This window comes from Deltaproteobacteria bacterium HGW-Deltaproteobacteria-2, from assembly GCA_002840505.1.
Classification (GTDB): domain Bacteria; phylum Desulfobacterota; class Syntrophia; order Syntrophales; family Smithellaceae; genus Smithella.
Genome location: PHBC01000007.1, coordinates 56847 through 114517, shown reverse-complemented (window position 1 = coordinate 114517; position 57671 = coordinate 56847). Strand labels below are relative to the sequence as shown.

The following is a 57671-nucleotide window of genomic DNA, read 5'->3' as shown; positions in this document are numbered from 1 at the left end:
GTATTATCCGATTTTATGCGGCGCCATAACCGGTGAAGAAGCAAAAAGGCGGATAGCCCATTTGTGGGAGAAATTTGTTGTTCCAGAATGGGGAGTGCGCTGCGTCAGCGACCGGCCTTGGGTGACCATGGCGGAAACGGCCGAATTTATTTTAACCCTTAATGCAATTGAAGATAATTCCCGGGCAAAAATGATATTTAGTTGGTTAAATGATAAAAGATTCTCCGACGGTTCTTTCTGGATGGGCGTAACCTTTCCAGACGGAGTAATTTGGCCGGAAGAAAAAACAGGTTGGACGGCGGCGGCGGCAATGCTGGCTTGGGATGCTTTGAATGAAATAACTCCGGCGGGAAAACTTTTTAATCATAAATTTTGGGCTTCATGGAATAAGTGAAGATCTATCTTGAGAAGCAGTGTCTTAAATTAGCGCTTCCGATCAATCTTTGTTATTAAGATTAAATTCACTTTTACAAAATCCAATTCTAAAAAAAGGCAGAACATTGAGAAAAGATCATCGTCCTTATTATTTGAAAAAGTTTTATAACAAGTATCAAAAATGGTACGCGCAGTATTTTCTTGCTCCGCAGTTCGAGTATTTCGGCCGCGGAATTGTTTTTATGAAACCCCAGCATGTGGAAGTTTTCGGCGGGCCGGTTTTTCTGGGAGATTATTCAACAATTATTGCCACACCGGATAGGAAAGTAAGATTTGCAGTATGGCCTGTGTGGTTGGGTAAGGGAAAAATTGAAATAGGCAAATGTTGTCTTATTTGTCCGGGCACAAGAATAATGTCAGCTTCATCAATAACTATGGGTGACGGCTGTATGACGGCTCAAAATGTCAGTATTTCCGATGCCGACTGGCATGATTTATACGATCGCAGTATGCCGATAGGCAAAACGCAGGCTATTACAATCGGCAATAATGTCTGGCTCGGAGACAGTGTTATTGTAGGAAAAGGAGTGACTATAGGAGATAACGCCGTTATCGGCGCCGGTTCCATAGTCGTGAAAGATATTCCCGCCAATGCAATTGCCGTCGGCAATCCGGCAACTGTTATAAAATATCTAGATCCGGATAAGCCCCTTAAGACCAGAACGGATTGGCTTTCTAATCCCGCCAAACTGGCTTCAGATTTTGAAATTATTGATCGAGCGTTAATGAAAAGCAACACTCTGGCGGGCTGGTTCAGATCATTGTTTTTCCCACGCAAAGGAGATTAAGAAATGCGTATCGCTATTGTTGCTCCGCCTTATCCACTGGAGGAAATGCCTTCTCCACCGCTGGGTGTTACTTATGTTGCCGCGGCATTCGAGGCCGCCGGAGCAGAAGTTAAGATATTTGATTATATCGTTTGTGCCTACACTAAAGAAAATCTGGAAAAACAACTGGAAGCTTTCCAGCCTGACGCTGTGGGTGCAACTTGTGTAACGATGAATTTCTATAAAGCGCAACAGATACTCCATGATGTAAAAAATTATAATCCGGAAATCATTACAATGATGGGTGGACCCCATGTGTCCTTCACGGCTATTGATACTTTGAAACAGTATCCGGAGATAGATTTGATTGTAGTGGGGGAAGGCGAGGACACAATTGCGGAACTGACTCCTGTGCTGAAGCAAAGAAACAAATGGCAAAATATTCTTGGAATCGCTTATCGTAGTGGTGACGAAATAGTTGTTACCGGTAAAAGAGATTTCATTATTGATATTGATAGAATTCCTTTACCATCGCGGCATTTGCTTCCAATTTCACGTTATCGCGCTTTAGGCTTTCCTGTAAGTCTAATAACCGGTCGGGGTTGTCCCTATTCCTGTATATTTTGTCTGGGACGTAAAATGGTCGGTTCCAAGGTTCGTAGAAGAAATCCTAAACTTGTTCTGGATGAAATAGAAACAATAATAGGTTACGGTTTTGATCGCATTAATATAGCGGATGATCTTTTTACTTCCGATAAAGAACGGGTCAAAGAAATATGTGCAGGAATTAAAGAGCGTTCCTTGAAGTTTGTTTGGAGCGCTTTTGCGCGTGTGGATACGGTGAACCCGGAAGTATTCGATCTCATGGCCCAGGCCGGCTGCGATAGTGTCAGTTTCGGGGTGGAAACGGGCAATCCGGAAATGCTCAAAAGAATAAAAAAGGGAATAAATCTGGAACAAGTCTATTCAGCCGTAAAGATGTGCCAAGAGGCGGGAATGATTGCCCACGCCTCGTTTATCATTGGTTTACCGGGAGAAACTAAAGACACTTTACGGGAATCAGACGATTTTGCGAAGAGCATAAAAGCTATTTACGGTTACCATTTTCTCGCGCCTTTCCCCGGTACGACCGTTCGGGAAAAAATTAAGGATTACGATCTGGAAATCATAACGGATGATTGGAATCGTTACGATGCCAATGACGCTATTGTGAAGACTTCAGCCCTGCTGCCGAAAGACATGCATGAATTTGGTGCCAGTTATGATGAAGAGATGGAAGCCGACTGGAATAAAATTGTGCGTAAATATCATGAAGGAACCGCTGATCTGGAAGACAGTATGCGTGTTGAAGGTAACTGGCGAATGAAGTTAACCTATCAAATTCTGAAAAGCGGTATTATTGAAAATAGCGGTTTTATCGAACCAGCTTTATTTAAAGGATCCAAGGACAAAGCTTTGCAGGAACTCTGCCGGAGAGTAAAAGAGTATACCAATGCCAATGAAAAGGTGGTTTATGATACTATCCGCGATTTCGCCGGGCGTGGTTATCTGGCAGCTGATATTTCCGATAAGGGATGTCAGTGGTCCTGGTCATAATATTACATTAATGCCATTTAAATCAAAGATGATATCGAGGCGGTTAGGAGGAGGCGACGAGGCGTATTTTTACATACGTTGAGGATGCCGACGACGAAGCCAACAAAGATAGCGCTTTGATTTAAATGGTATTGCGTATTAATATTCCCAGTGACTCGCACATGGGCATAACTTCATATAGTCCGGAAGCCACCGCTTTTTGATAAACAAGATAAGGTGCCTGTCCGCCCTTCGCCGGATCAGAAAATATATCGTGGAATAAAAGATACCCGCCTAAAATTAAATTTTTTGCCCAAATATTATAGTCGCTCAAGACTGATTCATAGGCGTGACTGCCATCAATAAAAATTAAACTCAGAGGGGTTTGCCATACGTGTCCTACTGTTTCCGAACGGCCGACAACCGGGATTACTATATCTTCCAAATCGAAGTCAGCAATCGTTTTGCGAAAATGCTTTAACGTGTCTATTTTCCCTCTTTCCTTATCCAGCAGGTCGGGATCAAAGTATTCCTCACCCGGTTGCTGTTCTTCAGAACCGCTGTGATGATCAATCGAAAAAAGTACTGTGGAATTTTCTTTACAGGCCATACCAAGATAAACGGATGATTTGCCGCAGTAGCTGCCGATTTCCAGACAGGGACCTTTTGAGCCTGCTTCCAGGGCCAGTTTATAAAGACAGCTTGCTTCGCGCTCATCCAGAAATCCTTTGACCTTGTCTATTTTTTCTTTATTTATTACCATTTTTAACCCCTGAAAATAATTTGCATTACATAAACCTCATTGTAACAAAAAAATCAAGACCTGTTAAAAAATGCGGGAAAGTTGTCTCTGAAATGCCTTAAAGAAAAAAAGGTAATATGAATGAAAACTGATTTGTTGCTAATCTTTTGTTGTTTTAAAAAACAATAAATCTTTCTCTACGTTACCAGTTTGCATGGTTAGACTGTCCAGAAAATTGCAATGGCTAAATTCAAAAAAACAGGCGGAATTTTTCTTCAAAGAAAATTTCCGCCTGTTTCATCTGCATCTACTGGAGACTGATTTTAAATTAATTTTTATGTAATTTACTACTTATTATTGGTTACATAATTTCTCTGTATATTTTCCATTCGTTGTTTATCTTTCTTAGCTCCAATGTTTTCGTGCCTTTATCTTTTAATATCGAAGAACTGTATGATTGGGTAAATTTTGCCATGGCATTGTTTTCATCCACTGATATTTGTAAATCATCAATTCGAATACTTATATTTTTACTTTTCTGGCGTACATTTGTTTTATATGTTATCCAACCGTTTAAGTTCATTCCTCTTGACTGGAAATCTGATGCATAGCAATTGCGGTAAGTTTTTACATCACCTGATTCCCAACTTGCTACCCATTTAATTACCACATTTCGAACGTCTTCTTCGGCAGAGGATTTTGTCTCATTTTGTTTGCTGACTTGAGTTAAATTCTCGGCAGCAACGGATGCGTTAGCAACAGGCACTGCAGCGGCAGCAGCTTCTGGCGCTGAAACGGCAGCAGGTGCTGCAACAGCAGCAGCCATTGCCATTTTCTTTTCCGGATTTATTTTTTCTTCAAAAGCCAGTATTATTTCATTTCTGACATTCTTTATATCAGAGGTTTTCTTTTCAGGAACATTTTTAATAAAGTTTTCAAAAGCTTCTTTACTTGGATTCTGGCTAATAGCTGTTGTATAATCTGCTAAAGATTTTTCGTATTGTTCTATGCCGTAAAAAGCGAGGCCCCTGTTATAAAGAGATGCGTTATCGTTAGGGTTTATTTCTATAGCTTTGTTGTAATCATTAACAGCTTGTTGCAGGTTCCCTTGAGACTGATAGACATTTCCACGATTGGAATAGAAACCGGCAAAGTTAGGATTAATTCCTATAGCTTTATTGTAATCTGCGATAGCTTTTGGAAGATTGTTTTGAGATTGATAAATATTCCCGCGATTGGCATAAACACCGGCAAAGTTAGGATTAATTTCTATCGCCTTATTGTAATCTGAAAGAGCTTCATTAAGATTGCCCTGGGTTTGATAGGCATTCCCGCGGTTACAGTACGCTGCCGCATATTTAGGATTGATTTTAATAGCTTTGGTATAGTCAGAAATAGCTTGAGCAAGATTACCTTGCTTTTCGTAAGTATTTCCTCGATTATAATAAGATTCTGAATAGTTAGGGTTTATTTCAACAGCTTTGGTATAATCAGCGATAGCTTGGGCAAGATCACCTTGTTTTACATAAGCGTTTCCGCGGTTATAGTAGGCTTTCGCATGTTTGGGATTAACTCTGATGGCATTTGTGTAGTCGGAGATAGCTTGCGTGAAATTACCTTGTTTTCTAAAAAAATTACCACGGTTGAAATATTCTTCTGCCGTACCAGCAGGAATATCGGCGATAGTTTGAGCGGAAGTATCACTGGTTTCAGCAAAAATTGATGGTGCAGACAACAAAAATATTAGAGATAAGCTTATAAATAATAATTTTTTATTCATACATTAATCCTCTCAAGTTTATTTATGTTGTTTTTTTCCAAGCTGTGGTAAACACAAAACAAAAATTATTAATATTGTCAAGTTAATTATTCTGATAGGCTGTTTTTTATGTTGAAAGTAAGAGAACTTACCCATATGCTATGGGTAAGTCGAAAAGCTGTTACAAAAAAGCAAAGAAAAAAATGATATCAAGAAGATTATTACTAAAAGAATCGAAGTTTTTGTATATTAAACAGTTATCAGCATACAGGTATTAATTTCCACCATGAACAAATAACATAAAACAAAATGGAGCAAATTGAACTTGCAGTTTAACAAATTGTCCATTAGAATAAGAAAAATTCAAGTGCGTAATCTGAGTTTATCATATTAAACAATGGATGAAGAATTAGTGTCCGGAGAATTCAATTAGCAAGCAAAGTTATTTAATTTGCAGAAGCGAAAGAAACAGTCAACAGATTTGATTTAAAAAAGCTTCCTTGTGCAAAGATTTTAACTATGATAGATGCTTTTGTGAAATATAATTCATAATCTTAAAGGAGATCGTTTATGAAAGAAGTTTCAGGCTACAAAGAGATTGTTCCCAAGAAGAAATGGTTTGCAACGCTTGTTACACGTATTTTTTTCTTCTTCATCGGGATGGGTATGCAGACTGCCTATCGCATAGATCCCGACGTGAAAAAAGAAGTGGATAGCTGGCCGGAGACGTTTTCATTCTGTATGACGGTAGTTGGTGGTCCAAGCATGCTCATGCTTAAAAAAGCCGGTTCATTTCAATATCTGGGTGAGAAGGAAGTCTTTTATAGCGATGTCGAGATGTGTTTCAAAAATATCACCTTCGCCTATCTTATTATGACCGGTCGTATCAGCGTTCCCAATGCTGTTTATCATAATCGTCAGTTTGTTAAAGGCAATCTTAGTTACGGGATGTCGATAATAAGGATATTGAATATTGTGCAGACTCTTTTACTGCCGAATTTCTTGGCTCGCTTTTATATAAAAGAAGTGCCGAAACTTACTTTCAAGAAAGTAGTCAATCGTGCCATTACCTATTTTAATATAAGCTATGGCGCAATCAAATAAGATCGTAATAAACCAGGAAGGAGACAGATATGCTATTCAAAAAAAATGTTGTAATACCTGAATATTATGAATTTTTTAATTCTGTAAAAATTATTTCAGGATATAAGGCACTGGAAACCATACCTTTTGAACTTAGCCGTCTTGGCGCTAAAAGACCCATTATTATTACAGATAAAGGTGTAGCGCAGGCCGGTCTTATAAAACATGTGGTTGATAGTTTCAGTGGTACGGATACAGTGATTGGCGCTGTCTTCGATGAGACTCCTCAGGATTCATCCAATGTCGTCGTCAATCAGATTGCCTCTATATACAGAGCTAATAATTGTGATTCCATAATTGCCGTAGGTGGCGGTTCTGCAATTGATACAGCCAAGGGTGTTAATATAGTCATCACCGAAAACTCGGATGACCTGCTTAAATTTATGGGCAATTACCGCCTGAACAAACCAATGAAACCTTTTGTAGTTATTCCAACGACAGCAGGGACCGGTTCCGAGGTTACCATGGTGGCTGTCATCGCCAATCCGGAAAAGAATGTTAAAATGGCATTTACATCGGATTTGCTTCTGCCGAAATTTACTGTTCTCGATCCCCGCATGACTGCGAGCATGCCGCCGAAAATTACGGCTGCCACAGGAATGGATGCCCTTACTCATGCGGTTGAAGCTTTTATCGGTACGCAAAAAAATCCGGTAAGCGATGCGTTTGCTGCCGCGGCAATGGAATTAATCCGTAATAATATTGTAGAGGCAGTAAAGGATGGGAGCAACAAGGATGTTCGTTTGGCCATGGCCAATGCTTCGATGATGGCCGGATTGGCGTTTTCCAATTCGATGGTCGGTATTGTGCATGCTACGGCCCATGCAACAGGAGGTATTTGCCATGTACCGCATGGCATAGCTAATTCAATATTACTACCCTATGGTTTGGAATTTTACATCGGTAAATCACCAAAAACTAAAGAATATATTGAAAGTTTATTACTGCATGTGGCAGGTCCGGAGGTGTATGTGCAGACTCCTTCTGCAGAAAGGGCTGCTAAAGCAGTTATGGCAATTAGAAATATTACCGGTGAACTGAATAAATTATGCGGATTACCTGTGCGTCTGTCTGAGGCCGGTGTAACTGAGGATAAATTGGAGAGCATTGCCAAAACAGCACTAAATGATGGTGCCTTATCGTTTAGTCCGGTGGAAGTAAGCTTTGAGGAGGCATTCGGTGTTTTGAAAGCCGCTTATTAAATGATATAATCTCTTTACTAAAAAGGGGTAAATTTATGGGTGAGACTAAAGAAAAAGAAGTAAGTAACGTAAAAGAAAAAAACCTGCCGGAAATATCAGGTCCCAGCAATAAAGTTTTGGAAGTTGATCTGACCACCAGAACTTATACCGTATATCAGGTTACCGATGAAGAAAGAAGAATGTATCTCGGCGGCAAGGGTTTGGGGCTGAAACTTATTTATGATCGTATGCCGGCAAAGGTAGATCCTTTTGGCAAGGACAACATAATTGCTTTTACACCAGGTGTGTTAATGGGAACCGGCGCGGCCTGTTCTGGACGCTTTTCCGCAGTGACCAAGTCGCCGCTGACCGGAATTATGGATCATGCCTCATGTGGCGGACCATTCGGCATGAGCCTGAAAACGGCAGGATGGGATGGATTACTGGTTAAGGGAAAATCTGAGACCCCTGTATATTTAGTTATTACATCATCAGGTGTAGAATTCAAGGACGCTTCCGCCTTGTGGGGCAAGGATGCCTATGAAACACAGGACCTGCTCGGTAAAAATAAGAATGCCGGCGCCGCAGTAATCGGTCCGGCGGGTGAAAATAAAGTGCTTTTTGCCAATATCGTTTCGGGAAGACGCTTTCTGGGACGCGGCGGCATGGGAGCGGTAATGGGTTCCAAAAATCTCAAGGCAATTTATGCTATCGGCGGAGCCTACAAAATAATGGCTAAAGATCAGGAGAAATTTGACAAGATTAAAAAATTAGCCACCAAGCGTATCAATGCAAACGATGTAACCTCCGATGCGCTGAGGAGATTCGGTACGAATAATCTGGTTAATTTTACCAATTTGGCCGGGATTATGCCGATGCACAATTTTACTTCAGGCTCTTCGGATAACGCTTATAAACTTTCAGGAGAATATTTCAGTGAGAATTTCAACACCAAGCATCATACCTGCAAACCATGCACAATCTTGTGCGGCAAGTCCGGCAAATTCAACGGTAAGGAATTAGCCGTGCCGGAATATGAAACTGTCGGCGTCATGGGATCGAATCTGGATATCTTCGATCCGGTAGCGATTGCCGAATGGAATGATTTATGCGGCAGATTCGGCATGGATACGATCAGTATGGGCGGCACACTGGCCTGGGTTATGGAAGCCGGCGAAAAAGGTTTGATAAAAACCGATTTAAAATTCGGTTCTCCTGACGGTGTGGCCCAGGCGATAGAAGATATTGCCTATGGCAGAGGTTTCGGTCAGGAGATGGGTAAGGGCTCGCGCGCTTTATCTAAAAAATACGGCGGCGAGGATTTTGCGATCCATGTTAAAGGTATGGAGATGGCGGCGTATGATCCTCGGGGCTCATACGGCGTCGGGCTAAATTATGCGGTGGCCAATCGCGGCGCCTGTCACCTTTCTTCAACTGTTATGGCGCAGGAAAACTTTGTGCATGTTCTCGATCCTTATTCAACAATCGGCAAACATGTCTGGGTAAAATTCTTTGAAGATTTTAATTGTACCGTGAATTCTCTGCATACCTGCGTATTCACATCGTTTGCTTACATATTAGAAAGCCCCCTGACAAAATACAGCGGTCTGTTTTACCTGAAGATAGTAATGGGTTATCTCTATCCGCTGGCGACCAAGATTGCCGATATCGGCATTTATCACAAGTTCTGGTCCACAATTACCGGACAGAAAATGTCACGCTCGGATTTTATGAAGGCGGGCGAACGTATCCATATCCTCGAACGCTATATGAACACACGGGAAGGAATTACGGTAAAAGACGATACTCTCCCCGAGCGCATGCTCAAGGAAGGCCGCAAAAATGATCCCAAGGGAAGGGTTGTGCCGTTGGAAAAAATGCTCAAAAGCTATTATCGCATAAGATCATACGATGAAAATGGCAAACCCACGGCGGGCATAATGAAAAAACTCTCGATTGATATACATTAGAAATCATTATTAGCAGATGGCTTGAAACACAGTTCCGGTAGATTGATAGACATTGATCTGAGATATTTACCGGGACTGTTTGTTTTTTATTATGGAAGTTTTCTTCAATAAGAAAATCTCAAACAATAAAAGAGATAAAATTATCTTTGCGGCATGCTTGAATTATTGTGAAACTCCAATTCCGAAAGCGAAGCGTATTGGAATTGGAAAGTTGAATCCCGACGGTGTCGGGACAAAGCGGAGGGTATGAATTCCAGAGATTCAGACCCGTGATTATGTTTACATAATTTCTCTATATATCTTCCATTCGTTGCCTATCTTTTTCAGTTCCAGGGTCTTCTTGCCTTTACTATTGAGGATTGAAGAACTGTAATATTGAACAAATGATGCCTTGGCAGTATTCTCATCCGCTGATATTTGCAAATTATCAATGCGAACATTTATATTATCACTGTTCTCGCGCACAGATGTTTTATAAGAAACCCAATCGCTCAAATTCATTCCTCTTGACTGGAAATTTGGTGCATAACAATTGCGATAAGTTTTCATGTTCCCTGATTTCCAACTCGTTACCCATTTATTAACCAAAATTCGTACAGCATCTTTGGAGATAGATTTTGTCTCGTTTTGTTTCCTGTCAACTTGAGCTAAATTTTTATTGGCCGTCGGAGGTGGTATAGCATCATCGGTAACGTACCATTTATTGTTTGTTTTTTCTAAAATCAGTTTGTTATAAAATCCCTGAAAAGAATTGTTGTTGTTGACTGCATAGATTTGATCAAAAATAATGACAGCGTTATTATTTTCCCTTAAAATGGTTATGTCTCTGGGTTGTAAAACAAAATGTTGATTTAAATTTGTTAAATATTTAATTTTATTATTAATGTCTTCGCGTCTCTTGCCCTTGATTTCCGCACCTCGTGCATATAACGAATCAATTGTTTTAATATCCTTTTCTACAAAAGCCTTATGCCATGATATTAAGATTCTTTCTAATTCATTTTTTGATGGAGAAATCTGGTCTTGCGGTACCCACCTCAAAAACTCAGAAATAATGACAGGTGTTTTGTTAAAATAAATAAATTTGGCAAGGCGCTTAAGATCGCTGTCATGCAAAACTACACAGCCTTTTGATTGTGTGGGTAAAAGAGTTTTCGTAGTGCCATGAATCCAGATGTTATTACCGTCTCTGCCTGCTCTTTGATCGGAGATAGTCGGATAATCCAAAGGAAAAGCCATGGAACCATAAATTTCAAGAGGGCCGGGATTGGGCAGAAATTTTGTCACGAAAAAGATTCCATTGGGAGTTTTTGCATCTCCGGCAACTTGTTTAGATCCGGGATTTCTCCCCGTGGAACAGGGAGCTTCAAATACTTTAGAAAAAGTTCCGCTTTTGTGAAAAACGTATATCTTTTGATATTGCTTATCAACAACAATAATATAACCGGAAGATAGGGAAATTATCGAATCTGGTATTTTCTCGGAGCCGAGTGAAATGCTCGCGGATACTGTTATTGGACATAACAATAGTAAGAAAGACAAAATCGTAATGTAAACAGAAAAAATGTTTTTAATCATAATAAAAATTGATCGCATTAATATTTTTTTACTAAAAAGCAGTGTTTCCATAGCAAAAACTTAACAATCATTCAAGCCCTTTAATTGAAAAAGATCCGCAAATTCTTGAAATTTGAAAATGGACATTAGAAATATTTTTGGAGGAATAGAGTATGGGAGAGAAAAGTAAACATTTTTATATTATTTTCTTGCAATAATATAAAAAGATTGATAAAAAACACGACGACAGGAGGTTTTTATTGTTAGAGATAAATAAAGATATAAACTCAACAGAAAAGCTTCTTAATGCTATACGCAGAAAAGATGAGGAATCTTTCAATTCATTGCAGAGACCGGAATTGTCCTCGTCTGAGAAAAAACCGGCTAAAAAGATCAAAATTACTTTACCTAAGAGTTTTTCTAATAAAAAAAATTACACAGTCGGCGTTGATATAAGCGAAGACTTTATTCATTTGGCTAAGACCACCAGGGGCTCTGGTGATAAGTCGGTTTTAGTTGACCATAAAATCATCGAATACGGCCACCAGATATCTAAAGATTCACAAGAATTTAGCACACTTTTAAAATCTTCTTTAGTTGCCTTTTGTGGGTCGATTGCCGATTGCGATATCTGGACGAATGTACCGACGAGTGAAGTTAACGTCTATCATCTTAAGGTTCCGCGCGTACCAAAAAAGCAACTGGAAAATGTGGTCTATTGGACAGCGAAAAAAGAAGGTTTCATTGATGATGAGAAATCGATTTTTGATTTTGAAATACAAAACGAGATTGTTGAACAAGTTAATCCCAAGTATTCCGTTATGGTTTACACTGTTCCCAAAGCGGAAATTGAAAAAATTAAAACCTTATTTTCTGATATTGGAATAACTCTTGCCGGAATTACAATAGTTTCTTTTGCCATTCAAAATATTTTTCGTTCCAAATGGGTGCCGGCAACCAAAGAAGTATTTGTCAGTTTATTTATCGGCAATGATTTTTCCCGCATCGATGTCTATAATAAAGAAAATCTTGTCATGACCCGCAGTATCAAAACAGGCAACAGCAGTATGATGGAAGCAATTGTCGAGTCTGTTTTGGAAAAAACAGGTAATGTAAGGCTGAAAAATGATGAAGCAAAAAAAATTCTATGCAGTCTTAGCCCTGATTCGGATAAATTGAAAGATACTGATATCGGTTACGATTTTAAAAAAGAAGAAATACTGGATATGATCTTTCCGGTATGGGAAAGATTGGCTCGCCAGGTAGATATGACATTAAAACATTACACATCTACAAGCGAGAATAAAAAAATTGAGAAGATCTACATATTATCGTCGATTAATATTTATGATTCTATTCGGGATTACCTGAGTGATCAGTTGGAAATAAAAACAGAGTTTTTTGATCCTTTTAAGCAGCAGGGAGGGGCGTCTACTGTCGGGTCTTTGAACATTTCCAGGAGAATGTTTTTAGCTCCGGCTCTGGGTCTTTCCTTGTCGGACAACAAGCATACTCCTAACGCTATTTTTACTTATTATGAAAAAGATAAAGAAATAAACACAAAACGAATTCATAGATTGACTTTTTTATCCTTTTTGACAGCTCTCATTATTTGTCTTGTCTTATTAATCTATCAAGTCTCTAAAATAAACATTATTTCAAAACAGCGGGAAACATTAAAAAAAGAGTTGGCACTTTATAGCCCGCCTTTATCGATTGATAAATTCTCTAAAATTGCCGATGAAGTGAAGATGAAAAGAAAAATTGCCCGTCAATATGCACAGAGGTATTTGGGAATGGCGGTGATTGGAGAAGTTTCTGACATTACACCATCCAACATACATCTGATCAGTCTTAAAATAACTGAAGGTAAGGCTTTGCCAAAGGCCGATGACAAAACTCCCAAAGAAACGAAAGAAGGTACGGAAGTTATAATACAAGGCGTTATCTCGGGAACAAGTAATATGCTGGATTCATCTTTGTCGCAATATGTGATGAAACTGGAGAACTCACCAATGTTGAAGCAGGTAGCGATACAAAAAAACAGCATTGTCACTTTTAAGAAAAATGAAGTTCTGCATTTTATTTTGAGTGCTAAAATAGGTTAATCATGATGAAGAAGTTTAATATTAAGGGATTTAATATTAACATAGATCCGAAAAATTTATGGTATATCGTAGTTTATTGCGGAATTATATTCTTTGTTATTCTCGTGGGAATTTTTCCTTTTTATAAATATCATTCTTCTTTAATTGAAGAGAATAAAAAATTGCAATCTCAAATTAACGAGCAAAAAGAACTGGGGCCCATATATTTAAATTTACTGAAAAGTGTTGATGATAAACAGATACGTGTTTTCTCTAGTCCGGAGAAAACGGCAATTCCTCGTGGAGATGCGGGAAAATTTCAAGATGATTTCCGGGCAATAGCGGGTAAGGCCGGATTAACGTTAGTATCTTTTACGCCGGACATGAACACAATAGTCGGCTCTTCCACATCTTTTTTATACAACGTGGTCATTAAAGGAGAATTTGCCAATTTTCGAAAAATGTTGATTGCATTGGGGGCTGTTCCGTATTTAGACAGAATTGAGGAAATTAATATTCAGCAGCAACCATATTCTATGGAATTTAGAACGAAGATTTGGATAGCGATTAAGTAGTTTACGGACAAAGGTTATTTATGGGTAATTTAAAGAAACGGGAAATTATAATTTTAGTAATTGCCGCTTTGTTTGTTTTATATGCAGGATATGAATACTTAATTGCCCGTCCGGCGAGTAAAAAAGTTGAAACCAGCGCCAATGTCGATTCTGTGAAAAAGAACACTTCAATAAACGAACTGACTAATGATTTAAGTAAAGATAAGTTAACCGATTTTGATGCATACGTAGTCAGGAAAATAGAAACTGATTGGAGTAAAAATCCTTTCTGGAAGAAAGACATGTATAAAGAATGGGCGGCCAAAGAAGATGCTGCCAAAGGTGGCAGTACCGCGGCAAAAATAATTTATTCCGGTTATGTTGATTCCGGGAAAAATAAAATTGCTATCATTAACGGATTAGAATACAGGACAGGGGAACAATTAGAAATAGAAGGATATTTCTTAAAACAGATTACGGCATCTAAAATTGTTATCTTTAATAAAAATAACGGAGACAGAGAAGAAATTCCCCTGCAAGAATAAAAATTCCATTGGAGGTTGTCGATTTGAAATACTCTGCAAGAAATAAAAATATCGTGATGTCAGGTCTTGGTCTTTTCGTGCTGATATTTTTTTTCGGCTGTGCTGATGGACTTAAAAGCGAGAAAGAAGATGCTTTCTTCGATAAATGGACTACTCTAGCCGAGAAATCCCAAGGCCACTCTCCGACCGCCGAACCCAAGAAAATTTCTATAGCGGCAAAACAGGCATCTGTTCCAGTAACTGAAACAACAGTAAAAAAATTACCTGCTGATCGAATTAATCTGACTATGCGCCAGGCGGAGCTCAAGGCGGTATTACGGGCTATGGCGAAATCTGTTAATTTAAATCTCCTGGTCAAGAATGAATTAAAAGGTGAAATCAGCGTAGATTTCCGGGGAACTCCCTGGGATTCGGCATTTACCGGTTTGTTGCGCACCTATAATTTATCTTATGTATGGGAAGGCAATGTACTTAGAGTGCTGACCAGTGAAGATGTTAAACTGGATTTGGAACGAAAACAGCAACTGCGAGATACTCAATGGGTAGAGCCTCTTTTAGATCCTGTGGTGGTAAATATTAATTATACCGATACCAAGAAACTGGCAGATACCATTCAGGATTTACTGACCAAGGATAAGGATAACAAACCGCGAGGTTCCATTAAGGTTGACGAACACACCAATTCTCTGGTTATTTGTGCTGTGCGTGATGATCTGACTAAAATAATCCCAATCATTGAAAAACTGGATAAACCTACTTCCCAGATTTTAATTAAAGCCAATATCGTAGAAACAACAAAAGGCGTTGCCCGTGATTTGGGAATTATGTGGGGAGGTGCGGCTTCAACTACTCTTCGTGGCAATGAAGGTCTTATGCTATCTAGTGGTGGTACAAGAACAAGCTCATCCGCTGATCTTAATCCAACGGGTAATAAAATAGGTATAGGACGTTACGGTTTAGGGGTGAATTTTCCGGCGGCAAATCTATCTGATGCCGCAGCCGCTTCATTGGGACTTGTTTTCGGTACTGTAGGCGGTAATTTATTAGAAGTACAACTAGAAGCTCTGCAAAAGGATAATAAACTAAATATTCTATCCAGTCCGTCTATTACAACATTGGATAACCAGGAGGCCTTTACTGAAAATGGCGAAAGAGTTCCTTTTGTTACTCTTCAGACATCTTCAGGCAGTACACCTACTCAAACAACCAGTTTTGAAGACGTTTTGTTGCGTCTGCAAATTAAGCCACACGTCATTGACGGTAAAAACTTAAAAATGGAAATTACTGTCAAAAAAGATGAAGTGGACATGTCAAGAAAGTCATCACTGGGAGATCCTTACATTATCAAAAAGCAGACAAAAACGATATTGATTGTTGAAGACGGTGAAACAATAGTCATTTCCGGATTAACCAAACAAACTAAATCAAATTCGGGAAACGGTGTGCCCTGGTTAAAAGATATTCCTGTTTTAGGCTGGGCTTTTAAATCTGATAGTAAAAGTGATAAAATGGAAGAGGTTCTTATATTTATTACGCCACATATATTGCCGATAAGTAGAAAATAACCGAAAGGCATGCTTATAAAGAGTATCATGTAAAAAAATGAACTGAAATGGAATTATAAGAATATCGTAAATACATCTAAAAATATAACGGGGTTGGAATATAAGCAGTAGCGTTGTTAAAAAGCAAGATGGCATCTAAAAATGAATTATTACAATATTCTCAATTTTAAAAAGGAGCCATTTTCCAACTCACCGGAACCGGAATTTCTTTTTCAATTGCCACAGCAGACAAGTTGCCTACAAAAGCTGGAGTTAGCTGTTCGTCTGCGTCGTGGAATTAATGTGGTAATAGGAGACATTGGTACCGGCAAAACTACTTTATGTCGTAAACTTATCCAGAATTTTTCTTCTATTCCGGCAGATTCCGCTGAAATTGAAACTCACCTTATGCTTGATCCGGCATTTAACGGCGTTGTTGAATTTCTGCAAACAGTTGCCTTGATGCTGGGAATTAAAGATTTAAATAATTGTGAAAGTGAATGGCATTTAAAAGAGAAAATCAAAAATTACCTTTTTGACAAAGGTGTGGATGAAAAAAGAATAGTTGTTTTGATCATTGATGAAGGCCAAAAAATTCCTGAGAATTGCCTGGAAATTTTGCGCGAGTTTCTTAATTATGAAACAAACAATTTTAAGCTGCTGCAAATAATAATCTTTGCTCAAAAAGAATTCCAGGCAATCCTTAAAAGGCGCCCCAACCTTTTTGACAGGGTTAATCTTCTCTTTTGTCTTCAACCTTTGAGTTTCAAACAAATGCAAGCCATGATCAATTATCGTCTCAGGGTCGCCAGGGACTATGAAATTGCACCTTCTTTATTCAGCTTATCGGGGCTTGCGGCGATTTATCTGGCTACCGGCGGTTATCCGCGTAAAGTTGTTATTCTCTGTCATCAGGTAGTTCTTACAATGATCATTCGCGGTAAGAACAAGGCCGGCTGGTTTTTTGTCAGAAGCTGCATAAATGATATGGAAACACCGTTGTTCAAGAAGTTAAAGTGGGCACTGGGTAGCGTCTTTATTTTGATTGCAGTGGGTCTTTCGATAGGAGCGATTATGTTGCAACGTCAGGATGCAGACGCACATAAACAATTGTCCATAGCTCCGGTTCTTCCTATTGTTCCGGAAGTTAAACAAACCGCTTCACTTCCTAATGTGCCTGGTGCAAAAATTATTCAGAAAAAAACGCAGAATGTAAAAATTCCCGGGCATCTTGGAATTTTAACAATGACAAAAAGAAGAACTCTTTGGTGGACTCTGAATAATATTTATGGTGAGATTAATCCGAAAATCACTAAAACAGTGATTATGGCTAATCCTCATATTAAGAATAAAAATAGAATCGCGGAAGGAAATAAAATATATCTTCCGTCTATTCCCGCAGATATAAACCCAATAAATAAAGGTGATATAATTGTTGTTGTGGAAAGTGGAAAAGATCTGGAAATAGTGTATAATAGTTTTTGGGGAAATCCTGCTCAACGAAATATGCCTCCGCTGGTTTTCTTCCCCTTCTGGAATAAAAAAGAAGGCATTAATTTTTTGATTGTCATTGATAAATGTTTTAAAAATATTCGCGCCGCAGAAGAAGCATCTGGCAAATTACCATCTGCGGTTGCCGCCAAAGCAAAAATATTATCTCAATGGGAGGCAGATACGGTTTTTTTCAATCGCCGTAAATTGCAGCGTTGAGATAATAGCCGTCCGGAGGATAAATGAAAAATAAGAAGCGTTTGGGTGAAATACTTGTAAAAAGTGGGCTTTTGACCGAAGAAAAGCTCGAACAGGCACTAGAAAATAAAAAGAAGACAGATTTGAAGCTGGGTCAGTATCTAATCCGGCAGGGACTCGTTCAGGAAAAGCAAATAATAGATTTAATAAGCGATCAGCTCAATATAAGGAAGTATCAGCTCAACGATTTTCCATTGGATCTGGAGTTGATTCGTTATATACCGATTGAGATTGCGCAAAAAAATCAAGTAGTTCCTTTAAAATTAAAAGGAAAACTTTTGACAATTGCAATTGTTGATCCGCTTGATATACAAATCCTGGATTCTCTTGAAAAATTAACCAACCTGGAAGTTGAACCGGTAATTTGTACAGAAGTTGAAATAAATCAACTTATAAACAGTATGTACGGTATGCAATCCGATTTGGGTAATATTATGGGAACCATGGAAATAGACTCCAGGGATGAAGAAGAAGAGCCTCCGGAAAACAAAGAAGAAATTCAAATCGCATCACTGCAGGATATGGCTGGAGAAGCGCTGGTCATACGTTTGACAAATTCTATTTTTGCTCAGGCTATCCGTGATAATGCCAGTGATATCCATATCAGTCCACAACAAAATACTGTACAGTTGCGTTATCGTATTGATGGTAAACTGATTGAAATGCCGTCACCTCCCAAATCTATATTTTTGTCCATCATTGCCCGCGTGAAGATTATAGCTAATATGGATATTACTATTTCCAGAGTCCCTCAAGACGGCCGGTTCACCCTTAAAATAGAAAAAAAAGAAATCAATGTTAGAGTTTCCTCAATCCCTACAATTTACGGGGAAAATATTGTCATGCGTCTGCTGGATATGGGCGCTGGTTTTTATACGCTTGATCGTCTGGGCATGACTGACGAAGATAAGGCAAAAATAGAAGTCATGGCCAATAAACCATATGGAATGATTTTAAGTACCGGACCAACGGGAAGTGGCAAAAGCACAAGTCTTTATGCAATTTTGAGTTCAATAAATAAACCGGATATCAATATAATCACTCTGGAAGATCCGGTGGAATACAGAATCAATGATATACGACAGGTGCAGTTAAACCGTAAAGCAGGGATGACATTTGCCGGTGGTTTGCGTTCAATCCTTCGTCAGGACCCGGATGTAATTATGGTTGGTGAAATTAGAGATGCGGAAACCGCTGCCGTAGCCGTGCAGGCTGCGCAGACCGGACATAGAGTTTTAAGCACTGTTCATACTAATGATGCAGCAGGAGTCATAACACGATTTATTGATATGGGTATCGAACCTTTCCTGGTGTCCTCTGTTTTGATTGTTTCTTTTGCTCAACGATTGGTACGTACAATTTGCCCCTATTGCAAAGAGAGTTATAATCCTCCGGCAAGCGCTCTTGCAGCTTTCGGAATAACGCCGGAACAAGCGGCAAACGCTAATTTTCAACGCGGCAGAGGTTGTAACAATTGCAGAAACACCGGATACAAGGGAAGAACCGGTGTTTTTGAAGTTTTAGTCAATGACGAAATGATTCAAGACATGATTATTAAGCAAAGGCCAAGCCAGGAAATTTCACGCGCGGCAGTAGCTGCCGGAAAGTTGAAAACTCTGAGAGATGATTCTGCCCAAAAAGTAATGCAGGGAATTACAACCCTGGAGGAAGCGGCCTCTGCCGTCATGTCTTAGACTAAATCAAGGATAAAGAAATGCCCAACTATATTTATCAAGCAATTAATGAAAGTGGAGATACGGTATCCGGTAGTTTAGACGTTGAATCCGTTGAAGTAGCAAACTCCATATTGATGGCGCGCAATCTTATACCATCAAAAATAAAAGAACAGAGTAAAACAGGAGATGAAAATTGGTTACGGTCTCTTTTAAGTTCAGACAAAGTCAAAATGGTGGATTTAATCATTTTTACGAAACAATTACGTTCTATGCTGGTTGCCGGTGTGCCGATGTTAAGGCTTCTGGATATTCTGGCTAACCAGACAGAAAGTCATGGTTTAAAAAAAGCAATATTGTCAATCATCCAGGATATCAAACAAGGCTTATCTTTTTCTGAGTCATTGGAAAAGTTTCCGAAGATATTTTCAAACCTGTATTGTAACATGATCAAGGCGGGTGAAATGAGTGGAAATGTCCCCGTTGTTTTGGATCGTTTGATATACATTATTGAACATGAAGAAAAAGTAAAATCGGATATTAAGTCGGCGGTAAGATATCCAATGATCATTGTTATAGCTTTGAGCGTTGCTTTTATTGTTCTTTTAACTTTTGTAATACCTCAATTTGTTTCTGTTTTTAAAACTGCTGGGCTGGTCTTGCCGTTACCGACAAGAATTGCCATGCTTTTATACACTTTCCTGGCAAAATACTGGTATGTAGTTCTTACTGTAATAGCAATAATTGTCTTTGGCTTAGCTTATTATTTTAAAACGAAAAATGGTAAATTTGTAAGGGATACTTTCTTGTTAGAACTTCCTATAGTGGGGCAATTATTCAAAAAAGCGGCATTGTCACGTTTTGCCAGTATTTTTGCTATTTTGCAAAGTAGTGGAGTTCCCATTATGCAATCATTGACTATTCTCTCTGCAACAATGGGCAATGAAGCTCTTACGCGATCTTTTGAGCATGTACGTGAGCGAATTAAAGAAGGAGCCGGAATTTCTACGCCACTAAAATCGGCAAAATATTTTACCCCGATGGTTATCGATATGATCGCGATTGGTGAAGAGTCTGGAAATATCGATGAAATGTTGCGTGAGATTGCCAAACATTATGATGACGAAGTTGAGTATGCGATTAAAGGTCTTTCCGATGCAATTGGTCCAATTCTGATAGTTGGTCTGGCCGCGATTGTCGGTTTCTTTGCTATAGCTATATTTCTACCGATGTGGGATCTTACAAAACTTGCAAAACAACACTAATTAGAAAAAAGTGGAACAAGGCAAATTATTTATGAATTATTTATACCCCCCTGATACCATGACTGACGTCAGAGTTTAAGCTAAAACAACTATAAAAGGTAAAATCAGCCTTTAAGAATTCAGTATTAAAAATGAAGAAAAAAAATATTTACATAAGTTTGTATATATTGATTCCGGTTATTTTTACCGGAATATCATTGATTAGTGCTATTTTAACGTATCAATTATTTAAACAACGCGAAGAATTCAACCAGCTATTTCCCATCCATTTTATCTATTTAATATTGGTTATGGCTTTATTTACTTTTTCAATAAGTGTCGTTATGCTGCGTTTTTTTTTCGAACCTCTCTCACGATTTATCAATAAAACGCAAAAGATGCCTATTATTGCTCCGGCTGTGAAATCGGAAGAAAAAGAAGATATAACTCGTGATTTTAACCGGGTTTCTGAACTATTTGACAGCGTAGCCGATATTCTAAGCAATGTTGAAGCAAAAGAATTATTTCCCAGCATTATTTGTACCAGCATATCTATGCGTAATATACTTGCACGAATTCTCAAAGTTGCTTCCACAGATTCTACAGTTCTTATTTCCGGCGAAAGCGGTACCGGTAAAGAATTGATTGCTTCCAGTGTTTATGAACACAGCACAAGGAAAAATAAACCTTTTGTAAAGATTAATTGTGTGGCCATTCCGGAAGGTTTGCTGGAAAGCGAACTTTTTGGTCACGAGAAAGGTTCATTTACCGGCGCAACTGAACAAAAGAAAGGAAAATTTGAAATTGCCGACAAAGGTACGATTTTTCTTGATGAAATAGGGGATATGCCTTTAGCTACCCAGGCGAAATTATTGCGTGTTTTACAGGAAAAAGAATTTGAAAGAGTAGGTGGTACCAGGCAGATCCGCGTGGATATCCGTTTTATTGCAGCTACGAATAAAAATTTACTTGAAATGATCAAAGAGGGTAGCTTTAGAGAAGACCTTTATTTTCGTTTAAATGTTTTTCCCGTTTCACTTCCAGCACTTAGAGATAGAAAAGAAGATATTATCCCGATAGCAAATTATTTCCTGGAATCTTTACCCCAGACAGTGAAAATATCCACGTCCGCATTGCAGGAATTAATCGGTTATTCCTGGCCGGGAAATATCAGAGAATTAAGGAATGTCTTGGAGCAAGCTTCTATATTGAGTGAAAATGGTGTTATTGAGCTACATCATTTACCTGATGATTTATTTAAAAAGCAAAATTCATTAAGTAAAACAATGAGCGATAATATGCCGCTTGATGCCAAGCTTGAATTAATTGAGAAAGAAATTATTATTGATGCTTTGAAGAAGACAGGAGGCATTCAAGTAAGAGCGGCAGATATTTTAGGAATAAATCAAAGGAGCCTCTGGCATAGAATAAAAAAACTACAAATAGATATGAATAGTTTAAAGAGTCTACAATAATTGTAGATAAAGCATCATTTTTTGCACATAAGTATTATTAAGGAATTGATGTCAATGTAACTATTAAAGTTGACAACATTTGAAAATTGAAGTAATTAAGTAAGTTAGAATTTATCTTAGTTGAGATAAAGAAACTTTTTATATTATGTCGGAGATGGCATGCCTTTTGCTTTCTATAAAAGTGAATTTATGCAAAAAAACAGTTAATAATAGAAAGTAAGATTTTTTAAAAAAATAAGGAGGGATGGAAAATGTTAAGAAATGAAAAAGGTTTTACATTGATTGAAATCATTGCGGTGCTGGTTATTTTGGGAATTTTAGCTGCGGTTGCTGTTCCACGATATATAAGCATGATGGATCAGTCCAGAATTAGTGCCGCTCAGTCGGCAATTGCAGAAGTAAAAGCGCAGGCCAGCAATTATTATGCGTCACAAATGTTGTCCGGAAACGGAACAACTACGATTGCTGCTGTTCAAGGTTCTGTAGGTGCTAGCCCAAATCTTGGTGTTGATTATAGTGTAACAACGGCAGTGGCTACTTCAGGTATTACTATCACTGTAAACTCTGTAAAAGGCGTATCGTTAACTACTGCCCAAACCGGAACATGGTATTATCCGGGTATGCAGTAAGCTAAAAAAACAAGTTTTTTTAAAAATAGCGTGATGTAATCACGCTATTTTTTTTAAATTAAAATGAAAACATTGTCTGATAATGAAATTTCCATATAATTTAAATTTTAAATCATATTTAGTCGTGATAAATTAAGTCAATTGTATTTAAAAGTGGATTTTAGAGTCAGGGGGCAATGGAGGAGTGTTAAAAAAAGAAGAAGGTTTTACCTTGATTGAAATCATTGCGGTGTTAGCAATTTTGGGAATTATAGCCGCGGTTGCCATTCCGAGATACATAACTATGATTGAGCAATCAAGAATTAATGCCGCACAAACAGCAATTGCAGAAGTAAAAGCTCAATGCACTAATTATTATGCATCACAAATGCTGGCCAACAACGGAACAACTACAATTAGTGCTGTTCAGGCTTCTGCAGGTAATAGCCCCAATATCGGTGTTGATTATAATGTAACAACAGCAGTGGCTACTTCAGGTATCACGATTACTGTAAATTCCGTAAAAGGCGTATCGTTAACTACTGCCCAAACGGGAACCTGGTATTATCCGGGTATGCAATAAGCGAAAAGAACAAGTTTATTTGAAAATAGCGTGATGTGATCACGCTTTTTTTTGTTTTTAATTGAAATAAGAACAGTTGATAAATGAATAATTTTTAAAGTCGGGAACGTATATATTTAAATTCTTATCTTTATTTAGTTGTTGAATATATTCATTTAATTTTAGGGAACCCTTCAAGCAAAATAAGAGCTGAATTTCCTGAGCCAGCATTTTTTTGTCTTTAGTGTTTGCGTAGAGTTCAATAAGCGCCAGATTAGCAAAAGGATTTTGCGGAGAATGCGATCGGACAGTTTTCCAGTACAAGATGGCAACGGAGTAGTTCTTCTTTATGCGGCAACTCTCAGCCATGGTCATAAGCGCGGGCAATGAATCTGCATCCTTCTTTAAAAGTTTTCTCGCAAAATATTGGGCGCCGTTAATTTGGCCATCTTTCAGCAAGACAAGGCTGTATAGTTCTAATACATAACGATCAGATCTGTATTTTTTTAATTTCTCCTCGACTATTTGTTTTGCTTCCTTTATTTTATTTTGACGCAGTTTTATTTTTGCCATATGTACAGTGTTTTGAAAATAATCAGGAAGTATTTCAGAAGATTTCCTGAAATAATCCATGGCCAGATCATCCTGCATCATTTGAAAATATAACAGGCCGATATTCCATTGCTGAAGAGCCAGGATCTCACTATTCCCAAATTTATTTAAAGCCATTGCTTTTTTATATTCCTGAAGCGACTTTTCTTCTTTATTATAAATAAAATATATCCTTCCCATATTGGCGTGAGGTCTGCTTAGAGCTGGATACTTGTTAACGTTATCAAACCAAAGCAGAAAATCATCGGAAACTATATTATTACGGTTATAAGTTATGTCTCCTTCTCCGACTAATATTATAACTATGCCGAAAGCGACGATAAACTGGATAATTTTTTTATAAGAAAAGTAATCAATTGCATAAATTATGAATTCTGCGAAAGGAACAAACAAAAGCATTGCCGGCAAATAGTTGCGATGCTCGTAAATCAATTCCAGATTAAAAATGGAACCTTCTATCAAATGATTTAGAAAATAAAAAATAATGCAAAAGGAAATCAAAGGGCGCTTCCGGGCAATATAAATGGCAAAAACAATTATAAATAATATTAACAATATAGATGGAATTGTAGCCCATGGCAGGAACAGGGAGCGGGAAACTTCTACATCGTAAAGAAAGGTTAAACGTGAGCTAATAGGATAAAATAACAGCGAAAGGTAAAATAAGATGACACGAGGTTGAGTCAAAAGCCTTTCAACCATGGTGAAATCACGTATTTTGTAGTCATTTATAAGATTGGAGAAATCAACGTATATAATGCCGGCAAGTACAATAATAATAAAAGGCAGAAGCGCTATTTTTGCGTATTTAATAACATTTTGTCTGTTAATACCTGCAATGAGAAATAAATCAAAGAGAAGAATGCTGACAGGTAGCATTACTGCATTTTCTTTGGTGAGCAACGAAGCCAATCCGGACAATAAGCTGATTGTAAACAGTATAAGTGAATACTTTAATTTTGAGGTAGTCCGTGCCTTTAAATAAAAATACATGGATGCAATGTAAAAAAGTCCGGCCATAGATGCCATTCGCTGAACAATATAAGTGACGGACGTGACCCAGACAGGATGAATAGCCCAGAAAAACGTTGCTATGATTGCTACCGGATAGGCGATACTTTCATATTGATTTTTTAGTCGAGGTAACTTCAACGTGTTGTAAATAAAAAGAAAGAGGAAAACGGATGCAAAGAAATGAATTATAAAATTTACCACATGATAACCAAATACATCCTTACCATGGAAATAATAGTTTGAAGCGAAACTTAAATAAGACAATGGTCGTGACGGTCTTTTTTGCTCAAGGCCGTATATGCTATGTTTTATTTCCGGCCAGGAAAATGATTCTATTTGAATGTACGGATTATCGACAATATTGGAGTAATCGTCAAAATGCCATTCACCGTAAAAACTGTTGGAGTAAATTGCCAGCAGAATGATGAAAAGCGAGATAAAAGTAAAAGCATATTTTCTGCCGTTGGGAAATTGCCAATTTCCGGGCAGCGCGAATTCATTTTCTTTAGTAAGCATATAACACCATCAAGTATTATTTTTATAAGAATAAAAATAAAAAAACAATGCTAAACATATTTCCACGACAATAGAAACAATTCTGATCATAATCGTTCCCGCGATGACAATTCCTTTGGCAATAAATGCGGGAAGAATCAGAAAGATTATTCCTTCCCGTACGCCGAGACCTGCCGGGGCAAAAAGCGCGGCAAGTCCCGCAAGGGATGCCGCATAGTAAATTCCGGTCATCGGTATTAAATAGCTGAAACTGAGATCGGCGAAGCAATCCATGGAATAGAACATACCCAGGCCATACGGAATTCCGATCAGTAGATTTATGAAAACAAATTTCAGAATCAAGCCGAAGGAAGGAAAATCTTCGATTGGCTCTCGTTTGAAAAAAGTCAGTAAAATATTAGTTAAATATTTGAGTAATTTCGGATGAAGCAACACAAGCAAAAACAGGGATAATAATGCGGCTGTAATCCTTAGATATTCCGGTATCATGTTTTTCATGAAAAACATGGAAAAGAGTACGAGCAGGCAAGATGCTATGAAAGCCGCAATGAACTCCACTACTGTTGCCACCGCTACAGTTCTTTTGGGCTGGTTTTCGTAAGCGTCGAGGCGGACAAGAATTAGACCGGCCCTTCCCGGTATGTATTTACCTAATTGAGATAAAGACCAGGCGCGGGCAGCAGATATGAAGCTTGCTTTCAATCCAAATGCGGCAGCAATGTCGATCCAGATGAATAGACTTAAAAGATAGGCTATTAGCGTGAAAAAAAAGCTAAGGAATAAACTTGTGTAATTTATTTGTTGAATATAAGACGATAAATCTTGAAAAGACCGGATTATGTAAAATAATACAAAAGCAAGGACAATGATAAACAAAATCCTACTGTATATTTTATTATTGCTTTTAGAAAAAAAATCCATAATTATTGTTTCTCGACAACATTAAAAATATATATTGAAGGAAGCCTTGCAGATTTAAGATACTCATCAAGTCTGGAAATTAAACTGAAAAGGAAACGTCCTGCAGAAGGAACAATTTTAATAAAAATGTATATTGCCAGAAAAAATAATGTGGTAACCGGAAGACGATATTCTCTGATAATTTTCCCTCCGGATTTGCGGATAAGTGATTGAAGAAAATTGTAGTGAAAACTATGACCACCGGTATTTGGTGTGTCCGCTTTCTTAAATTTACTTAACAGATTTAACAAACCAAAACACGTTTGGAAGTAAATGCCGGACTGTAATGGCTCAATTAATAATATTTTCCCTCCTTTTTTCAAGTGGGTAAGAAAGTTGGCTATGGTATTTTCAAAGTTGTTTTTATTAATATACATCAAAACTGTTACACAAATTATGTAATCGTAATAATCTGTTTGCAGGCGGAAATCTTCTGCAGATCCGACAAACGCTTGTGCACCGGTGTTTTTCTTAAAGAGATCGACATAATTTTTGCTGATATCGATCCCTGTTATTTTAGCCTCGGGAAATTTTTCTAAAATCGGCCGGGATATTCTCCCGTAACCGCAGCCGATATCGATGATATTAATTCCCCCTGCATCAGGCTCAATTTCAGATAAGATTTTCTTTAATTGCCAGTTATGCAGATACGCGTTAAAAATATCGGGCAAATTTTTGAACAGAACCCCTCGGGGACTCGATCCGAATAATTTGCTTCTTTTTTCCCATTCAGCAATATTGGTAAGTTCAGATGATTCATCATGGTCTGATGGCTGCATTATTTCTGTCGATGTCTCCGTAATTTATTTTCCTTCGATAAAATTAATTAAAGCATCAACAATGTAATCTATTTGAGCATCGGTAATGCCGGCATACATGGGTAACGTCAATTCATGGAGGGATACAGAATCAGTATTGCGCAAAATATGATCTCCCATGACTGTCTTATAGTAACTGAATTTGTGCACCGGCGGATAATGGATACTGGTCTGAATACCTTTGTTCCGAAGATAAACCATCAAACTGTGCCGATTTATGCTTTTATTGAGAAGTATAGGAAAGATATGATAATTAGCGGAAAAAGAATAATCAGCAAAGGGGATCGTTATTTTGTTAATTTTAGATAATGCATTTTTGTAACGAATTGCTGCCAGGCGGCGGCGTTCATTTCCCTTTTTTAATTTTTTTAATTGACAGCGGGCTAAAGCGGCGTGAATTTCATCAATCCGGTAATTATAACCCAGGTCAGTAACATCGTAGCTATAGGCATGACCGTGATGCCGATCCAATGTTGCGCTGGTCATGCCATGAGAGCGGATTTTTTTTATATAATTTGCATAATCGTCATTATCAGTGCAAATCATGCCGCCTTCACCTGTCGAAATATTTTTATTGGAAAAAAAAGAAAAACAGGAGATGTCTCCTATTGATCCCAGCAATCTATCTTTATAAAATGAACCCGGCGCGTGCGCCGCGTCTTCGATTACCGGAATTTTATTGTGTTTCGCAATTTCAATAATTTCATCCATTTTGCAGGCAAAACCGCCATAATGCATGACGATTATTGCCCGGGTCTTTTTATTTATCTTTTTTTTGATTTCATTAGGAGAAATTGTCCAGTCGTCCGTTGAAGCGATATCGGCGAAAACAGGAATTCCACCGGCATAAAGAACTGAATTAGATGTGGCGACAAAAGTGAAGGAAGGACAGATTACGTTTGTTCCCTTTTTTACGCCGACGGCTAAATTGGCCAAATGTAAGGCGGTAGTGCAACTGCTTACGGCCAGGGCATGCTTTACTTTAAAATACCCGGCAAATTCGTTTTCCAGCGCTTCCGTTTCCGGACCCATGGTAAGCCATTTACTGCGCAAGACGCGTAATACAGCTTCTTTTTCTTCTCTGCCATAATTAAGATCGAAAAGAGGAATTGCCGGGTTTGAATGACTCATAAACGGTCCTTGATTTTTTCGTAATCGTCAATCGCCTGTTCGTAATCTTCGGGACGTCCGATATCCATCCAGTATCCGTCATAGGGATGACAATAGACACTCATTTTCTCCACTAACATTTTTTGTACTAAATCGGGAAAATCAAAGCTGCCTTTTCGGGGTATAAGACGCAATACACTTCGGGAAAGAACATACACCCCCATGCTGACGCTGAAAGGAATTGAAGGTTTTTCTGTGAATTTGGTCAAGAATCCTTCTTTGTTGTATTCCAATGTTCCATAATTCACATCCTGAACCCTTTTGTGAGTCGCAATGGTCAGATCAGCTTTCTTCTTCTTGTGAATAGTAAAGAGTTCCTTAAAATTGAGATCAGTCAGTATGTCTCCGTTCATCATTAAAAAATTATTATCCAGATTATCAATATGACAAATTGCTCCGGCAGTACCCATTGGTTTCTTTTCAACATAATATTCAATGGGAATTCCCCATTTATTACCTTTCCCGAAAAAGGCGATAAAAAGATCATGTTGATGTCCAACGGCCATGGTGATTTTTTTAAAACCGTTTTTTTTAAGTTGTTTGACGACAACTTCCAGAATAGGAAAATCTCCTATCGGTAAGAGAGGCTTGGGTAAAACAGTAGTATAAGGTTTCAACCTTGTACCTTTTCCGCCTGCCAGAATTATAGCCTGCATATTATCACCTATTTTACATATAGATTCGGCTTATAAATATGAATGTTATTTTTAATCCAGTCAATAGTCTCTTGAAGACCTTGTTCAAGTGAATATTGAGGCCGCCATTTTGTAATTGTCATAATTCTATTATTATCACAAAGGAGTCGTTCGACTTCACTATTAACCGGTCGCCGGCGTTTCAATGCCGTTTGAAAACGAATTTTTGTGTTTAAAAGCAGACCTATTTTTATTGCCAAATCTTTTACAGATATCTCAAAACCATTACCAACATTGGTTACTGATCCGGCGAGTTTTCCGGCTTTGGCTATTGCAATAAAACCTTCAACAGTGTCTTTAACAAACGTTAAATCACGCGTAGGGTAAATATTACCCAGGGTTAATATTTTTTTGCCGGATAATATCTGACTAATTACAGTAGGAATTATCGCTCTTGATGATTGACGGGGGCCATAAGTGTTAAAAGGGCGGACGATTTTTACCGGAAGCTGAAAAGAAAGCCAATAACTAAGGGCCAGTTGATCGGCAGCAATTTTTGATGCCGAATAAGGCGACTGACCAACAAGAGGATGATTTTCAGAAATGGGTACGAATTGGGCTGTGCCGTATGTTTCAGAAGTTGAGGTAATAACCACATTTTTAAAATTTCCGAGACGGGCATTTTCCAGTATATTATATGTTCCTTCAATATTGGTCTTGATATAGGCAAGGGGGGAATCGTATGAATAAGGGATTCCGATCAATGCCGCCAGATGATAAACTTCCCGGCAGCCTTTCATCGCATTTCGGACGGAGTCATAATCACGAATATCTCCGGAATAAACTTCAATGTCTTTAAGATAGGAAGAATTATTCAGCCATCCCCAATTGTTGTTGGAGTTATAGCGCACAAAAGCGCGAACAGAGTATCCGAGTTCGGTGAGTCTTTCCGCCAGATGGCTGCCGATAAAACCACCGGCGCCGGTGACTAGAATTTTGTTGGCACTCATAATTAAACCCTCTTATCCTTTCATTATTGATGCATTCCTTGCCGGTTCATAAAGGGAATTTTGTTAAAAGTTAATTTATATATTTTAAATTCGCTGTTTTCATAGATTAAAAAGGCGGTTTTCTCATCTGACAAACTTTGTATTGTATCCAATGACACCTGGTCTCTTGCCGGAGCCAAGAGATACAAACACAAATAGTCTCCGCGTGAAAGCTCATCTTTTCTTCTCAACATAATAGATTTACGGTCTGTCATCATTCTCATAAGTCGCGGTTTAAAGAAGACGATAGTAGTTTCTTTTTCTGTGTTTGATTTAATAAATGAAAACATACTTTGAGCGCTTGCGGTATAAGGACCGGTGAAAGATTCACGATGACGCATCATATTTGCGTAGGCGTTGCCCGTTGAGTTTATGGCGAAGTATGCAAAGACAATAATAACAGGGACAAGGCAAATCCATCTCCGGAGTTTTTGCTCTGTGTTCGTTTGACCGCCCTGAAAAATTTCCAAACCTGTGATTACAAATGAAAAATAGAATGGAAGAATTGGAAATAAAAACCTGATCCCCTGTAGGAGCGGCCAAAATATGTAAAGAGTGAAGGTCAGTATTATATATATGACAATGTGATAGTCTAACCGGTATCTTTTTACGACTCCCGCGATCGCAACAGGAATACTTGCAAAATAGAATACATGATAGTTAGGCACTCCTTTAAAGAATTCAGCTGGCATATTAATATAGTAGTTCAAATTATTCCTGATAACTTCCAAAGAAACGGCATTGAGAGCGGATAAGTGAGATGTTCCTCCCTGAGGAAAAATCGCTTCCCATGTTAGAACAATGCAAAAGAAAGAAATATAGGGAATCAGATTTATCGATAAATATTTTAAAAAATCTTGTCTCCTGGAAGGATGTTTGTCGCTTTGCTTTAATTTTAGTATCAGAGCAATGAATTGAGTTATTGCGAGTGATATGAGAAGCAAAAATCCATTTGTCCGGATAAAAAAAGCACCGGCTATAATGGCTCCCAAGAGGATATAATCCCAGATCGGAGAGATAATATTACGTTTTTCGATGATCAATCTGCCCGTCAGCAAGACGCTAACTGTAGATAACAGAAGAAATGGAAAGTCTGAAAGGATTTGATCTGTAAATGAAAGCAAAGTTGGATTCAGGGCAAAAAGACAAACAAGACAAAATAACCAAACCGGTGAATGATATTTCCGGAATCCCAACCAGATAAAAATGATAAAAATAAGAAAGGAAATCACCCCTAATAATTTTAAGCCTACAATATTCATGCCGAAAACTGCATAGAATGGTGCAAGCAAAGCTGGAAATCCCCAAGGGTAGGCAATGGGTCCAAAAGCATAAGATGAATTCTTTACCGTGAAACTATTTGCATCTATGAAACCACGGGGATCCAATTGAGTAATACTTTTTGCTTGCAAGATATACCCTGCGAAGTCATCACCCCAGTTGTGACCGTTCGTAACTGTGCAGAAAATAATAACGGCAGTTAGACCAAGCAGAATGAAAAATAATACTGTGTGACGAGGTTTTCTCATTTAACCCTCATTTAATTTTTCGTAAATTGCTTTTGCCCCTGAATCAGGCGATAAGATTGAACTTAGTTCATCATAATTACGCTTATCATAAAACGAAGCCCGTATTTTTACGTCGCTCATTTTTATTAGAGCTTCGGCAAGCTCATGATAATTTTCTTTATTAACAGCATATCCTAATTTATATTTTTCGGCAAGATAACCCATGTCACCGACACTTGTTACAATGAGAGGTTTATGTGCATTCACTCCTTCCGATAAAACCAGAGGGATACTTTCGCTTAAAGATGGAATAACGATACAATCAACATGACGGAAGAGATCTCTGATATCACCGTCTTCCAGCTTCCCCGTTAATATTACTTTTCCCTTCAGGTCAGAACTGTCAATTAAGAATTTTAAATTTTCTTTTTCTTCTCCTTCGCCTGCAATATAGCATCTGAAATTAATATTGTTTTGCTGGAGAAGGGAACATGCTTTAATTAAAAAATTAAATCCCTTAATTTTATGAAGCCGGCCTAAGCTGCAGAAAGTAAAAAGGCCGGTATCGTCTAGAGGGCGAAAATCTGATTTTTTATTTTCTAATTTTCTGGCAGTGGCTGCGAAATAACATTCCTTACCGTTGGCAAGCTTTGATGTTTTATGGCAAAGATCAAAACCATCGGCAAAAAGATATTTGCTGTTTCGGGCAACGTATTTAATAATAGGACTGATCAGTAAATTCTCAGATGCTAAATAAACATCGGAACCCAAACCCCGGCAGCAATACGGTATTTTTGTGGATTTGGAAATAATTGCAGCTATTAATCCGGAAGGAATAAGCCATTCGGCGAATATTATATCAGGATGCCAGTGGCGACAGATAGCCTTCCCTGATAAATATCCGTTGATGAAATATTGAAATGCTAAAGGTATTCCGGAAATCCGTTTCTTCATTAATTCTACGAGAGGTGTACTTCCGCCATGCCAGCCGAAATATGTTATGGAGCATCCATCCCATAAAGTTTTGGTAATGGAATCGGAGCCATCACAATTTTGAGTCAGAACATGAACTTGTACTCCCAAAGTATTAAGAGTTTTAATAGTATCCGGAATGAATACGCCGCTGATGAGGTTATTATTAGGGAAACTGCTTGTAATCAGCAGCATTTTCATTTTAATTTTTGCAACCCCTGTTTTGATTTGATTTTATATTTTTGGCCGCATAGAGGACATTTGTATTTCCCGTCTAGTTTATTACCGCACTGACACAGCCAGCCTTTTTGCCGTGACGGGTTGCCCATCATTAAAGCGTAATCAGGGACATCTCTGGTAACTACCGCGCCCGCCGCGATAAAAGCGTAACTGCCGATGGTGTGACCGCAGACAATAGTGCAATTAGCGCCAAGGGAAGCTCCTTTTTTTATTAATGTCGGTTTAATTTCCGACATTCTTTTAATTTCAGAACGGGGATTAATAACATTCGTAAAAACGACGGAGGGGCCGCAGAAAACATAATCTTCAAGGGTCACACCTTTATAAACAGATACGTTGTTTTGTATTTTACAGCCATTGCCAATTTTAACTTCAGGACCAATAACAACATTCTGGCCGATCGAACAGTTTTTACCGATTTTAGAACCCGCGATTATATGGGAAAAATGCCATATCTTTGTGCCTGTTCCAACTTCGACGCCATCATCAATTTGTGAAGTGGGGTGGATATCGTAGTTTGCTTTATTCTGCGGGCTTAAACCGGAATCACTTTTTAAATTGATTCTTAATCCATTTTCATTCAATGAATGTTCAGAAGCGTTTAAAACCTTGAGGACGCGTAATCCTTCTTCACCATTAGTCAACGCCTGTTTTCCTTTTTCAATGCAATCAAGAAAATGTTCACATTCTACTTTCAGCGGTTCGGCATAAGGAATAGAGATGCGTTCCGGAACTCCGCGAGTTGGCACGGGAACGTTATTTTCCCAGTTCACATGGTGCGGATAGATAAGCAGTTTTTCTTCCCAGGAAAGGGTATCGTCAAATACAGCCATTTTTTGATCACCGACAACAACCAGTTTTTGATCTTTAAACGGATGCAGCCAGGAAACAAATACATGAGCTTTCAGGCCGGAGGAAAATTCCAGGTGAGTTGTCGTGACATCGGCAATATTTTTATGCAGATAATTGCCACCGGTAGCAATGACGCTTTCCGGTTCTTCGCCCGCCAGAGCAATAATCATTGAAATATCATGCGGAGCGAAAGACCATAAAATGTTTTCCTCTCTTCTTATTTTTCCCAGATTCAGCCGGTGCGAGTATATGTAATTAATCCGGCCCAGTTTTCCTTCCTGCGCCATTTGTTTCAATCTTACGAAAGCCGGATGATACTGTAGAAGATGGCCGACCATTAAAACCATATTTTTCTTTTGTGCCAGAGCAATCAGTTCTGTGGCGTCTTTTCTCGAAAGAGTAAGGGGTTTTTCCACAAAAACGTGCTTGCCGGATTGCAATACCTTTTGTGCCAGTTGAAAATGAGTTTCCGCCGGTGTAGCAACAACAACAGCGGAGATGTCATCACGGGAAAGCACATCCGCAAGCGAGGTGGAAAAGTCGCAGGAAGGGTAAAGTTTCCGCATTTGCTTTAGTGACACGTCATCTTTATCGCAGATAACTTTCAGCGCGTTTAATTCAAAAAAATTGCGGATTAAATTTTTTCCCCAATTTCCCGCTCCCAGTACGGCAATAGAAGGATTATTATTTTTATTGGTCATAATTTATTTCTTCTCCACAAAAGCCGTCATGTTTTGTAAAGCCTTTCATTATCCTGTATATCCATCCACATTGCGAATAAAAGAGACTGGAAGCTGCTGGTAAACAGGAAGAAGAAGGCCAGCATGGTTGCCGATGAAACTGAGCCTCCGGAAAGAGTAATGTTTGTAATTTTCAGAGCGTAGGGAATCGTAAGAACGCCTAAAATAAAGGCGAAATGATAAAGTAGAAAAAGCGGATGAAAATCACGAAACAAGTATTTGATCCATAATCGCTTTAAAAAAGATTTAAAAAGCAGCCAGGAAATACGTGGGATGACCTTCATTACTTTCATTTTCGAATTTTCTCCAATATTGTAAACAGGTTTTATTTTAACTTCTTTTATAGTGCAGAAAGCAATGTTCAATTTTACCAGCATGTCATTGGGCATTCCGTAGCTTTTGTAAATGTCATGAAGCTTGATCGCGCTTAAAGCGGAAAGAGAAATAGCGGTATAGCCTGTCTGAGTATCGGAAACATGCCAGTAACCGGAGGCAATTTTGGTTAGTATCGATAAAATAGAATTACCGAAATAACGGGTTTTAGGCATGATGAGGCGAGCTCCGCCATGAATGAGACGATTGCCTTTGACATAATCAATTTCTTCAGTAAGCACAGGCAGACAGATTTTTTCCAACTCCGCCGGGTCCATCTGACCGTCGCCGGCCATGACCGCAGTACAGTCGATATTGTTATCCAAACACCATTTATAGCCACGGGCGATAGCCGCCCCTACGCCGCCGTTTATTAAATTGTTGATTAGAATGATACGGTCGGATTCAGGATGGCCATTGGCAATTTCCGAGGGGATGAAATATTCCATATCCGTTTGTTGTTTTTCTTTGAGTAAATGGTCAGCACGGTTATATTTGCTGTCGCGCAGATCGTTTAAGTTTTTTTTTATGATTGATTGAACTGATTGTTGCGTGCTTATATAATCCAAAACAGTGGCGGCTGTATTATCCCTGGAACAATCGTTGACAACGATAATGCGGTCAACGAAATCAGGCATGGTTTCCAAAACCTGCCTGATTTGCTTCTCTTCATTATACGCTGGGATAACAACGGCAATCGTTTTATTTAATAACATAAAAGCGCCTCCACGTTTCGTAGTCTCAACGTACTATTTTTAAATTAATTTGTCCAAAAATATTTTATCATAAAGCTTGCGCCGGTTGATAGTTTTGGCTTTAGTTTTGAAGATTGAAATAAGGCCTGTGTCGAATTTGCTTGATATTGGAGTGTTACGGTAATATTATCAATTTAAGCGTTACTGGTGCGGTGTGTTGCAGAAGTTAAACAATATTCTCCAATCATAAAACGATCATGGATCACAAAAACGAAGCAGAAATCGTTGCCAGGGTTCTGAATGGAGAAAGGCAAGCGTATGCTTTGTTGGTTGAGGAATATAAAACACCCATTTATAACTTAGCCTACCGCATGACTAGAAATTCACAGGATGCTGAAGATCTGGCACAGGAAACATTTTTGCGTTCTTTCAACCAATTATTTCGTTATGATAAAAAACAAAGATTTTACACCTGGCTCTATACGATCAGTCTCAATATTATCCGTAATCACTTGAAAAAAAATAGCAATCGCCGGCGGGATAATTTCCGTCAAAGGGAAAAGGCGTCGGGGATGGTTGATTTAGATGGTAAACAGGTTGCTTTGCAAGAGTCTCGGGATAGTTATGAAGGGTGCAAAGAACGGGAAGAGGAACTGGAAAGTTGTCTTCAAAAATTATCTCCGGAACTTCGCGAGTTGCTGATCCTGCGCTTCTACCAGGGACTTCCCTTCGAAGCGATTGCTGAAATTACGGGACTTTCGTTAAGTGCCATTAAGATGCGAGTTTACAGGGGGTTGGAAAAATTGCGAAAATATATAGGGGAAAATGTGACTTCTGACAGGTAAAGTTGTATATTGTTATATAAAGGAGATTTTGCAAAACATGTTTAAAGATGAAGAGAAAAAATGGGAGCATTTTCGTGATCTTACCGGCATTATGGGAAATGTTCCCCCCAGGCAGCCTCCTGAAGGTTTTACAATGAAGATAATGGCGAGGCTTCCGGAAGAAAAGGCCACTCACAGGCATCTTTTATTCAGGCAACTGTTTAGCAATTCGGCTTTCGCAACAAATCTAAACATCGGTTTCCGTAATGCGGTAACCAAGACGGAATGTTCTTTCTACTTTTTGCTGACTGGTTTTTTCTATCTGATTTTAGGATTAATCATGATGTTAGGCCTGCCGCTGCCGGAAGGATTCCATCATCCGGAATGGCTGACGATTCAACCGCTCATAGGCCTGCTGCTGGCCGCGGAGCTGATAGCTCTGGGTATTGCTGTTTATGCAAATGGCGAGTCCGCTGTCCGTTTCGTGCGTGTCGGAGTGCTTCTCTATGCGATCCTGATTATCCTGAACGGCCTGGTGGGTACATTGTATATCCGTATTCCGATAGCGATCTTTTTTGCTGCTATATTTTCCATAACCGGGTTAGGCATAACCGTTTTATTGCGACTGGCTGTCGATAACTATGACCCGGAAAATATTTTTTCGGAGGTACGCTGATGATTCAAACCTTAAGACAAACCAGAGGTCAGCGTGGTTTTACCATGATCGAAATCATAGCTGTACTATCGATTATAGCTATCATTGCCATTGTTGCTGTCGTCCGATTGTCCAGTACGAGCTCTTATGATCTTGCCTCACAGCTGGAGGTTCTCAAGGTGCATCTTCGTCTGGCGCAAACCCGGGCAATGACCGCCAGCAGTCCATGGGGCATTTGTTTTCCTTCTTCATCAACCTATTACATGTTTCAGGGAGACGGGTCAACGACGCCTGTTTTTATTCCCGGAGAGAACAGTGCAACGGTTGATCTGACAGCAAAAAAATCCGTTTTATCTATCACTTCAACAGCTACAGTGCCCCGGGTTACATTCAACGCTTATGGCAGTCCGGGATCTGCGACTCTAACAATCACAACCAATGCAGGAGATATATCAGTTACAAAAAACACGGGATTCATTCCATAAGCTTTATCGGAGAAATTACATGCTTTATAAACGATTGAATAAGATAAAAAACGATGGGGGCTTCACTCTTATAGAGGTCATTGTGTCACTCTTAGTGGCCGCCGTTCTTGCCGCTATACTGGTTCAATTCATGGGTACTAGTCTGGTAAAGAGCTACAATCCGGTTATTTTGGCGCAAAACGGTACCTATTTGAATTCGATTATGGAAAATATGACTGCCGACTATAAATATTATATGTTCTACGGTGCTCTAAACGGTCAATCGCCGGCCACGGCTTATGCGAGTTTTAATACCCGTGTAGGTACAAGTTCAGAATCAGAAGCAAAAACATTATATTCCGATGCCCAACACCCTTATTACGTTGTGGCCAACAATACGATAACATTTTCCGGTTCCGGTAGCTCGCTCACTGAAGCATCGGCCAGCAGCAAAGTCCATAAGATAACTATCAAATACCGGGATTTAACAGTTACCTCGCTTTTTACGGAGTAAATTTATGTTTATAAAAAAATACTTTAAAATCGAATTACCGAGACGGTTGAAAAAAAATATGTCCCATACACACGGTTACAGCAGCAGTGGACCGATAAATGGTTTCACGCTCATCGAAATTATCGTAACTATGCTTTTGGTGGGTATTCTGGCGGCTGTTGGCGGTACGGCCATTGTTCAGGCCATCAAGGGATACGTTGAAGTCAAAGAAAATTCAGCGATAACCCAAAAGGCCCAAATGGCCATGTCCCGGGTCACGAGGGAAATCACCGAGATGATGAATGTATACTCCGCCGCAAGTAATGCGACGCTTCCCCTTACCGGTACAGGCAACTGCTATAGTACAACAGACTGCGTCCGGACAATCGGGCTGGACAATGGGGCAGTAAAGATCGCCTCCGGCAGTGGAACTACCCTGGCCAACGGTGATATTCTTATAAGTAATGTCGGCAATTTCAAGTTGACCTATTACAATGGAGCTGATGATACATCGACATGGCCGGCGGGAAACGACAGGAATCTTTCGGCCGTCAAAGTGGAGATGACCATTTCCCGTGCTGACGGCAAAGCATTGCAGCCTCTTACTGCGATTGTTCACCCCCGAAACAATGGGAACCTGGGTGGTAATCCACCGCCCACGACGACTCCCGGTTCTCTTTCCGTATCGACAGGATGGAACTGTTTTGTGGCGACGGCCGCATACGGAGATACTGCGCATCCGATGGTTCAGATTCTGCGGGATTTTCGTGATGAATATCTTGTCAACTGGCCGGGAGGCCGATGGTTCGTAAAAGAGTATTATGAGCACGGGCCGGCTCTTGCCAATATCATTCGCAACCAGCCGCTGGCCATGTGGGCTGTGAGATGCCTTCTGGCACCGGTGGTCGTTCTGGTATTTTGTTTGATGTACACGCCGCTGGCGATTCCTTTTATTCTTCTTATTTCGATTATACTAACAACAGCTCTGTTTGCCGTAAAACGCCGGGGAATACCCGCGGTATCAGGTGTTTTACGTTCACGAGGGAGTATCCTGATCAGCCTTATTATCACGATGGTAATCATGGCGGCGCTGGGAGCGGCCATGCTGCCCATGTTTACCTCTTCTTACATGAATGAGGCTTACGCGGATCAGGCCCGCAAAGCTTATTATCTGGCGGAATCAGGATTCCGGTATGCGGCATATAATTACCGCAGTGCGTCAACTGATGCCGCTAAAAATGCTGCTCTGACAAACATGAACAATCAGACATGCAATCTTCTCAACAATGCCGGTTCGTTTACTACCAAAGTTTATCCCTTCTGGTTTTATACCTCCGGGGCAACGGCAGCCGGGGCAACCTCGCTTCCGGCAACCTTCTACGGCACAAAATCAACGGAGTTAAACACTTCGGCTGCCGGATATCTGAAAGTAGGTACCGGTTATTATTCCTACTCCGGATTCAGTGTTTCGGGAACAACGGTTACCTTCAGCGGTTTTGCCGCTTCCTCGCCGACAACATCCGTGCCTGCCATTGCTTCCGGTGTAGATGTTCGACTGCTGGCCAAAACAAGCGGCTCTGCCCAAACACTTTCCAAAAACGGATCTCTGACTCTGAGTTCAACAGGTCTGGATGTTTTCCCGGCCTATAACGGAAACTTCACCTTAGTTAATTCAGGCGGTGCGGATATTAATTACGGCAGGGTTTTTAATTATACAAAAAGAGTGGGAACCACGCTTTATAATATTACACTATCCGATCCGGGCTTCAATACTCTTTGGACCAGTTCCATCAACGTTCCGGCGTCGTCCAAAGTAATTCTGGGGAAATTTGTCCGTCTAGCCATTACCGGAACTGTTGGTCAAACGTCCCGTACAGTAACCTACGACGCCCCTGTCGGACTGACCAGCGGTGGCGGATTCCAAAAACAGCAGGTAACGGACGATATGTCCAGCTCCGCTAACTGGTATACCTCATCGGCCATGGGAACTCAGGATTTCAATACTACTATTGACGGCAGTGCGGCAATGAAGGTGAGAGCAGGAGGCATGGTGGATACATCGCTTGGTGGTTTCTGGGGATGGTTATTTGGATCATTTTATGGATGGGGTTCCGACAGCGGCGTATGGAATCTTATCGAATTTAACTGGGCCAATACAAGCGCAAGTCTGGCTCAGGCCTGGATGGACACGCAGGGATTCCTGACTTACGACATGCAGGTAAAAGTTAAAAATACCCAGCCCTGGTTTTTTGCCGGCTTGAACTTCCGGGGAAATACAGACTCATCCGGGGATGATTTTTACACTTATGGAGTTTCTTTCGTCAAGCCTCGCGCAACACGTGTTTGTGTTGTGTGGCTTTTTGGATGTGGCTATGACAGTTGGAATTTAACTAATGATCAACCGCAAAATCTTATACCAGGTGGTGCATCCGGGTCGCTTTTTTCCAGCGGTGTTGAAACAAGTGGAGGTGGTTTTCTCTGGTCAACTCAAACCGGCTACGGTCGTCCGGCAATTGTTCTCTGGCAGCGCACCAGCTCCGGTTTTAAATGGCTGGCTTATAAAACATTACAAAACGGGGATGGCGTTATTTACAATAACGGTTCTGGTTACCCTCGTCTTACGGACTGGTCAACTTTAATGGTACGGGTTGCAGAAGGACATTCTCTAACCTTTATCAGTGGTGGTGGTAGCACCGGTGGCGAAATAAAGGAAGGCGATACAATTACCAATTCGGACGCAACAAAAAGCGCCCGGGTAGTCATGACACCGATTTTGACCAGTGCTACCGGTAGAAAAGTAGATTGGACAAATAGGATTGCTTCTGGAACTTTGGTTTTGGCCAATGTTAATGGAACGTTTAGCGTCGGCGAAGCCTTGTATGTGGGTGGAGTTCAACTGGCTACTGCGGGAACATATACCGCGACCAAGAAAAATTACATCAGGGTTTATTTTACCGATCCGACCGCCAGAGGCACGGCCAATAACACCGAGATAGATTCTTCCGGTACCGCCAACCGCAAGGCCAATGCCCGTGATACAGTGAATTGGCCACCTGATCCGCTGACCGACCTTGAATCCGACTCCAGTCTGGATTATGTGACACTGGTGCAATGGACAGGTTATAATACAGGTGTTTCGGCGATGACTTCCACGAGCGAACCCAGCGCTATTATCATAACCACTACTCTGGTAAGTCCTACATGGACTACTGCCGATACACTTGCCACTTTCGTGTCTGATGCTAACTCGGGAGCTCCCGGCGACAGTATCGGCTTAATGACGGCCACCGATTCAGGAACATCTACCTATTACGATGATTTTGCAATACAACTGGATTTAAATAGCGGCACCAGTTTCATGACGCCAGTTCAGTACTAGGATTGTTAAATGTGATAGGGCTGACATCTGCAAATGAAAGATATCAGCCCTTTTTTTTCAATTTATCTTCCTTTTAAAAAAATCCCCGCCCTTGATGGGAGGGGCAAGGGGAGGGTAAGTAGGGCGCGTTTCCCAAACGCGCCGTTTTCCGGATTGTTCGGGGATAACCTAAAGGTCACACGACAATCCCTACATAAAAATACCCCGCTCTTATCTATACGTGATTGCTCCTTAATAATTGACTTTTTTTGGGTATGTGTTATCTACAAAATCAACTGAAAAACCATAGCTATTAACAGGAGGAGGATAAGGTGAAGATATTTGTCAAAAAGGGAAAACTTGTCGATACGAAAAGCCAGGCAATTATTCTGCCGTTGTTTGAAGAAAACAAGAAGCTATCAGGAACTGCGCTGGAGATTGATAAAATCAGTGATGGATTAATCAGCGAAGTAATCAATAATGGCGATTTCGAAGCAAAACTTTCTCAAATATCTGTAATCTACACCAGGGATTCTCTCCCGGCACAAAGAATAGCCCTTGTCGGCCTGGGTAAACATAAAGAATTTAATCTGGAGAAGCTTCGCGGAGCTTTCGCCAAAGTCATGCAGCACCTGCGCAATCTTAATATTAAAGAAGCGGCAACCGAGATTAATTTAAATCTTCTTCCCCGCAAAAAAGATCAGGTAGCGCAGGCGGTAGCGGAAGGTTCCTTATTGGGGCTTTATCAATATACTCCGTTTAAAACTGTTGGACGTGAAGATTTGAAAGAGATGGAACAATTAACTATTGTTGCTGACGGAAAAGATTTTTCTTTAATTGAATCGGCAATAAAAAAGGCGCAAATTATTACGCAAGCCGTTTGTTTTGCGCGGGACCTTATTTCCGCTCCCTCCAACGAAATGACGCCGACCATTATGGCGCAAAAGGCGCAGGAAATCGCCCATAAAAAAAATGTATCCTGCCGGGTTCTGGATAAGACCAAAATGAAAGAAATAGGCATGAATGCACTTCTGGCTGTTGCCGCCGGAAGCAACGAAGAGCCGAAATTTATTATTCTGGAGTACGCGGGCGGCAAAAAAAGCGCGGCGCCAATAGTATTGGTGGGCAAGGGATTAACCTTTGACAGTGGCGGAATTTCCATCAAGCCCGCGGAAAAAATGGATGAAATGAAAACAGACATGTCCGGCGGCGCTGCAGTTATGGGTGTGATTATGGCGGCAACCGATTTGCAGCTTCCGTTGAATATTGTGGCGCTTGTTCCCGCCACGGAAAATATGCCCGGCGGTTCCGCTTGTAAACCGGGTGATATTGTAAAATCATATTCCGGAAAAACCATTGAAGTTCTCAATACTGATGCCGAGGGGCGTCTGATCCTCGCCGATGCTCTTGCGTATGCGTCGGAGTTGAAGCCGGCAGCTGTTGTTGATGTGGCGACTCTTACAGGCGCTTGCGTTATAGCACTGGGTGATGATGTGATTGGTATGCTCGGTACGGATGATAAACTTAAAAATGAAATAAACGGGGCTGCTAAAACTACCGGAGAGCTTGTCTGGGAGCTGCCCCTGTGGGAAAGCTATCACGAACTTATCAAAAGCGATATTGCCGATTATAAAAACAGCAGCGGACGGGCTGCCAGCACAATTACTGCTGCCGCTTTTTTGAGTAAGTTCGTCGGAGATTCACCCTGGGTGCATCTGGATATTGCCGGTCCGGCCTGGACAACTAAAGATAAAACTTATATCCCCAAAGGGGCATCGGGGGTCACAGTTCGATTACTTGTGGAATTCCTGCGTAATCGCACCCAGAAATAATAAAAATTGCTTTCGAATATTAAAATATGGATTATTAAAAGATACTATACAAAGAGAATCCACTTCTTGACGTATGCTAATACCTACTTTCGAAAAAAAGATGTCATTTCGAAGGAGCGAAGCGACAGAGAAATCTTTATAATTGTTAATCAGATATCTCCCTGCGGTCGATATGACATCCTTTTACTGAAACACTACACTAGGTAATTGATATAGACTATGCCTCTGCTTCTGGAAATAAAAGACTTACAAACAGCATTTGATACCACACAGGGAAGAATTAATGCTGTCAACGGAGTTTCGCTGGAAGTCAATTCCGGTGAAACCATGGGCATTGTCGGCGAATCCGGATGTGGTAAAACAATGCTGGCCCTTTCCATTATGCGGCTCATTCCCGCCAACGGCAAAATCATCAATGGCGAAATATTTTTTTCCGGCCAGGATTTATTAAAAATATCAGATGAAGAAATGCGCCTTAAACGCGGCAGTGAAATCTCCATGGTTTTTCAGGAGCCAATGACTTCCCTCAATCCTGTTTTTCGCGTCGGTGAACAGATAGCCGAGGCCATTCGCCTGCATCAGCATCTTCCGGCAAAGCAAGCCATGGAGTTAAGCGTTGAACAGTTACGTGAAGTGGGTATTCCCGATCCTCAAAAACGTGCATTGGATTATCCGCATAATTTCAGCGGCGGTATGCGCCAGCGGGTAATGATTGCCATGGCCATGTCCTGTCATCCGCGGCTAATGCTGGCCGATGAACCAACAACGGCTCTGGATGTTACCATTCAGGCGCAAATTCTGGATTTGATTTCCGGTTTGAAACAAAAAAATAAGATGGCTGTCGTTTTAATTACTCATGATTTGGGAGTGGTTGCTGAGGCGGCTCAAAAAGTTGCTGTAATGTATGCGGGGGAAATAGTGGAAAGTGCGGCCGTGGAAAAAATATTCGACAATCCTCTGCATCCTTATACTCATGGTTTACTGGAATCGGTTCCGGCCAGATGCGTGAGATCTTTGCAAAGAGGAGAATATCTCAAAACCATTCCCGGATCTGTTCCGGGTTTATATGATTTTGTTCAGGGCTGTCGTTTTCATGACCGGTGTTCTTTAGCCGTAGAAGTTTGTGCGCGAATAAAGCCGTCGCTTTCGGAAGTTGAGCCCGGACATTTTGTTTCCTGCTGGAAATACAGCGCGGGGGACAAATAACCAGTACCTGCCGGCTAAAGAAAGCTGTCATTTCGAAGGAGTGAAGCGACCGAGAAATCTTGATATTTAATATAAAATAAAGATATCTCCCTTTGGTCGATATGACAATGTTTTACTGGTATATAACAATAAATTAGAGAGTGAACAATGTCTAACGCGCTTATTGAAATTAAAGAGTTGAATAAAAAATATGCTTTGAGTGGCAGTTTTTTTAGCTCCCAAAAGAGAATTATCCACGCCGTTAAAAATATTGATCTGCAAATTATTAAAGGTGAAACTCTGGGGCTGGTCGGTGAATCAGGTTGCGGTAAATCCACGCTGGCACGCCTGATAACCAGATTGGAGAACCCTTCATCCGGTCATGTGAATTTTAAGGGAGAAAATATATTTTTATACGATAAGAAAGCGTTAAAATCCTATCGCCGTAGTGTCCAGATGATTTTTCAGGATACTTATTCTTCACTCAATCCGCGGAAATCCGCTTTGAGCACAATCAGAGAACCTTTGTTGATTCATCGTTTGGCTGGAGGAAAGGAGCGCGATGAAAAAGCTCTGGCGATCATGGCCAAAGTTGGTTTAAAAAAAGAACAGGCCAATCGTTATTCGCATGAGTTCAGCGGGGGACAGCGTCAGCGCATAGGCATCGCCAGGGCGCTTGTTTTGAACCCGGAGTTAGTCATTGCCGATGAGCCTGTTTCTTCTCTGGATGTTTCCATTCAGGCGCAGATTCTTAATCTGCTTAAGGATTTAAAAAATGATTATAATTTGACATATTTATTTGTTTCCCACGACCTGAACATTATTCGGTATATTTCTGATCGCGTTGCCGTAATGTATTTGGGTAAAATTGTCGAACTGGCGCTAAACAGCGATATTTATAATCGTCCGCTTCATCCTTATACACGCATGCTGCTCTCGGCAGTGCTATCGTGCGATCCACGAAAGAAAAAAAGAATAATAAACATAAAAGGTGAAGCAGGCGCTGAAAATGAAGAAGGGTGTGTTTTTCAAAACCGTTGCTCATACAAAGTGGAAATATGCGGAAGAATAGAACCGCAATTGGTAAAATTTGACGAACATAGTTTCTGCGCCTGTCACATGGCTGGCACAATATAGATTTGTCGGAGAAATAATGCCGGAAGAGAAAATATATATAAAAAATGGTTCACTGAAAATCGAAGGTTTATTAAGCAAATCTTCGAAAGAAAATGGCGTTGTAATTTGTCATCCGCATTCATTGATGGGCGGTTCGATGCACAACAATGTTGTGGAAACCCTGCAGGAAATTTATACTGCTGAAAATTATTCGACTCTTAGATTTAATTTTAGAGGTGTGGGCGAAAGTACAGGTTTTTATGATGAGGGTAGAGGCGAGAAAGAAGATATTTTTACCGTTTGTGAATATTTAAAAAAGATGGGACTGACAAAATTGATTTTGGCGGGCTATTCTTTCGGCGCATGGGTTGGTTCAAAAGTCCTCGAAGAAAGCAACAATCCTTTTGCCGGCAGTGTATTTGTTTCGCCGCCTGTTGATTATTTTAATTTTAACTGGGATGATCTGAAGAATAAAATCAATTTCATGATCTGTGGGGATCACGATCAGTTCTGCATGATAGATGTTATAAAACGGCTCGCGCAAAAAATAAATTCACCCTTGGAAATCATTCACGGTGCGGATCATTTTTATATGGGAAAAGAAAAAGAACTTGCGCGCATTTTGCGCAAATACATGGTTGAAGCGTGAAGCAGTGTGCGGTGAATTATCTTCGATTATAAAGAAAATAAAAATTAAGTATTCGCTCGCTACCGGATCCGATGAAAAAATAATATATAAAAATCCCTCTTTCGAGGGATTGATTATTTTTTGATAATTATGGATATGTATTTATCGTCATTATATTGTATAAAAATAATATTTAAGTATTTAAAGAAAAAGCTTGATTTTAAGAAAAAACGTTGTTAATAATTACAGCAACGTAAAAAAATCATAAATATTTCTTTACATTTGTTGAGAAGATAACTGTTGTGTTAGCTAGAAAATTGTTAGTGTTACATCTCACGAAAAATAAAATAACCGCGAAGAATTCTTCATTTGAAAAGCTGAATTCGCGCGGTTTTTTAGTTTCTTACGGACTTTAGTCTGGTAAGGAACAAATATTTTAAAGGAGGGTTATAGCTTTGGCGGAAGGAAAGGTAAAATGGTTTAACGAGAAGAAGGGGTTTGGCTTCATTGAAAATGATGAAGGAGGAGATGTTTTTGTTCATTATAGTGCGATTAACGGGACAGGATTCAAGACACTTTATGAAGGTCAGAAAATTCGTTTCGATATCGAACAGGGAAATAAAGGACCCAGCGCAACAAATGTTCAGCCACTATAATATTTTCATTAATTAATTTAACTCGAACTATTAAACCAAAAAATGCCCCGTCATACGGGGCATTTTTTTTAATGAGACAAGCTGAAAACAAGCGTAGTGAAGTTTGTCCCTGCCACCTAAAGGTGACGGGATAATTCGCTCTAAGATTATTCGGGCACTACGTTTCGAAAAATCAAGGCTCATTAAAGCGTAAGTCGAATTATCCCAGGAGCGAAGCGACGCGGGATATGGAAAAGCTGAACCATTCACTTCGCTCGTTTTACTCCGGCGCTATGCGCCTAGTATAATTCGTCTAGCAAGCTTCAGCGCACTTAGTTTCTGAAGCTTGGGTCTCATTATCAGCTTGTCTCATTAAAACGACGAAGCTCTTTCTTTGCGTAATAAAGAACTGCGAATAATGCCAGTAGATTGGCAAAAGGCATTGCCAGCCAGGCTCCGGCAAGGCCAAACCACAATGGTAAAAGAATCAAAAGAGGAATGAGTGCAATACAGTCGCGAAAGAAAAGTAAAAACATGGCCAGAGTTCCTTTCCCCAGTCCAAGAAACATATTAATAAAAATTACGATCGGAGCTATCAGAACAAGTGCTGAGGCAAAAATGCGTATAGCGGGGGTGGCAATAGTTGCTAAAGAAGGGTCTTTAGAAAAAAGTCCGACTATCTGTGCGGCGAATATCTCTAAAATTATTGAAGCAACAGCAGCAAGGGAAACGGATACTTTCAGGGCAACAAAAACTGCTTCTTTAAGTCTTTGATAAAGTTTGGCACCTTCACTATATCCAATAACAGGCATTAAGCCGAAGCCGATACCAAAGAGCACCATAGTGACTAAACTATTTACTCGAAAACATATTCCCAGTGCCGCTATAGCCATAAAGCCGAAATGTGCTAAAACATGATTATAAATGACCAGAACAATGCTGACAACTAAATTTGTGGCGATGGAAGGCAATCCGGTTGAGAAAATCGAATTAATCGTGGATAGGTCAGGAACAAGATATTTCCATTTTAGTTCATATTTAGATGACTTCAACTGAATAAAATATACTGAAAACATAAAAGCAATACATTGCGCGAAAACGGCAGCGAAGGCAGCTCCTTTAATTCCCAACCGGGGAAAAGGCCCGATTCCGAAGATTAATAAAGGGTCAAGAATTGCGCTGCAAATAGAAGCAATTAAAACAACGTACATGGATAAAAGAGGTCTTCCTTCCACGCGAAGTAAATAATTGGACATCATCGAAAAAAAGAGGAAAGGCGAACTGAAAACGATGACATAAAGATAATCGTGACAAAGAGGAAGTATTTCGTTAAAAGCGCCGAAAAAAATAAGAATTGTATCACCAAAAAATAAAACAGAAATGATCACGATTAAACCAGAGAAAAAGGAAAGAAAGAAAATTTGACCGGCTGTCTTTTGTGCCTGAAGAATTTTCCCGGCACCGAACATTCGGGCAGAAAAAGAACCTGCACCAATACCTGTTCCCACGCCGATTGCGGCAAAAATCATTTGAACGGGAAAACAAACGGTGAGAGCGGCCAACGCTTCGGAGCTTAATCTTGCCAGCCAAAAGGTGTCAATAAAATTATATATAGACATGGCTGTCAGCGCTATAATAGATGGCCAGCTCATTTTTAAAATAAGCGGGAAGATTGCTTCTTTTCCTAAATCCAGACTTTTAATCATTATTCTTAGTCATTATTGGCAAAATAATATTTATATAGTAGACAATGCATATATTTAATGATTCATAATTTCAAGGCAATAGTAATGCCAACTAATGTTTGATAGCTAATCGGTATAAAGTATGGCAAAAAATCTGATTGTAATTCTTGGTCCGACAGCATCAGGTAAAACACACCTGGCGGTGAGGCTTGCCTATGATTTGCATGGTGAAATAATTTCTGCTGATTCCCGTCAGGTTTATAAAAAAATGGATATTGGTACAGGCAAAGATTTAGACCAGTATATTATTAATGCCCGGCGGATTCCTTATCATTTGATAGATATCATAGATCCTGAAAACGAATTTAATCTATTTGAGTTTCAAAACAGATTTTACGAAGCATTCGATAACATGATTGAGAGAGGAGTTGTGCCTGTTCTTGTCGGAGGAACAGGTCTTTATCTGGAATCGGTTTTAACGGGATACAATATGCCACACGCCCCGGTGGATAAAAAATTGCGGGAAGATTTAAATCGGAAATCAAAAGATGAACTGCAAAAAATGCTCTTGGATTTAAAACCACTTTTGCATAATAAGACAGATCTTGAGGATTCCGAAAGATTAATCCGGGCAATAGAAATTGAGCGGGCACGAAATATAACAGATCATGCTCAACAGGGAAGGGCGGATATTGATGCTATAGTTTTCGGCATCAGATGGGAAAGATCAACTGTGCGGCAGCGTATCACGGCGCGATTGAAAGAACGATTGAATCAGGGAATGATAGAAGAAGTGATGAAACTGCATGCATCAGGATTGACTTGGACGAAGTTAGAGAGCTTTGGATTGGAGTATCGTTTTATTTCCCAATATCTGCAAAAGTTAATTACATTTGAAGACATGGAAAAAAAATTAAATACAGCCATTCACCAGTTTGCCAAAAGACAGGAAACATGGTTTCGGCGTATGGAGAAAAAAGGAATAGTGATTCAGTGGATCTCCGGCAATGACTACACTTTATTAAAAGAAAGCGTGATGAAATATTGGCGATGAGAAGAAAATCTATAATAGATACTTATCTGCAAAAGTACTCGGTTGGAGAGAAGTGGCAATTAACAGCAAAGGACACTGACAATATTTCTCAGGTTATAGTTATACCGGCTTATGCGGAAAAAGAATTACTTTTTTCTACACTGGCCTCCCTTGCGCAAAATCCGCCTTCATCTTTGGAATATTCTTTTGTGCTGTGTGTCGTTAATAATAAGGATAATTCACCTTGTGAAGCCATAGAAAATAATCTTTGGACAATCGAATGTCTGGACACTCTGATGGCACGGAAGTCTTTAAAAAAAATCAGTGCGAAAAAGAACATATATCCTCTTTTGGATGATATTGCTGATTCAAAATTGAAAATTGGTTATATCAATGCCGCTTCAAAAGGATTTGAAATGCCGCAAAATACCGGAGGTGTGGGTATGGCAAGAAAAATAGGAATGGATATGGCATTGCGCCTGTTAAGAAAAAGTTCGGTGTTTCCCCATGTGATTTTGTGTCTGGATGCCGATACGCTGGTCAGGGATAATTATTTGTCCGTAATAAATAAATATTTTACGCCGGAAATTAAAACAGCAATTTTAGCTTATGAACATCAAATGCCGCAGACTTATGAAGAACAAGCCGCAATTGTCTGTTATGAAATATTTCTGCGTTACTGGATTCTGGGATTAAAGTACGCTAAATCACCTTGGGCGTTTCATTCCATCGGTTCGACTATTGCCGTTTCAACTGAAGCATATATACAAGTCAGGGGAATGAATAGGCGTGAAGCGGGAGAAGATTTTTATTTCCTCAACAAACTCGCTAAAACGGGAGGAGTTAATTACATTAAAGATACATGTGTTTATCCTTCTGCCCGGTCATCAACGCGTGTTCCTTTTGGAACGGGCAAAAGAATACAAAGATTTCTTTCCGGTGCTTGCGAAGAAGAATATATTTTGTATGATACGCGAATATTCACAATATTGGGTGATTGGCTGAAACTTATGAACAGCAGTTTTCTTTGTGATGAAAATGAAATTTTAGCAAAAGCAGGAGAAATTCACGGTGTGTTAAAAAATTTTCTAATAATTAACGACTTCGCTGTAGTCTGGCCAAAGATAAGTCGTAATTCTAAGGACGAAAAGACGCTGGCCCGTCAGTTTAATGATTGGTTTGACGGATTTAAGACTTTAAAATTGATTAATTATTTTACAAAGGAGATTTATCCTCAAATTAACATGTTCGAAGCTCTGAACAGGATTCTTTCTATGTCGGGAATACAGGGACCAAAACAAAATTCGGGAATAAAAATTCCCAAGTTGGAAGATCAAATAGAAATGCTGCAATATCTACGCAGTATGACTTAACGATGAATCTAAGTTAATCCCGCGTCGCTTCGCTTCAGAAATATGGCCTCATTAAATCAGGATAATTACCTTGACTGATATTAGTATTTTGCATATAGATTAAAAAAGAAAAAAGGCTGCTAATTCTTTCGGGGGAGGAGATTCATGAAAAATATAATTAATAAAAGTTGGCTGGCTATTTCCGTTTTATTTGTTTTTGTCCTGATGTTCGGTTGTAGCGACAATGATAAGGGCAAGAAAGAATCTCCGGCCTCGGCAGTATCCGGATCCATCGCATCCGGTAATACACAAAATGTAATAGCTGGACAAGGAACGGCAACTGATGCAGCCGTCAGTGTAAATGGGAAAATATTGAAAAAATCTGAATTGGAGAGTTTGGTAAAAGACAGGTTAGCAATGCTCAAAGAGAAGATTCCTGCCGATAAACAAAAAGAAGTCAAGGAAGATATTAAAAAACGGCTGGTGGAAGAATTCATCATGCGAACAGTTTTAAACGAAGAGATCACAAGAAAAAAAATTGAAGTAAGCGAACAGGAAATAAAAATAACAAAAGACAAAATACAGGCAAGTCTTCCGCCAAACAAGAAGTTGAGTGACTTCCTTAAAGAAAACAGGATATCTCAAGAAGATATGATCTTCTTGATTAAGGTCGAAAAGTTTGCAAATAAGGAAATAGGAAATAAACTAAAACCCACTCAAAAGGAAATAAACAAGTTTTATCAAGAGAATAAAGATAAGTTATTTCTCAGTCCGGAAAGTGTCCACGTTCGTCATATTCTGGTATCCGTCAACAAAGATGACAGTGAAAAAATAAAAGCAGAGAAAAAGGCTAAGATAGAAAATTTACGCAAACAGTTATTAAATGGCGGTGACTTTGCTGAATTGGCACGTAAGAATTCCGATTGCCCCAGTAAAGAAGCTGGCGGTGATCTTAATTTCATAAAGAAGGGGCAAACTGTGAAAGCTTTTGATGACGCCGCTTTTTCACAAGAGAAAAATGCTATTGGTCCAGTGATCAAGACAGAATTTGGCTATCATGTTATTCAGGTGCTGGATCGCAAACCTGCAAAAAAAATTGCTTTAGGAGAGGTAAAAGACAGAATTTCAGCTTTTCTGGAACAGCAAAACAAATCAAAAGCTTTTGCGGATATCCTGAAGAAATTACAGCAAAATGCTAAAATAACTACTTATTAATAAGACATAATTTTCGCGATTCTGTGGAACTGCGCGAGAAATAAAATATTTAGTCGAATTAATGACACTTGCTTAAAACAAGAGCAGCGAAGTTTGAAGCGTCATTAGAATTAATAATATTATTTAAAACTATGTTCGCTATCAGGGAAAGTTCCATGTTTCACTTCCGTGATGTAGGTTTTTACCGCTTTTTTAATTTCCAGATTTAGATTGGCGTATTTTTTTACAAATTTAGGTGTGAATTTGTCATACATACCTAATATGTCGTTAATTACAAGAACCTGCCCGTCGCATTCAACTCCGGCGCCAATTCCAATGGTGGGAATAGAAATGGATTGAGTAATTTCAGAAGCGAGTCCTTCCGGAATACATTCCAGAACGACAGAGAATGCTCCCGCTTCTTCTATGATCTTCGCATCTTCAATAATTCTGTGGGCGGAATCTTCTTTTTTCCCCTGTACCCGGTATCCGCCTATCTGGTGGATGGACTGAGGAGTTAAACCCAGATGGGCCATAACCGGAATTCCCGCAGAAGTGATCTTTTGAATAGTATCCGCATATTCTCTGCCGCCTTCTAATTTAACTGCCTGGGCGTTTGCTTCCTGCAAAAAACGACCCGCATTGGCCAGAGCGGTTTGTGGAGAGACCTGATAAGATAAAAAAGGCATGTCCGCTACGATTAAAGCGCTGTTAGCGGCTCGAGAAACTGCTTTGGTGTGATGAAGCATGTCTTCCATAGTTACAGGCAGGGTAGTATCATAACCTAAAACAACCATCCCCAGGGAATCGCCGACCAGGATAATATCGATATCGCTTTCATCCATTATGGAAGCCATTCCGTAATCGTAAGCCGTCAATACAGCAATTTTCTCTCCCTGGATTTTCATCTTTTTTATGTCAAGGATTGTTTTGCGGTTAGTCTTATTTTGCGTGCTCATTTTTTACTCCTTTTAAAATAGCGTTAATTTCTTTTGCCTGCCGGGCATTTAAGGTTCCTTTTTTTTGTGCAACTTTAACAGTTATTAATCCGAGAGAAGAATATAAAGATGAATATTGCGGCAGATTCTTGTTAAGGGCCGAAATATGTTTTTTAATTGTGCCTAAATCTCCACGGGCGATGGGACCTGTAAGAGATGGAATCGAACCGGAATTCTCAATGTTTCTGAGGCTGCCGTATACTAAAGGCAGATAAGCTTTCTTTGCATCTTTTTCATTCAATCCGATAGCCTGATAAATTGATTCCACCGTATTCATCAGGGCAACCAGATAATTGGAGGCAATGCAAGCGGCCGCATGGTATAGCGGTTTTTGATTGGAGGATATAAAAAAAGGAATGCCTCCCAAATCGCGAACAATATTCCTTGCCGGCGCTTGAGCTTTTTTATCCGCTGTGACTGCAAAATAACTGCCGGGGATGTTTTTTATGGCCTGATCAATTGAAGAAAAGCTCTGCAGGGGATGAATGCTGGCAACTGCCGCTCCCGCTTTTTTTGCCGCATCAAGAATATCCAGATCACCTGCTCCACTCATGTGGAAAACGAATTTGTTTTTTATTGCCGGATAAAGGGCAATTTCCTTGCAAGCGCAAGAAATTGCATCATCAGGGGTGGTAAGTAAAATGCAGTCGGCTTTTCGCACTGCTTCTTGCGGGTTGCGGAACACTTCTCCTCCGGTATAAACCTGAGCTCTTTTCAGCGCAGCAGGAGATTTATCGACAATGGCGGTTATTTTATATCCGGCTTTTTTTAACAAAAAGCCTATGGCTGTTCCCACCATGCCTGTGCCGATTATGGCAAAATTATTTATATATCGTTTATTCATATTTAAATCCCGTGTCGCTTCGCTCCTGGTATAATTCGCCTAACGATTCATACTTCATCCCGACTTGTCGGGATTCGTTTTCAGCTTGGCTCATTATCGGCAAGTTTCATTAAATAAAAAAGGTCTTCCGCAAAAAAAGGAAGACCTAGACAGTTCAGTTGAAGATAAATACCGTCTCAGTCGATAAAATGGATCCAAGCGGTTTTTATACATTTAACATTGGATGGGAACTTAGTCAAACAATTTTTATTCACGGGTATGATACCCTCCGCTTTGTCTCGATAGCGTCGGGATTCAACTTGCCAATTACAAAGCGCTTCGCTTTTGGAATTGGAGTTTCACAAAGAAACAAACTTGTATTTGCTGCGGTACTTGGTTATATTGTCTAAGGGTGAAATGATGAAAAAGATAGAATTAATGATATTTGATTTCGATGGCACTCTTGTTTCCACCGGCACCGATCTGATTCAAGCAATAAATTATATGTTGAATACACTGGCGCTAAAGGAAAAACCGGGACAAGAAATTCTTAGCTTCGTTGGCGACGGTATCGGCAAATTAATCGAAAGAGTATTGGGACAGGATAATATCAAGTATAGAGAAGAAGCAATGACAATATTTACTGATTACTACGGCAAACATCTTTTAGATAATGCCAGGCTCTGTCCGCATGTGGAGGAGGTTTTGAAAAATTATAAAAATAAAACTAAAATTATTTTGACGAATAAACGATATATTTTTACCTTAACTATAGCGCAAGGATTAAATATAGCCAAATATTTTGCAGAAATAATTGGAGCCGATTCCACACCATTCCTAAAACCCGATAGCCGTGTAATTGATTATATATTAAATAAATACAAAGCAACGAAAGAAGATACACTCATAATCGGCGATGGTATTAATGATATTGTTGTGGCCAGAAATTCGGGAATATTGAGTTGCGCTTGTTTAAATGGGCTAGGGAACAGACAGGCATTGCTGAATGCCCATGCCGATTATTATTGTGAAGATCTTCTGGGAATTAATTCTTTGTTTAATTAGAGAAACTCGCTGCAAACAAGTCCCGATGGGTCGGGATGAAGTTTGAAGCGTTAGTTGAACTTATCCCAGGAGCGAAGCGACGCGGGAATAGATATGATTGAAAAAGTAAGAAGTACAATAGAAAAATATAATCTGCTGGAAAAAGGCGAACGTGTGGTTGTGGCCCTTTCCGGAGGGCCTGATTCGACGGCACTTCTGGATGTCCTTGCCCTGGTAGCGCAGGAATTGGATTTGAACCTGATTATTGCTCATTTCAATCATGGATTAAGGGGTTCAGAATCAGAAGAAGACGAGATTTTCTCCCGTAATCTATCGGAAAAAAGAGGATTTGTTTTCGTTTCCGGAAAAATGGATCAGGGGAAAAAGGGAAAAGGCTTTTCTCCTGAAGATTTTTATCGACGGGAAAGATATAAATTTCTTAATAAAGTTGCCGAAGATTATCAGGCGCAAAAAATTGCCTTAGGGCATAATATGCAGGATCAGGCAGAGACTGTTTTGCTGAATCTATTGCGTGGAAGTGGCTTAGAAGGTCTTAAAGGTTTTTTACCAATACGTGAAGGCAGATATATCCGTCCGCTGATCGAAACATCCAGACAAGAAATTATTTCCTTTCTGAATAAAGAAGGGATTCCGTATCGCCAGGACAGTTCCAACGAAAACAAAAGATATTTGCGCAATCAAATTAGATTTGAATTGCTTCCTTATTTAAAAGAAAAATTTAATCCGAAAATCGAAGAAAGTCTGGCGCAAATGGCGGAAATATTGCGTTCGGAAGATGAATTCATTCGACAATATGTTACTAATGCTTTGAAATTACCGTTCATTCGGAGACAACAAAATCAAGTTTTGTTAAAAATAGAGGACATAAATAAACTAAATTCTGCTATACGCTGGAGATTGTTTAAAATCCTTTTGGAAAGTTTTAATCCGGCAAAGAACGGATTTTCTTTTATTCATATAAAATCTTTGGATGATTTGGCTAAAAAGAGCAAATCCGGTAAAAGAGTTGTTCTTCCTTTAGGAATCGAAGCCAGATGCGAATATGAGAATTTAATTCTGGAGAGAAAGAAAGATGTCTTCAAGCAAATGGAATATGAGTATACTATGAATATTCCCGGCTCTCTTTATATTAAGGAAAGAAACCTTACTATCCATTCAGAGCTTACGACAAAAGAAGAATTTGCTTCTAGCAGTAAAAATGAAATTTATTTGGATTTGGACAAAATTCAGCAACCTTTAATAATAAGAAATAGACGAGACGGAGATTGGTTTCAACCTTTGGGCATGCAGGGCAGTCAAAAAATAAAAAATTTATTTATTGACCATAAAATACCGCGATGCAAACGTAATGAAATTATACTGTTTGTTGATCGTCTTTCGGTAATATGGATAGAAAACATGCATTTAAACGACCGGGTCAAAATAACCGCAAAAACAAAAAATGTTCTCAGATTAAACATCGCAGAGTCATAAAAACAGCAAATTTACACAACCTGGTCTTTTTATAAGATCTTCAAAAATTATTTGAGTTATGTTGGATATTATTATAAAGATTATACCAGTTCGATTGTAATTACCATCTTACGGGCGGTAATTACCGGTAAGGTATAAAAATTATTTTATATGCGCTCCCCTGTGGGATGCCCCACCGGTCTTCGGCTAATTTTGTTGGCCGCGTCGTCGCGTTATCCTTTGACCGGATGCGCAACCAAAGGGCGCGCAATAAGAATAAGGCTTTTTACCCTACCGGGAAGTGACGCCGATCAGGCGGCAACTTCCAATCAAAATGGTATATTGTAATGATGTATAATTGATCTTAAGGAGAAAAATTTTGAATCAGTCTCAAAAAAATATAGCTCTTGTACTTACTCTACTGCTGGTATTTTTACTTGTCTGGCAGCTATTTAACCAGCCTAAAACGGGTACCAAAGACATAAATTATAGTGAGATGATCGCCTTTCTGGATAAAGGCGAGATAAGTGAAGTAACTATGCAGGGTGAGAGCATTACCGGTAAACTGACTAATGGTAATGCTTTTAAGACGTATTCACCCAAGGATGATAAGCTGGTAACGCAATTCAGAGAAAAAGGAGTCAAAATAACGGCCAAACCAACTGAAGATTCCTGGTATATGACGCTGTTAGTTTCCTGGTTGCCGATGATCCTTCTTATCGGCGTCTGGATATTTTTCATGCGCCAGATGCAGGCAGGTGGCGGAAAAGCAATGGCTTTTGGTAAAAGCAAAGCACGCCTAATTACTGATAAATCAAAAAGAGTTACTTTTGCCGATGTTGCCGGTATTGATGAAGCCAAGGCTGAGTTGGAAGAAGTGATTGATTTCTTGAAAGACCCCAAGAAATATACAAGGCTGGGAGGAAGAATTCCTAAAGGGTTATTACTCGTTGGTCCTCCCGGAACCGGAAAAACACTTTTAGCGAGGGCAATTGCCGGAGAAGCGGAAGTGCCTTTTTTGACAATCAGCGGCTCGGATTTCGTGGAAATGTTCGTTGGTGTTGGAGCTTCACGAGTCCGCGATTTATTCAGTCAGGCCAAAAAGAACGCTCCCTGCATAATTTTTATTGATGAAATTGATGCGGTTGGCCGTCATCGTGGCGCAGGTCTTGGAGGAGGGCACGATGAAAGAGAACAAACCCTTAATCAACTGCTGGTAGAGATGGATGGATTTGAATCTAATGAAGGTGTGATTCTTATTTCCGCCACTAACCGTCCTGATGTTCTTGATCCGGCATTGTTGCGTCCGGGCCGGTTTGACCGACAGGTTGTCGTGCCGCTGCCTGATGTGAAAGGAAGAGAAAAAATATTTGAAGTTCATGCCCGTAAAGCGCCGATTGCAGAAGATGTTGATTTTGCGATTTTGGCCAGGGGAACGCCCGGAACTTCCGGAGCCGATATTGAAAACCTGATTAACGAAGCGGTGCTGAATGCTGCCCGGGCAAATAAAGAAAAAGTCAACATGAGCGATTTTGAGTTTGCTAAAGATAAAATTT

At 39.6% G+C, this 57671-nt stretch carries 49 protein-coding genes (2 of these 49 cut by a window edge); 33 read left to right on the top strand and 16 right to left on the bottom strand.

Going from position 1 to position 57671, the window contains the following annotated elements; genetic code table 11:
• From CVU62_13765 to CVU62_13755, 3 genes are all read left to right on the top strand, one after another.
• A protein-coding gene (locus tag CVU62_13765) for a phenyltransferase domain-containing protein (GenBank protein ID PKN36792.1) crosses the window boundary here: on the top strand, nucleotides 1-394 show its 3' end. The gene continues 641 nt to the left of window position 1, outside the view; only the last 394 of its 1035 coding nucleotides appear in the window; its start codon lies beyond the left edge, outside the window; its stop codon occupies nucleotides 392-394.
• A gap of 106 nt (nucleotides 395-500) precedes the next feature.
• Nucleotides 501-1223, top strand: coding sequence for an acetyltransferase (locus CVU62_13760; GenBank protein PKN36791.1), 723 nt, complete (start codon nucleotides 501-503; stop codon nucleotides 1221-1223).
• 3 nt (nucleotides 1224-1226) lie between these two features.
• Nucleotides 1227-2798 carry a B12-binding domain-containing radical SAM protein gene (locus tag CVU62_13755; GenBank protein ID PKN36790.1) on the top strand — a complete coding sequence of 524 codons (1572 nt, stop codon included), beginning with the start codon at nucleotides 1227-1229 and terminating at the stop codon, nucleotides 2796-2798.
• 121 nt (nucleotides 2799-2919) lie between these two features.
• Here the strand turns inward: CVU62_13755 and CVU62_13750 are convergent, their stop codons facing one another.
• Together CVU62_13750 and CVU62_13745 are read right to left on the bottom strand one after the other, a co-directional pair.
• Nucleotides 2920-3540 (bottom strand): hypothetical protein, encoded by a 621-nt coding sequence (locus tag CVU62_13750; protein PKN36789.1) that lies wholly within the window; start codon nucleotides 3538-3540, stop codon nucleotides 2920-2922.
• Between the two features lie 340 nt (nucleotides 3541-3880).
• Nucleotides 3881-5299: a hypothetical protein gene (locus CVU62_13745; protein ID PKN36788.1), complete on the bottom strand. Its 1419-nt coding sequence runs from the start codon at nucleotides 5297-5299 to the stop codon at nucleotides 3881-3883.
• 549 nt (nucleotides 5300-5848) lie between these two features.
• On the opposite strand from CVU62_13745, the gene CVU62_13740 reads away from it, so the two are divergent.
• The 3 genes from CVU62_13740 to CVU62_13730 all read left to right on the top strand — a co-directional run bounded on the left by CVU62_13740 (nucleotide 5849) and on the right by CVU62_13730 (nucleotide 9572).
• Nucleotides 5849-6382 carry a hypothetical protein gene (locus CVU62_13740; protein ID PKN36787.1) on the top strand — a complete coding sequence of 178 codons (534 nt, stop codon included), beginning with the start codon at nucleotides 5849-5851 and terminating at the stop codon, nucleotides 6380-6382.
• Nucleotides 6383-6411: 29 nt separating this feature from the next.
• Nucleotides 6412-7623, top strand: a complete 1212-nt coding sequence (locus CVU62_13735) for an alcohol dehydrogenase (GenBank protein PKN36786.1) — start codon at nucleotides 6412-6414, stop codon at nucleotides 7621-7623.
• Between the two features lie 83 nt (nucleotides 7624-7706).
• Nucleotides 7707-9572 (top strand): aldehyde ferredoxin oxidoreductase, encoded by a 1866-nt coding sequence (locus tag CVU62_13730; GenBank protein PKN36808.1) that lies wholly within the window; start codon nucleotides 7707-7709, stop codon nucleotides 9570-9572.
• A 279-nt stretch (nucleotides 9573-9851) separates the two neighbouring features.
• Here the strand turns inward: CVU62_13730 and CVU62_13725 are convergent, their stop codons facing one another.
• Nucleotides 9852-11201 carry a hypothetical protein gene (locus CVU62_13725; protein PKN36785.1) on the bottom strand — a complete coding sequence of 450 codons (1350 nt, stop codon included), beginning with the start codon at nucleotides 11199-11201 and terminating at the stop codon, nucleotides 9852-9854.
• Nucleotides 11202-11356: 155 nt separating this feature from the next.
• Here CVU62_13725 and CVU62_13720 point away from each other — a divergent pair, with 155 nt between their 5' ends.
• From CVU62_13720 to CVU62_13675, 10 genes are all read left to right on the top strand, one after another.
• Nucleotides 11357-13237 carry a hypothetical protein gene (locus tag CVU62_13720; protein ID PKN36784.1) on the top strand — a complete coding sequence of 627 codons (1881 nt, stop codon included), beginning with the start codon at nucleotides 11357-11359 and terminating at the stop codon, nucleotides 13235-13237.
• Nucleotides 13238-13239: 2 nt separating this feature from the next.
• Nucleotides 13240-13791, top strand: a complete 552-nt coding sequence (locus tag CVU62_13715) for a hypothetical protein (protein PKN36783.1) — start codon at nucleotides 13240-13242, stop codon at nucleotides 13789-13791.
• A 20-nt stretch (nucleotides 13792-13811) separates the two neighbouring features.
• Nucleotides 13812-14315, top strand: coding sequence for a hypothetical protein (locus CVU62_13710; GenBank protein ID PKN36782.1), 504 nt, complete (start codon nucleotides 13812-13814; stop codon nucleotides 14313-14315).
• Nucleotides 14316-14338: 23 nt separating this feature from the next.
• Nucleotides 14339-15880: a type IV pilus secretin PilQ gene (locus CVU62_13705; GenBank protein PKN36781.1), complete on the top strand. Its 1542-nt coding sequence runs from the start codon at nucleotides 14339-14341 to the stop codon at nucleotides 15878-15880.
• A 141-nt stretch (nucleotides 15881-16021) separates the two neighbouring features.
• Nucleotides 16022-17569 carry a hypothetical protein gene (locus CVU62_13700; GenBank protein PKN36780.1) on the top strand — a complete coding sequence of 516 codons (1548 nt, stop codon included), beginning with the start codon at nucleotides 16022-16024 and terminating at the stop codon, nucleotides 17567-17569.
• Between the two features lie 23 nt (nucleotides 17570-17592).
• Complete coding sequence (locus CVU62_13695; protein PKN36779.1) at nucleotides 17593-19302, top strand: general secretion pathway protein GspE; 1710 nt, start codon at nucleotides 17593-17595, stop codon at nucleotides 19300-19302.
• A gap of 20 nt (nucleotides 19303-19322) precedes the next feature.
• On the top strand, nucleotides 19323-20546 hold the full coding sequence (locus CVU62_13690; protein PKN36778.1) for a type II secretion system F family protein: 1224 nt from the start codon (nucleotides 19323-19325) through the stop codon (nucleotides 20544-20546).
• 131 nt (nucleotides 20547-20677) lie between these two features.
• Nucleotides 20678-22000 carry a sigma-54-dependent Fis family transcriptional regulator gene (locus CVU62_13685; protein ID PKN36777.1) on the top strand — a complete coding sequence of 441 codons (1323 nt, stop codon included), beginning with the start codon at nucleotides 20678-20680 and terminating at the stop codon, nucleotides 21998-22000.
• Nucleotides 22001-22251: 251 nt separating this feature from the next.
• Nucleotides 22252-22629 carry a prepilin-type cleavage/methylation domain-containing protein gene (locus CVU62_13680; protein PKN36776.1) on the top strand — a complete coding sequence of 126 codons (378 nt, stop codon included), beginning with the start codon at nucleotides 22252-22254 and terminating at the stop codon, nucleotides 22627-22629.
• 184 nt (nucleotides 22630-22813) lie between these two features.
• A complete protein-coding gene (locus tag CVU62_13675; protein ID PKN36775.1) occupies nucleotides 22814-23191 on the top strand; it encodes a prepilin-type cleavage/methylation domain-containing protein in 378 nt (125 codons plus the stop codon).
• A 57-nt stretch (nucleotides 23192-23248) separates the two neighbouring features.
• On the opposite strand, the gene CVU62_13670 is transcribed toward CVU62_13675, so the two are convergent.
• The 10 genes from CVU62_13670 to CVU62_13625 are packed head-to-tail and all read right to left on the bottom strand — an operon-like array spanning nucleotide 23249 to nucleotide 35344.
• The gene (locus CVU62_13670; protein PKN36774.1) at nucleotides 23249-25312 is read right to left on the bottom strand and encodes a hypothetical protein; all 2064 of its coding nucleotides are present in this window, start codon (nucleotides 25310-25312) and stop codon (nucleotides 23249-23251) included.
• Nucleotides 25313-25321: 9 nt separating this feature from the next.
• Nucleotides 25322-26233: a hypothetical protein gene (locus tag CVU62_13665; GenBank protein ID PKN36773.1), complete on the bottom strand. Its 912-nt coding sequence runs from the start codon at nucleotides 26231-26233 to the stop codon at nucleotides 25322-25324.
• 2 nt (nucleotides 26234-26235) lie between these two features.
• Nucleotides 26236-27051, bottom strand: a complete 816-nt coding sequence (locus tag CVU62_13660; GenBank protein ID PKN36772.1) for a hypothetical protein — start codon at nucleotides 27049-27051, stop codon at nucleotides 26236-26238.
• 24 nt (nucleotides 27052-27075) lie between these two features.
• Nucleotides 27076-28221, bottom strand: coding sequence for a DegT/DnrJ/EryC1/StrS aminotransferase (locus CVU62_13655; protein PKN36771.1), 1146 nt, complete (start codon nucleotides 28219-28221; stop codon nucleotides 27076-27078).
• Entirely contained in the window at nucleotides 28218-28916 is a 699-nt protein-coding gene (locus CVU62_13650; protein ID PKN36770.1) for a nucleoside-diphosphate-sugar pyrophosphorylase, read from the bottom strand. The genes CVU62_13655 and CVU62_13650 overlap by 4 nt, the downstream gene beginning before the upstream one ends.
• A gap of 8 nt (nucleotides 28917-28924) precedes the next feature.
• Nucleotides 28925-29905 (bottom strand): NAD-dependent dehydratase, encoded by a 981-nt coding sequence (locus tag CVU62_13645; protein ID PKN36769.1) that lies wholly within the window; start codon nucleotides 29903-29905, stop codon nucleotides 28925-28927.
• Between the two features lie 23 nt (nucleotides 29906-29928).
• The gene (locus tag CVU62_13640; protein PKN36768.1) at nucleotides 29929-31473 is read right to left on the bottom strand and encodes a hypothetical protein; all 1545 of its coding nucleotides are present in this window, start codon (nucleotides 31471-31473) and stop codon (nucleotides 29929-29931) included.
• Nucleotides 31474-32625: a hypothetical protein gene (locus CVU62_13635; protein ID PKN36767.1), complete on the bottom strand. Its 1152-nt coding sequence runs from the start codon at nucleotides 32623-32625 to the stop codon at nucleotides 31474-31476.
• Nucleotides 32622-34217: an oxidoreductase gene (locus CVU62_13630; GenBank protein PKN36766.1), complete on the bottom strand. Its 1596-nt coding sequence runs from the start codon at nucleotides 34215-34217 to the stop codon at nucleotides 32622-32624. Before CVU62_13630 ends, CVU62_13635 begins: the two co-directional genes overlap by 4 nt.
• Nucleotides 34218-34243: 26 nt before the next feature.
• Nucleotides 34244-35344, bottom strand: a complete 1101-nt coding sequence (locus CVU62_13625; GenBank protein PKN36765.1) for a glycosyltransferase family 2 protein — start codon at nucleotides 35342-35344, stop codon at nucleotides 34244-34246.
• Nucleotides 35345-35580: 236 nt separating this feature from the next.
• Between CVU62_13625 and CVU62_13620 the strand changes: the two genes are divergently transcribed.
• The 10 genes from CVU62_13620 (at nucleotide 35581) to CVU62_13575 (ending at nucleotide 46534) form a co-directional block, all read left to right on the top strand.
• Complete coding sequence (locus CVU62_13620) at nucleotides 35581-36168, top strand: RNA polymerase (GenBank protein ID PKN36764.1); 588 nt, start codon at nucleotides 35581-35583, stop codon at nucleotides 36166-36168.
• Between the two features lie 37 nt (nucleotides 36169-36205).
• Nucleotides 36206-36823: a hypothetical protein gene (locus CVU62_13615; GenBank protein ID PKN36763.1), complete on the top strand. Its 618-nt coding sequence runs from the start codon at nucleotides 36206-36208 to the stop codon at nucleotides 36821-36823.
• Nucleotides 36823-37287, top strand: a complete 465-nt coding sequence (locus tag CVU62_13610) for a hypothetical protein (GenBank protein PKN36762.1) — start codon at nucleotides 36823-36825, stop codon at nucleotides 37285-37287. Before CVU62_13615 ends, CVU62_13610 begins: the two co-directional genes overlap by 1 nt.
• Nucleotides 37241-37780, top strand: a complete 540-nt coding sequence (locus CVU62_13605) for a hypothetical protein (protein ID PKN36761.1) — start codon at nucleotides 37241-37243, stop codon at nucleotides 37778-37780. The genes CVU62_13610 and CVU62_13605 overlap by 47 nt, the downstream gene beginning before the upstream one ends.
• Before the next feature lie 4 nt (nucleotides 37781-37784).
• Nucleotides 37785-41138, top strand: coding sequence for a hypothetical protein (locus CVU62_13600; protein ID PKN36760.1), 3354 nt, complete (start codon nucleotides 37785-37787; stop codon nucleotides 41136-41138).
• 311 nt (nucleotides 41139-41449) lie between these two features.
• Entirely contained in the window at nucleotides 41450-42949 is a 1500-nt protein-coding gene (locus tag CVU62_13595) for a leucyl aminopeptidase (GenBank protein PKN36759.1), read from the top strand.
• A 219-nt stretch (nucleotides 42950-43168) separates the two neighbouring features.
• Nucleotides 43169-44155: a peptide ABC transporter ATP-binding protein gene (locus CVU62_13590; GenBank protein ID PKN36758.1), complete on the top strand. Its 987-nt coding sequence runs from the start codon at nucleotides 43169-43171 to the stop codon at nucleotides 44153-44155.
• Between the two features lie 147 nt (nucleotides 44156-44302).
• Complete coding sequence (locus CVU62_13585; GenBank protein PKN36757.1) at nucleotides 44303-45271, top strand: hypothetical protein; 969 nt, start codon at nucleotides 44303-44305, stop codon at nucleotides 45269-45271.
• A gap of 16 nt (nucleotides 45272-45287) precedes the next feature.
• Complete coding sequence (locus tag CVU62_13580; protein PKN36756.1) at nucleotides 45288-45899, top strand: alpha/beta hydrolase; 612 nt, start codon at nucleotides 45288-45290, stop codon at nucleotides 45897-45899.
• A 434-nt stretch (nucleotides 45900-46333) separates the two neighbouring features.
• On the top strand, nucleotides 46334-46534 hold the full coding sequence (locus CVU62_13575; protein ID PKN36755.1) for a cold-shock protein: 201 nt from the start codon (nucleotides 46334-46336) through the stop codon (nucleotides 46532-46534).
• 338 nt (nucleotides 46535-46872) lie between these two features.
• On the opposite strand, the gene CVU62_13570 is transcribed toward CVU62_13575, so the two are convergent.
• Nucleotides 46873-48222: an MATE family efflux transporter gene (locus CVU62_13570; GenBank protein PKN36754.1), complete on the bottom strand. Its 1350-nt coding sequence runs from the start codon at nucleotides 48220-48222 to the stop codon at nucleotides 46873-46875.
• Nucleotides 48223-48340: 118 nt separating this feature from the next.
• Between CVU62_13570 and CVU62_13565 the strand changes: the two genes are divergently transcribed.
• The 3 genes from CVU62_13565 (at nucleotide 48341) to CVU62_13555 (ending at nucleotide 51798) form a co-directional block, all read left to right on the top strand.
• A complete protein-coding gene (locus tag CVU62_13565) occupies nucleotides 48341-49252 on the top strand; it encodes a tRNA (adenosine(37)-N6)-dimethylallyltransferase MiaA (protein PKN36753.1) in 912 nt (303 codons plus the stop codon).
• On the top strand, nucleotides 49249-50604 hold the full coding sequence (locus tag CVU62_13560) for a hypothetical protein (GenBank protein ID PKN36752.1): 1356 nt from the start codon (nucleotides 49249-49251) through the stop codon (nucleotides 50602-50604). Before CVU62_13565 ends, CVU62_13560 begins: the two co-directional genes overlap by 4 nt.
• A gap of 630 nt (nucleotides 50605-51234) precedes the next feature.
• A complete protein-coding gene (locus tag CVU62_13555; GenBank protein PKN36807.1) occupies nucleotides 51235-51798 on the top strand; it encodes a hypothetical protein in 564 nt (187 codons plus the stop codon).
• A 119-nt stretch (nucleotides 51799-51917) separates the two neighbouring features.
• Here CVU62_13555 and panB read toward each other — a convergent pair whose 3' ends face one another.
• Together panB and CVU62_13545 are read right to left on the bottom strand one after the other, a co-directional pair.
• Complete coding sequence (gene panB, locus CVU62_13550; GenBank protein PKN36751.1) at nucleotides 51918-52736, bottom strand: 3-methyl-2-oxobutanoate hydroxymethyltransferase; 819 nt, start codon at nucleotides 52734-52736, stop codon at nucleotides 51918-51920.
• Nucleotides 52720-53619 (bottom strand): DUF2520 domain-containing protein, encoded by a 900-nt coding sequence (locus CVU62_13545; GenBank protein ID PKN36750.1) that lies wholly within the window; start codon nucleotides 53617-53619, stop codon nucleotides 52720-52722. Before CVU62_13545 ends, panB begins: the two co-directional genes overlap by 17 nt.
• 158 nt (nucleotides 53620-53777) lie before the next feature.
• On the opposite strand from CVU62_13545, the gene CVU62_13540 reads away from it, so the two are divergent.
• The 4 genes from CVU62_13540 to CVU62_13525 all read left to right on the top strand — a co-directional run.
• Complete coding sequence (locus tag CVU62_13540; GenBank protein PKN36749.1) at nucleotides 53778-54008, top strand: hypothetical protein; 231 nt, start codon at nucleotides 53778-53780, stop codon at nucleotides 54006-54008.
• Between the two features lie 7 nt (nucleotides 54009-54015).
• Nucleotides 54016-54663 (top strand): hypothetical protein, encoded by a 648-nt coding sequence (locus CVU62_13535; GenBank protein PKN36748.1) that lies wholly within the window; start codon nucleotides 54016-54018, stop codon nucleotides 54661-54663.
• 93 nt (nucleotides 54664-54756) lie between these two features.
• Nucleotides 54757-56136, top strand: coding sequence for a tRNA lysidine(34) synthetase TilS (tilS, locus tag CVU62_13530; GenBank protein ID PKN36747.1), 1380 nt, complete (start codon nucleotides 54757-54759; stop codon nucleotides 56134-56136).
• A gap of 358 nt (nucleotides 56137-56494) precedes the next feature.
• On the top strand, nucleotides 56495-57671 hold the 5' portion of the coding sequence (locus tag CVU62_13525; protein ID PKN36746.1) for a cell division protein FtsH. The gene runs 647 nt beyond the window's last position; the window shows 1177 of its 1824 coding nt (coding positions 1-1177); its start codon is at nucleotides 56495-56497; the stop codon falls past the right edge of the window.

Excerpts from the sequence above, each read along its gene's own strand:
- CVU62_13755 (PKN36790.1), top strand. The coding sequence starts at position 1,227 with ATGCGTATCGCTATTGTTGCTCCGCCTTATCCACTGGAGGAAATGCCT.
- CVU62_13750 (PKN36789.1), bottom strand. The coding sequence starts at position 3,540 with ATGGTAATAAATAAAGAAAAAATAGACAAGGTCAAAGGATTTCTGGAT.
- CVU62_13745 (PKN36788.1), bottom strand. The coding sequence starts at position 5,299 with ATGAATAAAAAATTATTATTTATAAGCTTATCTCTAATATTTTTGTTG.
- CVU62_13740 (PKN36787.1), top strand. The coding sequence starts at position 5,849 with ATGAAAGAAGTTTCAGGCTACAAAGAGATTGTTCCCAAGAAGAAATGG.
- CVU62_13735 (PKN36786.1), top strand. The coding sequence starts at position 6,412 with ATGCTATTCAAAAAAAATGTTGTAATACCTGAATATTATGAATTTTTT.
- CVU62_13725 (PKN36785.1), bottom strand. The coding sequence starts at position 11,201 with ATGGAAACACTGCTTTTTAGTAAAAAAATATTAATGCGATCAATTTTT.
- CVU62_13715 (PKN36783.1), top strand. The coding sequence starts at position 13,240 with ATGATGAAGAAGTTTAATATTAAGGGATTTAATATTAACATAGATCCG.
- CVU62_13710 (PKN36782.1), top strand. The coding sequence starts at position 13,812 with ATGGGTAATTTAAAGAAACGGGAAATTATAATTTTAGTAATTGCCGCT.
- CVU62_13700 (PKN36780.1), top strand. The coding sequence starts at position 16,022 with ATGAATTATTACAATATTCTCAATTTTAAAAAGGAGCCATTTTCCAAC.
- CVU62_13695 (PKN36779.1), top strand. The coding sequence starts at position 17,593 with ATGAAAAATAAGAAGCGTTTGGGTGAAATACTTGTAAAAAGTGGGCTT.
- CVU62_13690 (PKN36778.1), top strand. The coding sequence starts at position 19,323 with ATGCCCAACTATATTTATCAAGCAATTAATGAAAGTGGAGATACGGTA.
- CVU62_13685 (PKN36777.1), top strand. The coding sequence starts at position 20,678 with ATGAAGAAAAAAAATATTTACATAAGTTTGTATATATTGATTCCGGTT.
- CVU62_13680 (PKN36776.1), top strand. The coding sequence starts at position 22,252 with ATGTTAAGAAATGAAAAAGGTTTTACATTGATTGAAATCATTGCGGTG.
- CVU62_13670 (PKN36774.1), bottom strand. The coding sequence starts at position 25,312 with ATGCTTACTAAAGAAAATGAATTCGCGCTGCCCGGAAATTGGCAATTT.
- CVU62_13665 (PKN36773.1), bottom strand. The coding sequence starts at position 26,233 with ATGGATTTTTTTTCTAAAAGCAATAATAAAATATACAGTAGGATTTTG.
- CVU62_13660 (PKN36772.1), bottom strand. The coding sequence starts at position 27,051 with ATGCAGCCATCAGACCATGATGAATCATCTGAACTTACCAATATTGCT.
- CVU62_13655 (PKN36771.1), bottom strand. The coding sequence starts at position 28,221 with ATGAGTCATTCAAACCCGGCAATTCCTCTTTTCGATCTTAATTATGGC.
- CVU62_13650 (PKN36770.1), bottom strand. The coding sequence starts at position 28,916 with ATGCAGGCTATAATTCTGGCAGGCGGAAAAGGTACAAGGTTGAAACCT.
- CVU62_13645 (PKN36769.1), bottom strand. The coding sequence starts at position 29,905 with ATGAGTGCCAACAAAATTCTAGTCACCGGCGCCGGTGGTTTTATCGGC.
- CVU62_13640 (PKN36768.1), bottom strand. The coding sequence starts at position 31,473 with ATGAGAAAACCTCGTCACACAGTATTATTTTTCATTCTGCTTGGTCTA.
- CVU62_13635 (PKN36767.1), bottom strand. The coding sequence starts at position 32,625 with ATGAAAATGCTGCTGATTACAAGCAGTTTCCCTAATAATAACCTCATC.
- CVU62_13630 (PKN36766.1), bottom strand. The coding sequence starts at position 34,217 with ATGACCAATAAAAATAATAATCCTTCTATTGCCGTACTGGGAGCGGGA.
- CVU62_13625 (PKN36765.1), bottom strand. The coding sequence starts at position 35,344 with ATGTTATTAAATAAAACGATTGCCGTTGTTATCCCAGCGTATAATGAA.
- CVU62_13620 (PKN36764.1), top strand. The coding sequence starts at position 35,581 with ATGGATCACAAAAACGAAGCAGAAATCGTTGCCAGGGTTCTGAATGGA.
- CVU62_13615 (PKN36763.1), top strand. The coding sequence starts at position 36,206 with ATGTTTAAAGATGAAGAGAAAAAATGGGAGCATTTTCGTGATCTTACC.
- CVU62_13610 (PKN36762.1), top strand. The coding sequence starts at position 36,823 with ATGATTCAAACCTTAAGACAAACCAGAGGTCAGCGTGGTTTTACCATG.
- CVU62_13605 (PKN36761.1), top strand. The coding sequence starts at position 37,241 with ATGCAGGAGATATATCAGTTACAAAAAACACGGGATTCATTCCATAAG.
- CVU62_13600 (PKN36760.1), top strand. The coding sequence starts at position 37,785 with ATGTTTATAAAAAAATACTTTAAAATCGAATTACCGAGACGGTTGAAA.
- CVU62_13590 (PKN36758.1), top strand. The coding sequence starts at position 43,169 with ATGCCTCTGCTTCTGGAAATAAAAGACTTACAAACAGCATTTGATACC.
- CVU62_13585 (PKN36757.1), top strand. The coding sequence starts at position 44,303 with ATGTCTAACGCGCTTATTGAAATTAAAGAGTTGAATAAAAAATATGCT.
- CVU62_13580 (PKN36756.1), top strand. The coding sequence starts at position 45,288 with ATGCCGGAAGAGAAAATATATATAAAAAATGGTTCACTGAAAATCGAA.
- CVU62_13565 (PKN36753.1), top strand. The coding sequence starts at position 48,341 with ATGGCAAAAAATCTGATTGTAATTCTTGGTCCGACAGCATCAGGTAAA.
- CVU62_13560 (PKN36752.1), top strand. The coding sequence starts at position 49,249 with ATGAGAAGAAAATCTATAATAGATACTTATCTGCAAAAGTACTCGGTT.
- CVU62_13555 (PKN36807.1), top strand. The coding sequence starts at position 51,235 with ATGATCTTCTTGATTAAGGTCGAAAAGTTTGCAAATAAGGAAATAGGA.
- panB (PKN36751.1), bottom strand. The coding sequence starts at position 52,736 with ATGAGCACGCAAAATAAGACTAACCGCAAAACAATCCTTGACATAAAA.
- CVU62_13545 (PKN36750.1), bottom strand. The coding sequence starts at position 53,619 with ATGAATAAACGATATATAAATAATTTTGCCATAATCGGCACAGGCATG.
- CVU62_13535 (PKN36748.1), top strand. The coding sequence starts at position 54,016 with ATGATGAAAAAGATAGAATTAATGATATTTGATTTCGATGGCACTCTT.
- tilS (PKN36747.1), top strand. The coding sequence starts at position 54,757 with ATGATTGAAAAAGTAAGAAGTACAATAGAAAAATATAATCTGCTGGAA.